Genomic DNA, 49,476 nt, shown 5'->3' with positions numbered 1-49,476 from the left:
GTCGACGCCGTTGCTGAGGTCGGCGATCGACGCGGCGGGCGTCGACGCGGCGCTGGGCTCGGACGAGGAGGACGACGACGTCGAGGAGGTGTCGGTCGCGGTGCCCGAGTTGGACGAGCAGGCGGCGAGCGAGAAGATCAGGGCGCCGGAGGCGGCGATGCCGAAGGCGGCTTTCGTGATGCGCTTGCGAGTGAAGGCGTTCATGGTGAAGCTCCTTGTCAGTTGGTCCCGGTGGGGATGTACAGGGTTCGCCACCGAGGGCGAGAAGGTTTGGATCTCGGTCACTTCGTTACCCGCCCGTGACCTTCACCCCCGAACGAGGGGTGGTCGTGTCCGAGGGGTCGACGCCGGTGCGCAGGAGGCGCGGTGCCGGTCTCGAGGACCGGCGCCGCGCCTCCTGCGGTCGCGTCTAGTTCCGCTCTACTTCTTGAGGAACTCGAGCACGACGCGGTTGAACTCGTCGGCGTCGCTGACGTTCGCGCCGTGCGGTGCGCCAGCGATCACGTGCAGCTCGGACCCGGCGATCGCCGCGTGCGTCCGGGCGCCCGAGCCCTCGTACGGCACGGTCGCGTCGCCGTCACCGTGGATGACCAGCGTCGGCACGGTGACCTTGGTCAGGTCGTCACGGAAGTCGGTGTTCGCGAACGAGGCCATGGCCTCGAGCGCGGCGGCCTTGTCCGCCTGCTTCGCGAGGCGCAGGGCGTCCTGGCGGTCGGCCTCGGACACCTTGAGCACGCCGTCGACCGAGAAGAAGCCGGTCGTGAAGTCGTCGTAGAACGAGTCCTCGTCCTTGGTCAGGCCGGCCGTCATCTCGGCGGCGGCCTCCTTGGTGAGGGGGCCGTCGGGGTTGTCGTCGGTCTTGAGCAGGTACGGGGGCACGGCCGAGGCGAAGACGACGCTGTGCAGGCGCTCGGTGCCGTACCTGCTGAAGTAGCGCGCGACCTCGCCGCCACCCATCGAGAAGCCGACGAGCGTGACGTCGTCGAGGTCGAGCTCGGTGAGGACGGTGTGCAGGTCCTCGGTCAGGTGGTCGTAGTCGTAGCCCGTCTTGGGCTTGTCGCTGCGTCCGAAGCCGCGGCGGTCGTACGTGACGACGCGGTAGCCGGCCTCGACGAACGCGGGGACCTGCTTGCTCCAGGACTCACCCGACAGGGGCCAGCCGTGGATCAGGACGACGGTGCGACCCGTGCCGCCGGTGTCGTCGACGTGCAGGTTCGTGTCCTTGAAGAGGCCGTGGTGTGCGGTGATCTCGGTCATGGTCGGGTGCCTTCTCTCTCCCGCCGTCCTGGCGGGTACCCCTCCGTTAGTAGTCGGCCTCCCTGGGGGCCGGGCCGTCTCGGAGGCATCTCGGAGGTGGGGGACAACCGGCGGGCAGGCCTGGCAGGGATACCCCTAGGGGGTATAAGCTGAGGCCCGATCGAGAGGACAGCGCATGACCGACACCACCATCACCACCCTGCAGGTCGACGGCATGACCTGCGAGCACTGCGTCGCGAGCGTCACCGAAGAGCTCTCCGAGGTCGACGGCGTCGACTCGGTCGAGGTCGACCTCAACCCCGGGGGCGCGTCCACCGTCTCGGTCCAGGCCGACGCCACCGTCGAGCACGACCAGCTGCGCGCCGCCGTCGAAGAGGCCGGCTACCAGCTCTCCGCACGATGACCACCGCCGGAGGCGCGGGTCGGCCGGGCGAGGGCGTCACCGGGGGCACCCTGCCACCCGATGCGGTGCAGTTGGACATCACCGGCATGACCTGCGCCTCCTGCGCCAACCGCATCGAGCGCAAGCTCAACAAGCTGCCCGGCGTCGAGGCCTCGGTGAACTACGCGACCGAGAAGGCGCACGTGCGGGTCGTGGCCGGTGCCGTCGACGACGCACGCGAGGGCGACCCCGGGGTGCCCGACGTCGACGCGCTCATCGCCACGGTGGCCGCCGCGGGGTACGGGGCCACCGTGCCCGCGCCTCCTGCGTCCCCGACCGGCGCGGCCGACGGCTCGTCCGACGCCGCCCCGGACGCCCGGGCCACCGAGGTCGACGCCCTCCGCCGGCGCACCCTCGTCAGCGCCGCCCTCGCCCTGCCCGTCGTGGTGCTCTCGATGGTCCCGGCCCTGCAGTTCACGAACTGGCAGTGGCTCGCGCTGACCCTCGCGGCCCCCGTCGCCGTGTGGGGTGCCTGGCCCTTCCACCGCGCCGCCGCCGTCAACCTCCGCCACGGTGCCGCGAGCATGGACACCCTCGTCAGCGTCGGCGTGGTCGCCGCCTTCGCCTGGTCGCTCTGGGCCCTGTTCTTCGGCGAAGCCGGCCGGCCGGGCATGCACATGTCGTTCAGCCTGGTCGCCACCCACGGCGGTCCGACCGAGCTCTACCTCGAGGTCGCGTCGGCCGTGACCGTGTTCATCCTGCTCGGCCGCTGGCTCGAGGCCCGCGCCAAGCGCCGCTCGGGCGAGGCCCTGCGCGCCCTGCTCGAACTCGGCGCGAAGGAGGCCACCGTCCTGCGCGACGGTCAGGAGGCGCGGGTCGCCACCGCGGGTCTGGTGCCCGGCGACCTCGTGGTCGTCCGTCCGGGCGAGGCGATCGCCAGCGACGCCCTCGTGCGCGAGGGCACCTCGGCGGTCGACCTGAGCATGCTGACCGGCGAGTCGGTGCCGGTCGAGGTCGGCCCGGGCGACCGCGTCGTCGGAGCGACCCTCAACGTGGGCGGACGCCTGCTCGTCGAGATCACCCGCGTCGGGGCCGACACCGAGCTCGCCCGGCTCGGTCGCCTCGTCGAGGAGGCGCAGAGCGGCAAGGCCGAGGTGCAACGACTGGCCGACCGGGTCTCGGCCGTGTTCGTGCCGGTCGTCATCGGGCTGGCCGTGCTGACCTTCGTCGGCTGGCTCGCGGTCGGCGGCTTCGTCGGGGGTGCCGGGGGCGGTGGCTTCTTCGCCGGGTCGCTGCAGACCGCGTTCACCGCCGCCGTCGCCACCCTGATCATCGCCTGCCCGTGCGCGCTCGGGCTCGCGACGCCCACCGCGCTGCTGGTCGGCACGGGCCGCGGCTCGCAGCTCGGCATCGTGATCCGGGGGCCGCAGGTGCTCGAGCGCACCCGCACGGTCGACACGATCGTCCTCGACAAGACCGGGACGGTCACGACCGGGCGGATGAGCGTGCGCGAGGTCGTCCTCGACGACGCCGCGGCCACCGGGGTCGACGACGTCCTGGCCCGGGCCGCCGCCGTGGAGTCCGGCTCGGAGCACCCGGTCGCCCGCGCGGTCGAGGCCGAGGCCGCCCGGCGCGGGGTCGTCGTCCCGGCCGCCGAGCAGTTCACCGCCCACGCCGGGGCCGGCGTGCAGGCCCTCGTCGACGGCACGCTCGTGCTGGTCGGCCGCCCCGGGTGGCTGGCCGACGAGTGGTCGGTCACCGCGCCTCCCGGGCTCGAGAGGGCGTTCGCCGCCGCCGAGGCGACCGGTGCGACCCCCGTCGCCGTCGCCTGGGACGGTCGGGTGCGCGGTGTCGTCACCGTCGCGGACACCGTGAAGCCCGGTGCGCGCGAGGCCGTCGAGCGGTTCCGCGGCCTGGGCCTGACGCCCGTGCTGCTGACCGGCGACAACGCGGGCGCGGCACGGCACGTCGCGGCGCAGGTCGGCATCGCCGCGGCGGACGTCGTGGCGCAGGCGACCCCGCAGCAGAAGGTGGAGGCGGTGGCCCGGTTGCAGGCCGAGGGTCGCGTCGTCGCCATGGTCGGCGACGGCGTCAACGACGCGGCGGCCCTCGCCACCGCCGACCTGGGCATCGCCCTCGGGACCGGCACGGACGCGGCCATCGCGGCCGGCGACCTGACCGTCGTCAGCGGCGAGCTCGCCGGGGTGGCCGACGCCATCCGCCTGTCACGGGCCACGCTCGGCACCATCAAGGGCAACCTGTTCTGGGCCTTCGCCTACAACGTCGCGGCGATCCCGGTCGCGATGCTCGGGCTGCTCAACCCCGTGCTGGCCGGCGCGGCGATGGCGGCGTCGTCCGTGTTCGTCGTGACGAACAGCCTGCGCCTGCGGCGGTTCCGCGCCGGGTGAGGCGGGGCGGGCTCCGCGTGCCCGCGTGCCCGCTCGAGTCGCACCGCCGGAACGACCCCCGGGCATGGCGAAGCCCGAGACCGTCCAACCGATCTCGGGCTTCGATGTGCTCTCCGTGAAGAGAACCAGGGACCCAACAGAGATCCCGCTTCATCTGATCGGAAGTGTAATCCCATGACGATCGACGTGCAAACGTCGATCCCACGGGGTGGGTCCCTGGCTCTCTCGCGGTGTTCGCCGGCGCGAACACCGAGAGGAGGGAGCGGATGTCCGACGACGACCGCCGCCCGCCCAGGAAGACCGTGCCGTGGTGGCAGATCGCGACTCTCGTCGTGACCGTCGCCCGGTTCGCGGTCGACCTGGTGCGCAAGGGCTAGGAACAGGGTCCCGGGGCCACCAGGCCCCGGGACCCGCTCCCGCCGGCTGCTCCGACGCCGCCTAGGGTGAGCGCATGATCATCTTCGGCACCAAGGGCACGAGCGCCCTGCTCGGCGTCCTCTTCTTCGTCTGCCGGGTCTGCGGCAACGAGGCCGCGCAGCGACTGGTCAAGCACCGTCGGTGGTTCACGCTGTTCTTCATCCCGGTGATCCCGTACTCGACGAAGCACGTCTACACCTGCGCCTACTGCGGCGCGGGCACCGAGCTCGACGCCGAGGCGGCCGGCCGGTTCCAGGCCGACGCCGAGCATGCCGCGGCCTCCCGCGGCGGCCGGTCGCAGGGCTGACCGACCGCTCCCGCGGCGGCCGGCCGCAGGGCTGACCGACCGCTCGGCGACACGGGACGCCCAGGGAGGCACGGCCGCGGCGTCAGGGCAGCGCGCGGTACCAGCCGGCCACGCGGGCACGCAGGCCGACGGGGCGGGACCGGAGCCGCGCCTCCTCGGGGGCGTCGGCGACGGCCGGGGCGAAGCCGACGGTCGCGCACGAGGTGCAGACGAGCACGTGACGGTGCACCGAGAGGGCCGTGCCGTAGAACGGGTTGGGCTCGAGACGGGTCGGCGACGCGCACAGCGTGCACAGGGGGAGTTCGCGCGTTTCGTCCATGAGGATCACCACGACTCATGTTCGGCCACGAGGGGCCCCTCGGTTGTCCCCCACTTCGGGTGGCGGGGTACGCAGCGACGGGCGTCGGGGGGACCCGACGCGGCGCCGGCTCGGCCAGGGCGGAGCCCGACGTCGGGACGAGGAGGCGCGGGTCGGCCACCTAGGATCGTCGCGTGACGGACTCCCACGCTCCCGGGCACGCCGCTCCCGCTCACGGTTCCCTCGGCCACGCCCACGGCGGCTGGTCCCCGCTGGCCGGCAGCGCGCAGGCCGTGGTGCTCGACATCCTCGTGCACGGCGCCCGCCCCCGGACCGAGCTCGCCGCCCGGCTCGGCCTGTCGGGCCCGAGCCTCACGCGCATCACCAGACCCCTGCTCGAGAGCGGGCTGCTGGTCGAACGCGCGTCCCTCGCGCCGTCCGGCTCGGGTCGCCCCTCGGTCCCGCTCGACCTCGACCCGGACGCCCACCACTTCGTCGGCGTCAAGCTGACCCGTGACCGCCTCTTCGTGGTCGTGGCCGACCAGCGGGGCAGGGTGCTGGACGGCCACGACGACGACCTGCCCGACCCGTCGCCCGCCGCCGTCGTCGCCCAGGTCGCGGCGGTCGTGACCTCGGCCCGCGGCCGGGACGACCGCATCCGCGCGGTCGGCGTCACCGTCGGCGGACAGGTCGTCGACCGTGCCCACGTGCGGCACGCGCCGTTCCTCGGCTGGGACGACGTGCCCCTCGCCGAGCTGCTGACCGCCACGACCGGCCTGCCGACCTGGGTCGAGAACGACGTCCGCGCGCTGACCCAGGCCGAGCTCTGGTTCGGCGAGGGACGCGGGCTGCGCTCGTTCGCCCTGGTCACGATCGGCGCCGGCGTGGGGCTCGGCCTCGTCGCCGCGGGCGAGGTGCTCGGCGGGGCGCACTCCTCGGCGGGCAGCGTCGGGCACCAGCGGATCGTGGTGTCCGAGGGCGTGGCCGCGCCCGTGCCCGTGCCGGTGCCCGTGCCCGTGCCCGTGCCGGTGCGCGTGCCGGTGCCGCTGCCCGTGCCCGCGTCGGCCGCCGCTGCGGCCCGCGCCGACGTGCCGGCCCCCACCTGCGACCTCGGCCACCACGACTGCGCGAGCGCGTTCCTCACGGTCGCCGCGGTCGAGGCCGCCGCCGCCCGGGCCCTCGGCCGCCCGGTCGCCTACGACGACCTGCTCGTCCTCGCCGCCGACGGACACCAGGAGGCGCGGGTCGTCGTCGACACCGCCGCCGATGTCCTGGGCCAGCTGATCGCGGGCGTGCTGAACGTGCTCGACCCCGAGGTGGTCCTCATGTCGGGTGAGGGCGTGCGGCTCGCGACCGTCGGCGGGGCCGCGGTGGACGCGGCGATCGCACGCGACGCCCACCGGGCGGTCCCACCGCCCCGCCTGCTCGTCCAGGAGTTCCGGTTCGACGAGTGGGCCCGCGGCGCCGCCGCCGTCGCCATCCAGATGCACGCGCTCGGTCGCTGACGCCGCGCGCGCTCGCGTGAGCGCCCCTCGGGACGCGACCCGCGCCTCCTGCCCGACCCGCGCCTCCTACCCGACCGTTCGCCGATGAACCCCGCATGCGAAGACGAACCCCGATCCATCGGGGTTCATCGTCGTGAACGGGGTTCATCGGGCAGCGAGCCGAGCAGCCGCCCCCGCCTCACCCCGCGGCGGTGACCCGCAGCAGCACGACCCGCTCGGGGAACGACGACGGCGCCTGCAGCCCGGCGACCGCCAGGGCGCGCCCGTCGAGCACCACCCCGGGGTACGCGCCGCCCTCGTCCGCCGTGCCCCACCACGGCGGGGGCGTCAGGCCGTGGTCGGGCGCGCCGACGGTGACGGGGGCGACCCGGTACCGGCGCTCGGGGTCGAGCCCGGGCAGCAGCACGCGGCCGAGCGGTGCGACGTCCGACCGCCCCACGTAGGCGAGGAAGAACAGGGCCTCGCTCGCGTCGGCGGCGACCGAGCCGTAGACCAGCAGCGACGGGTCGGCCTCGTCGACCCGCACGAGGTCCCCCGTGTGCATCAGCTGGCGGTGCTCCTTGTAGAGGGCGATCCACCCGGCGAGGTCGCGGTTCTCGGCGTCGGTGGCCCGGGCGAGGTCCCACTCGATGCCGAGGTGACCGAACAGGGCGGTGCCCGCCCGGAACGACAGCTCGTGCCAGCGGCCGGTCGAGTGGCTGACGCCCGAGGCGATGTGCGAGCCGAGCAGCTCGGGCGGCAGGAGCTGCATGGTCCAGCGGTTCATCTGCTGCCGGTCGAGCGGGTCGATGCAGTCGCTGACCCAGACGCGGTCGGTGCGCTCGAGCACGCCGAGGTCGACGCGGGCGCCGCCGGACGAGCACGACTCGATCTCGAGACCGGGGAACCTCGCCTTGAGCTCGTCCATCAGCCGGTACGCCGCGAGGGTCTGCTCGTGGACGCCCGCGGCGCCGGTCGGCCAGGTGCCGGCGTCGACGAGGTCGCGGTTGTGGTCCCACTTCAGGTAGGCGATGTCGTACTCGGTGAGGATCGCCGTCATCTGGCCGAGCACGTGCTCGAACGCCCCGGCGATGCCGAGGTTCAGCACCTGCTGGTCGCGCGACCGCGGGGGCAGGCGGTCGCCGGTCTGCAGGATCCACTCGGGGTGTTCGCGGGCGAGGTCGCTGTCCTCGTTGACCATCTCGGGTTCGAACCAGAGGCCGAACTCCATGCCGAGGCCCGTGACGTGGTCGATCAGCGGTGACAGGCCGTCGGGCCAGACGTCGCCGTCGACCACCCAGTCGCCGAGGCCGGCGTGGTCGTCGCGTCGCCCCCGGAACCATCCGTCGTCGAGCACGTACCGCTCGACGCCGAGGGCGGCGGCCCGGTCGGCCAGGTCGCGCAGGCGGGCGAGGTCGTGGTCGAAGTAGACGGCCTCCCAGACGTTGATCGTCATCGGGCGCGGGCGGGTCGGGTGCTGCTCGCGGGAGCGCAACCACCGGTGGAACCGCCGGGCCTGGTCGTCGAGGCCGTCGCCGTACGAGCCGAAGACCCACGGGCTGCGGTACGACTCGCCCACCTCGAGCCGCAGCTCGCCCGGCAGCAGCAACTCGCCGCCGCCCAGCACCTGCGCCCCGGTCGACAGGCGTTCGGCGTAGTGCCGGTGGCCGCCGCTGAACCCGACGTGCAGCCCCCAGCTCTCTCCCGAGCCGGCGCCGAAGCCGAACCCGGGCACGCCGACGCTCAGCACGGTCGCGGCGTCCGGGCCGGTGCGGCCCTTGCGTCCCTCGCGTTCGTGCACGCCGACGACGAGCTCGCGGCGCTGGGGCGTGCGCTCCTTGCCCCAGCGGCCCGCGAAGTCGAGGATCTCGCGGGCTCGTGGCGGCACCGGCAGGGCCAGGTGCAGGTCGGTCAGCGTGTACACGTCCGCCGCCGTGCTCGCGGCGCCGGCCGCGGTGCTCGCCGCCCGGTCGTCGCCGGGGGTCGACCGATCGCCTCCGCGTCGCCCGGCGACGTTCGTCAGCTCGGCCCGGGTGCGGACGAGCCCGCTCGCCGTCAGCTCGATCTCGAGCACGACGGCGAGCCCGGCGACGTCGTCGTGCGCCTCGACCGTGACGACGGCGGCGCCGGCGTCGACCAGCTCGGGACCCGAGGAGGCGCGGGTCGCCTCCGCCTCGCCCGTCACGTCGAGCGCGTCGACCATGAACCGCGGCGACCAGTCGGCGCCGTCCGAGCGGTGGCCGCCGACGCCGGGCTTGCCCGACCAGCCCGCGTGGTGCTCGGGCAGGATCGCCAGGCGCACCGGTTCGTCCATCAGGTTGTTGACGTACGGCGGCACCGCCGCGGCGGCGAGGGACCGCACGTCCTCGAGCGTCGGCCGGCCGAGGGCGGCGCCCCAGTGCAGGACCGCCGGCAGGCGCGCGTCGGTGACGTCGAGCAGCAGGCTGACGCCGGCGCTGCTCAGGTGGACGAACGCGTCGGGTGCTCGGGACGGCGCGACGACGGTGGGCGACGGGGTGGGGTGCGACACGGGTGCTCCAGACGGCGGCAGATACTTTCGTCCGAAAAGTATCTCCGACGCCGAGCGGGGGTCACAACCCCGGCGGGGTCCGACCGCGGGTCGGGAGGCCCCGGTCAGCGGGCCCCGATCAGGAGGCGCGGGGCGAGAACAGCCCGTCGGTCACGTCGGTCGGCTGGTCACGGAACCAGCGCAGCAGGGTGCGGACCTTGTGCGACGACGACGGGGACAGGTTGCTGAAGTCGTCGTGGACGCCGGCACCCGCGACGGAGGCGGAGCCCGTGCCGGTGCCCGTGCCGGAGTCGAAGACGTCGGCGTAGCCCGGGAGGACCGTCGCCAGGTCGTCCGTGACGGCCCGGTAGCCCATGGTCCAGGCGGGGAACAGCCGGTCCTCGACGAGTTCGTCGACGATGGTGTGCACGGCCGTGTGCCGGGGGTCGCGCGCGATCACGGCGAGGCGCTCGCGGACCGCCTCCTCCGGCCCCTCGAGCACCTGGATGAAGCGGCCCTCGCGGTGCAGCAGCATGCCGGTGATGCCCAGGCGGGCGTTGTTCGAGCGACTGGTCATCAGCAGGTTGGCCAGGTCGTCGTCGGTGAAGGGGTACGACGATCGACTGACGTACACGGTGGACAGCACGGGTGGGCCTCCTCGGGCTCAGGGCTGGACCGATTCTGCACGGCGTCCCGCCCCGCCGCACTCCCCACTTCTGGGCGCTGACAGGTCCGACCCCGGCTCCTACGTCCCCGCCGCGTCTCGGCCACGTCCCCGCCCGACCAGGTCGCACCACCGACGTGTCGTCGAACCACCCTCGTGCGTGGCTCGACGACGCATCGGTGGTGCGACCTCACTCGGCCCGGGGCATCGTCCGCCCTCCGCTGGAACCGTGCCGCCGCCCCCCGAGCCCGAACCACTCGGCCTGCCCTGACCGGCCGTGCCGCGTCGCCGTCGCACGGCCACCCGGGCTCGCACCGTGACCGGCGGGTGCCCCGAGGCCGCACCACGCTCGCGTCGTCGAACCACCTCGGAACACGGTTCGACGACGCGACGGTGGTGCGACCCGACCCGACCCGACCCGACCCGACCCGATCCGGCACCGACCGGACCCGACCCGACCCGACCCGACCCGACCCGACCCGGCACGGACCGGATCAGCTGCCGCGCGGTGCCGCCCCCCGGGCCCGACGTCCCTCGAGCACCCCGGCGAGCAGCACCACGGCCACGCCCACCACGGGCACGAGCAGCAGTCCGTACCGCAGCCCGGCCGAGTCCGCGACGAACCCGACGACGGGCGGCGACGCCAGGAACCCCAGTCGCAGCAGCCAGCTCACCAGCGTCAGCCCTGTGCCGGCCCGGAACCCGGGCAGGTTGTCCGCCGCGTGCATCGCCGCCGGGATCAGGGTCGCGACGCCGAACCCCGCCGCCGCGAAGCCGAGGATCGTGCCGATCACCGACGGGAACGCCAGGGCGATGCCCATGCCCACCGCGACGAAGACGCCCCCGGCCCGGGCGACGGCCTTCTGGCCGAAGCGGTCGACCATGCCGTCGCCCAGCAGTCGTCCGACGAACTGGGCCCCCTGCAGCGAGACGAACCCGAGGGCGGCGACGGTCACGCCGGCCCCGAGCGAGCCCAGGTAGAGCGCGGCCCACGTGCTGCCGGCGTCCTCGACGACGGCACCCGACGACGCGATGACGACGAGGGCCAGCAGCACGCCCCACTTCGCGACGAACCCGGGCGACACGCGGCGACGGTCACGAGCCGAGGAGGTGCGGGTCGCGTCGTCGACGGAGCCCGCCCCGGTCGCCGAGCCGGCCCGCGCCTCCTGCGCTCCGCCGTCGGGGGCGTCCGTCGCCACGGGTGCGGCCGCCGCCCCGGCACCCGCGGTCACGTCGTCGCCGGGCAGGACCGCCGCGTCGGCCGTCTCGGACGGGCCCTCGGCCGCCCCCTCGGCCGGTTCGGGCCCGGCGAGCAGCAGCGGGTACGCGACGAGTGCCACGACGGCGAAGATCAGCGCCGAGGCCCCGAGGTGCCAGACGATCGGGATGCCGAGTCCCGCCGCCGCCCCGCCCATCAGCCCGCCGAGGACGGCTCCGATGCTCCACACGGCGTGGAACGAGTTGAGGATCGACCGGCGGTAGCGGTACTGCACGCGCAGTCCGTGCGAGTTCTGCGAGACGTCCACGATGGCGTCGAGGGCGCCGGCGAGCAGGAAGCCCGCGGCGAGCAGCCCACCGACCGGGGCGATGCCGGCCAGCAGGACGGCGACCCCGGTGACGACCGTGCCGACGACGGCCACCCGTGACGACCGGAGGCGGCGGATCAGCCATCCGGCGCCGAGCCCCGCGACGAGCGCGCCGACCGGCATCGCCGCGACCGCCAGGCCGAAGTCGGCGTTGGACAGCTCGAGGCCGTCCTTGATCGCGGGGTAGCGCGGGAGGAGGTTCGCGATCAGGGCGCCGTTGGTGAAGAAGAGCAGGGCGACGCCGAGTCGGGCTCGGCGGTCCTCGCGCGTCGGCACGGTGCGGGCCGGCACCGCGGGAGAGGTCGTCGGTGACGTCATGGTGTACGAACGTACACTAAGGTCGGGCGGCGGCGGACCGCTCGCGGGGACGCGCCGCCGAGGTGATCAGCGAGGCGCCCGCGACCACCACCAGCACGACGATCATCGCGCTGCGCAGGCCCACGTGCTCGCCGACGAAGCCGAGCAGCGGCGGCCCGACCAGGAACGCCACGTAGGCCATCGTCGCGACGGCTCCGACCGCCGTCGTCGGGTCGTCGCCGTCGGCCGCGGCCGAGACGGTCACCGGGAAGCCCAGGGCGGCACCCAGTCCCCACAGCACGACGGCGACGCCGGCGACGACGACAGAGTCCGAGAACACGACGAGGGCGATGCCGACCGCCGAGACGAGTGCGCTGGCGCGCAGCACGGTGGCGTGCCCGAAGCGGGCGAGCAGCGGTTCGCCGAGGAAGCGGCCGACCGTCATCGCCGCCGCGAACGCCGTGAAGACGACCGTGCCGGCGGTCGCCGAGACCCCGTGCCCGTCGACGAAGAGCAGCGGCAGCCAGTCGTTGGCCGACCCCTCGGCCAGGGCGAGCGCGAGCACGATCAGGCCGAGCAGCACGAGCCGGCGGTCGCGCCAGACCGCGAGCGACCCGGCGAGCCGGGCCCGCACCCCGGAGGCGCGCTCGGCCCGCTCGTCGGAGCGTCCGGTCGAGCGCGGCACGATCGGCACCGCCCAGGCCAGTGCGGCGCCACCCGCGAGAGCGACCCCGAGCAGGTGCCACTGGACGGGGACGTGCGTCGCCGTCAGCAGGATGCCGAGGCCGGCCCCCGCGACCGTGCCGAGGCTGAAGCAGCCGTGCAGCACGGGCAGCACCGACCGGCCGGAGGCGGTCTCGATGGCGGCGCCCTCGATGTTGACGGCGATCTCGGCCAGGCCGACCCCTGCCCCGACCAGGGCGAGGCCCACGAAGACGCCGGGGGTGATCGAGAGCGAGGCGGCCACGCCGACCAGGGCCACGCCGGCGACCAAGGAGCTGCCGCCGATCGCCACGGCGCGATGGGCTCCGTGCCGCCGGACGATCGGGGCGGACGACACGATGCCGCCCATCGACCCGACGGACAGGCCGAAGATCACGAGGCCCATCTCGCCCGTCGACGCCTGCAGCAGGTCGCGGATGGCCGGGGTCCGCACGACCCACGAGGCGAGCGAGACGCCGACGACCGCCATGAACGCGAACACCGCCGCACGGCGTCGGGCGAGCTCGGGGCTGAACGGCGGTCGGTTGGTCATGGGTCCAGTGTGTACGTTCGTACGCTCGTCGTCTAGGGTGTCGTGCATGACCACCACCGACCACTTCGCCGGCGACCCGCGCACGAACCATGAGCGGATGCTCGCGGGCGACCTCTACATCGCGGACGACCCCGAGATCGCGGCGCAGCAGCAGCGGGCGATCACCTTGCAGGCGCGCTTCGCCGCGGTCTTCGCCGACGACGTCGACGCCGCGCAGGCCGTCGCGCGCGAGCTGTTCGGCAGCCTGCACGAGACGGCCCACGTCCGGCCCCCGGTGTACGTCGACTACGGCAGCTCCATCACCATCGGGGCCGGCACGTTCGTCAACTACGGCCTGACGGCGCTCGACGTGGCCCCGATCACGATCGGGGCCGACTGCCAGATCGGCCCGAACGTCCAGCTGCTGACCCCGACGCACCCGGTCGAGCCGCAGCCCCGTCGCGACAAGCTCGAGGCCGCGAAGCCGATCACGATCGGCGACAACGTCTGGCTCGGCGGCGGCGTGATCGTGCTGCCCGGGGTGACGATCGGCGAGAACAGCGTGATCGGCGCCGGGGCGGTGGTGACGAAGGACGTCCCGGCGAACGTGGTCGCGGTCGGCAATCCGGCCCGCGTGCTGAGGAGCATCTAGTCGTGGGCGCCGTTCGCCGTACCGAGCCCGACCGTCGTGACCGCCTCATCGACGTGGCGCTCGACGTCGTGGCCGAGGTCGGCGTCGCCGGCGCCTCGCACCGCAAGATCGCGGCGCGCGCCGACGTGCCCCTCGGCTCGATGACGTACCACTTCGACGGCATGGACGAACTGCTGTACGAGGCGTTCTCGCGCTTCGCCGAGACGATCATCGTGCGGTTCGAGAGCCGGCTCGGTGCCGCGACCACTCGCGACGACGCCAAGGAGGCGGTGGTCGCGTTGGTCCACGACGACCTGACCGGCCCTGCCGCGGTCCGCGACCAGGTGCTCAGCTACGAGCTCTACACGCTGGCCGCGCGGGAGCCGAGGTTCCGCGAGATCACCCGCGAGTGGATGCGCCGCAGCCGGGTCGAGCTCGAGCGCCACTTCGACCCGGACACCGCCCGCCAGGTCGACGCCCTGATCGAGGGGCTCTCGATCCACCGTGCCCTCGACCCGTCCCCGCCGAGTCGTGCGCTGACCCGCGAGGCCGTGGACCGCATCACGCGCGCCTCCTGACCGTCGCCGGCCGCGCCTCCTGCGGTTCCGCTCGACATGGCCACAAACCGAACTGTGGTCGCCCCCGGATGCGACTCACAGTAGCTAGGCGCTCTAATGGAGCCGGTGCAGAAGATGCACGGCGGTGAGAAGGTACGCACCGGATCGGGACGAGAGTCGAGAAACCAGTGGACGCAGAGAGCGACATGTCGCGCCGCGCCCCCGAGGTCGACGCTCCCGGCGCCTCCGACGCGGCGTTCGGCGACTTCAACGTCGCCAGCGACTTCGGCGAGATCGGCGACGCGACCCGCACGGCGGCGGCCGACCTCTTCTTCGGCGACTTCGCGCCCCCGCTCGACCCCGACCTGGTCTTCGAGTGCTCGGCGTCCATGAACGGCGAACACGGTGCGGTGGCCCTCTACGAGGACCGCGTCATCGTCGAGAGCCCCGACGAGCCCGACGGCGAGGCCGTGTTCTCGACCGAGACGGTGCGGGCCTGGTGGCTGGTCGAGGGCGAGACGTTCTTCGCGCTGGTCGTCGAGGCCGACGTGCTGCACCGCACGCGGCTGCCGACGGGCTTCAAGGCCGTGCTCAAGGCGGCGTTCACGAAGGCCTTCGGCCCGGCGACGAGCCCCGCCGGCGCGTGAGCCCCGCGCACCTCCGCCCCCGCTTCGGGGCTTCGGCCCGGTCAGGACGTTCTTTCAGGGGCCCGGTCATGGCAGGATCACTGTGATGGAACCCGAACAGACCCTGCCCCCGGTGCGTTCCGAGATGGGCGGCCGCGACATGGACCAAGCGCGCGCCCTGTTCGAGGACACCTACAACGGCGCCGGGTTCCGCACCGACACCCGGCAAGAGACGTTCGCCTACCGCTACACGACGGCGGGCGACGAGGACATGACCCTGCGGTCGGCGATGTTCCTCGGGGACATCCGCGGGGCCATCCAGCCCGAGCGCGAGTACGTCGTCGCCTGGATCACCGCGGGTGAGGGCCGGGTCGACGTGGGTGCCGAAGAGGCCGCGTTCGAGATCGGCCGCCCGCTGATGTTCCCGACCGGCAAGGCCTTCGAGTTCGAGGTGCGCGAGTACCGCCAGAACCTGGTGCACTTCGACGCCGCCTACCTCGAGCGCATGGCCGCCGAGCACGAAGGGGCCCTCGCCGGGCCGTTGCAGTTCGACCACACGGCCGTGCCCGACCTGGCGAACCTGCGTCGTTGGCAGTCCACCATCACCAACGCCGCGAAGACCATCCTCGGCGGCGAGTCGACCGAGCTGCTGCGCTCCGAGCTCAAGCGCGAGTCGGCGTTCGCCCTGCTCGACACGTTCTCGCACCGGTCGATCGACCTGCCGCCCGCCCTGCTCGTGCCGCGCAACGCCCGGCTGCGCGAGGCGGTCGAGTACCTGCACACGCACTCGCACCTGCCGGTCAACATGACCCAGCTGGCCGAGTCCGTGCACCTGACGCCGCGAGGGCTGCAGCAGGCCTTCAGTCGACAGCTCGGCGTGACGCCCACCGAGTACCTGCGCACCATCCGCCTCGACCACGTGCGGGCCGAGCTGATCGAGCTCGCCCCGGGCGAGGCCACCGTCGGCGCCGTCGCCCAGCGCTGGGGCTTCACCCACCTGAGCCGCTTCACGGCGTCGTACGTCGGACGCTTCGGCGAGTACCCCAGCGCGACGCTGCAGCGCTGAGCCCGGGCGGTCAGCCGCGCCGGCGCGAGCAGGCCGCGCCGCGCCTCCTCGGACGTCCCGCCAGCCGGGCACGCCGCCACGATGTAAACAGTCCGCCACGTCTTTGTGTGGCGGACTGTTTACTTCATGGCGGGATGGGGCGTGGCGCGACCAGCCCGCCAGCCACCACGCCAGGAGGTGGACACCGCGCCACGGGAAAACCTGGCGCCGTGACCACGTCCTTGCGCCTTGACCACCTCCTGGCGCGGTGCCCGTCACCCGGCGGCGTGCGCGCGACGCGGGGCAGCCCCCTGGAGGCGCGGGTCGCCACCCGACGCGGGTCGCGCCCGACGGCGCGCGGGTCGCGGACCGCGGGTTGTGCCGGATGGTGCGCGAGGCGGGTCGCGTCAGCCGCGCAGCGCGGCGGCGACCCGGTCCCACCAGGCGGCCGACGCCGCGCGGGTCCCGTCGAGGCGGTCGGCCCACGCCGAGCGCACCGCGTCGCGTCCGGCCCAGGCCGCCAGCGCGACCGCGTCGGCCTCGCCCGCGAGCAGCTGCGCGGCCGAGACGACGCTCGTCTGCCCGAAGTTGCCGAGCGCCCCGGTCAGCTTGATCGTCGTGTAGTCGTCGACCGCGAGCCCGACCGTCGGCACGCCGCCCGCGACGGCGAACACGGCCGGGTGGTAGCGGCTCGTCAGGTGGAGGGCCGCCCCGCGGGCGAAGCGGGCGGCCGCGGGGGAGTCGGTCGTGGGTTCGACCCGCGCCGGCACGGTCAGCTGGTCGAGCACGGCCCGGTGCAGCAGCGAGTCGCCGCACTCCTCGGTCGGGTCGAGCGAGCCCCAGTGCGCGAGGAACACGACCTCGAGCCCCGCCTCGCCCGCCACCCGGTCGAGCAGTCGGGCGACGGCCGTGGCGAAGGCTCCCCGGTCGGCGTCGCCCACGTGCGCGGACAGGCTGACGGCGAGGTACGGCGCCGCCGCGCCCGCCACGGACGCCGCGCCCGCCGCACCCCCGGCAGGAGGCGCGGCCTCGAACCCGAGGAAGCTCGCGTCGTCCACCGTCCCCACGGTCGTCGTCGGGTCGACGCCGAGCGACCGCACGAGCTCGAGAGACGCGCCCTCGCGCAGGCCCACGAGTGCGGCGGCGTCGAGCAGCTCGGTGACGAGCTCGCGGTCCTCGCCCTCGAGCACCGGCCCGATGGTCTGCCCGCTGACGACCAGCGGCTTGTCGAAGCGTCGGGCGATGAGCCCGAGCGTGTTCCGCTCGTAGACGTGCATCGGCCAGAGCGAGGCCATGTTGCCGCCGCCGGCGACGAGCACGCCGTCGGCCTCGCGGACGGCCTCGACCACCTGCCAGGCCGGGTCGTCCTGCGGGAGGTGACCCGCGCCTCCGTCGATCGCCGACAGCACGCGGGCGCGTCGCTCGCGCTGGCCGAGCCGGCCGCCGGTCGTCGCGGGGTGGAAGCCGATCGCGGGCACGGCGTCGATGCCGTACCGCTCGGCGGTCTCGGCCGGGTTCGACGAGACGCCGGTGATCGTGGCGCCGCGGGCGCGCAGCTGCACGGTCGCCTCGTGGAACATCGCCTCGTCGCCGATGTGGACCATGCCGTCGAGCACGCCGACGTCTCCGATGGTGACGATTCGCACGGGTGGGACCTCTCGCTGCGGGACTCGGCAGCGGGATCGATGCCGCCCACGACGGTACCGGACCCCCGCGGCGCCGAGCACACCGTGCGGCCACCGGGCGGCCACCGGGCGGCGATAGGCTCCACCAGGCCCCGGGCTCCGCGGGCCGGGCACCGCACCACCACCCCGCCGCACCCGAGAGGCACCGCCATGGGCATCCAGACCTCGCTCGACGCGATCCACGAGGCCGACCGCCTGGTCGACTCGATGCGCCTCGCCGACGACCTCGCGCTCGACGCCGCGCGCACCGGCGGGGCCCGGACGATCCGCGTGCTGCGCGGCGCGCTCGGCAGCCCCGACCAGCTCGTCGCCATCGCGGCGACGAACGCCCTCGCGCAGGTCTTCGACGAGCAGGCCGACGTCGTGCTGAGCGACCTGCTGTCGAGCGACCGCACCTTCCTCCGCGAGCACGCCGCGTCGGCGCTCAGCCAGCGGCTGCCCCGCTACGACACGGTCGGTCGGCTGATCGGGCTCGTCGTCGCCGGGGGCTTCACCGGCATGGTCGCCCAGCGCACGCTCGAGCAGTGGTCGTCGGCCGCCCCCGCCGTGGTCGGCGTCGCGCTCGAGGGCGCCCTGATCGGCGTGCACGAGCCCGACGCCCGGTACCGCCTGGTCGAGACGCTGGGCCTCGTGCGCGCCCGCATCACCTCCCGCCCGCTGCTGACGATCGCCCGCGACCGGGGCGAGGACGAGCACGTCCGCGTCGCCGCCGTCTCGGCCCTCGGCCAGCGTCGTGGCGACCAGGCGGTCGCCGCCGTCGTCCACGAGCTCGCCCGCCACGACGGCTACCTCGGCGACGTCGCGCGCCTGTCCGCGATCGACCTCTCCGCCCCGGACGAGGTGCCCGACGGCCACCGGGTGCACGACCGCGGAGTCGAGGACGGACCCGACGGCGACCACCCCGCCGGGCGCGACGGCCTCACCATCGCGCAGCTCTTCCTGCACGCCGACATCGACGCCGGCCTCACCCACGCCGGCAGCGGCGACAACGGCGGCATCGCGACGCTGCTCGTCCGGCTCGGCGACGCGCTCGCCGCGGGCGGCGTGCTCCCCGCCGGAGCCGTGCTCCCCGCAGGAGGCGCGGTGCAGGCCCTCGGCGACCGTCACGTCGAGCGGGTGGTCACCCTCTCGCGCGGGTCGGCGGACGCTGCGGTCGAGAGCGTCCACGACCTGGCGACCCGCGCCTCCGGACACGTCTACGGACGCGTGCCGCTGCTCAGCGACCCCGTCTCGTCGGCGACCGCGTGGCCGCTGCGGGTGGCGGCCCGGCGCGGCATCCGGCGGGTGCTGCGCGCCGCGGGCGGCGTCGACCTGCTGCACCTGCGGATGGCCGACGTGGGCAGCCTCGCGGCGGCCGACGTCGCCCGCGAGCTCGACATCCCCGTCGTCTTCACGGTGGCACCGGACCCGCACGCCGTCATCCAGTCGCTCGACCTGTCGGGCGCGCTGACCCGCGAGACCTTCGGCGACGTCGACGAGGTCGAGCACTTCTGGTTCCGCACCCGGCTCGTCCAGCAGCTCGCGTCGAACGCGTCGCACACCGTGCTGTTCCCCCGGCCCGAGCTCGAGCGCGACATGCGCGAGCTCGTCGGCATCGACGTCACGTCGCACCCCGAGCGCCACACGATCGTGCCCGAGGGCATCGACCTCGGCGTGGTCGACCGCTCGGTCGCCGAGGCCGCCGAGCACGCCGCGGGCCTGCCCGCGACCCCGCCGCTCGCCGAGCTGGGCGCGCTGCTCGAGACCCTGCCGCCCGAGCGTCGCGGTCTGCCGCTGCTGGTCAGCGTCGGACGACTGCACCGGGTCAAGGGCATGGCGACGATCGTCGAGGCCTGGGCCGACGGACCCCTGCGGGACCGCGCGAACCTCCTGCTGATCGGCGGCGACCTCGAGCACCCGAGCGCCGACGAGCGCGAACAGCTCGACCTCATCGACGCGATCGTCCCCGCGAGCCGGCACCGCGCCTCCGGACTCCTGTTGCCCGGCCACCGGCCGAACGACACGGTCGCCCGGTGGGTCGCCGCGGCCCGCTTCGGCCTGCCCGGGCTCGCGGCGCCCCGCGGCGTCTACGTCTGCGGCAGCCTGAAAGAAGAGTTCGGCATCGCCCTGCTCGAGGCGATGGGCTCCGGTCTGCTCGTCGTCGCGCCGCAGGGCGGCGGGCCCTCGACCTACGTGCGCCAGGGCGACACCGGCTGGCTCACCCGCACCTGGGACGTCGACGCCCTGCGCCTCGCGATGGGCGAGGCGCTCACCGCGGCCTCGGTCGAGACGACGGAGGCGCGCGCGGCCCGGTCACGCGACACCGTCGAGCGGTCCTTCACGATCCAGGCCATGGCGCGGTCGCTGTCGGGCGTCTACGACACGGTGCACCACGACGAGCTCGAACAGCGCGAGTGGAGCGTGAGCGCACGATGACCCTGCTCGTCGTCAGCCCCGACTACGCGTCGCACCTGCTGCCGCTCGCGACCCTGGCCACCGAGTGGCGCGACCGGGGCGAGCGCGTCGTCGTCGCGACCGGCCCGGCCACCGCCGCCATCGTCGAGTCCTTCGGCTTCGAGCGCGTGCACCTGCAGCTCGGGCGCGGCTCGAACCCCGGGGTGATCCGTGCCGAGGAGCAGGTGGCCGAGGAGGACGCGTCGCTGCGCGGCTTCTTCGACGCCACCCGGCTCGGCATGGTCGAGACGCTCTCGTACCAGGCGCGCGAACGCCTCACCGACCTCATGTGGCAGCCGGTCGCCACGGCCCGGGCGGTGCTCGACGTGGTCGCCGCCGTCCGGCCCGACCAGATCGTCGTGGACCACCTCGCGTTCAGCGCCCGGCTCGCGCTCGTGGCCGGTGGCGTGCCGTTCGCCGACGTCGTGCTGGGGCACCCGACCGCGCTGCCCGTGGGCGACGAGGTGTACGGCTGCCCGCCCGAGTGGCCCGCGGCGTTCGGCGGTGCCGGCGCCGGTGCCGGTGCCGGTGCTCGTGCGGGTGCCGATGCTGGTGCTGACCCGGTGCTGGCCGGAGGCCGCACCACCGTCGAGTCGTCGAACCACCCCGGAACGCGGTTCGACGACGCGAGCGTGGTGCGAGCTGCCGGAGATGCGTCGGCGGTGCGATCCGACGCCGGCGCGGCGCCCGACGGCGTCGCCGGGCTGCGCGAGCTGTGCGAGCGGGTCGACGCCTCGTTCACCGCCGAGTGGAACGCCGCGTTGGCCGAGCTCGCTCCGCACCTGCCGCCGTCGACGAGCGCCTTCGGCGAGCACGGCGACCTGCTGCTCTACAACTACCCGGGCGAACTGGCCGACCCCGAGCGCGAGGCCCTGCTGCCCCCGCATGTCTGGCTCGGATCGGCCGTGCGTGCCGAGCCGGTGGACGCCGAAGTCGCCGCCTGGCTGGCCGGCGGCCCCGACCCCGACCCCGACCCCGCACCCGACCTCGACCCCACGTCCGACCCCGACCCCACGCCCGCGCCCGCGCCGTTCGTCTACGTCAGCTTCGGCAGCTTCCTCTCGGTGCGGTCGGACGTGCTCGGGCGCGTGGCCGAGGCCCTGCGTCGGGTCGGGGTGCGGGCCGCGATCGCGCTCGGCTCGGGCGACCGGGCCGACCTCGGCGAGGTGCCGAGCGACTGGCTCGTCCGCGAGTTCCTGCCGCAGGTGACGCTGCTCGACGCGGCGACCGCGGCCGTCACGCACGGCGGCAACAACAGCGTGACCGAGGCGATGACCGCGGGCGTGCCCGTCGTCGTCCTGCCGTTCTCGACCGACCAGTTCGCCGGGGCCGCCGCCCTCGAGCGCACCGGGGTGGGCGTGGCGCTCGCCCCGAACACGGCGACGGTCGACGAACTGGCGGAGGCGCTGCGGCACGTGCTCGACCTGCCGACGCGCGACCCCGGTGCGGCCGGACGCCTGGCCGGGCTGGCGGCGTCCCTGCGCGAGACGCCCGGACGGGCACGAGCCCACGCGGCGCTGACCGGGCGCAGCTGACCGAGACGCCCGGACGGGCACGAGCCCACGCGGCGCTGACCGGGCGCGACTGACCGAGCCGGCCCGCGCCTCCTCGGCTCGCCCCGCCTCTCGAGCTGTCACGACGTGCCGCTCGCCTTCGCGGGCGAGCGGCACGTCGTGGCGTCTGGTCCGTCCGGCCGAGGGCCGACCGGCAGGAGGCGCGGGTCGGCCTACATCGTCCGGGTGTGGAGGATGCCGCCGTCGACGTCGAGCAGGGCCCCGTGCACGAAGGCCGCCTCGTCCGACGCCAGGTACCGCACCGCGTGGGCGATGTCGACGGGACGCACGGGTCGACCGGCCGGGGTGGCCGCGGTCAGGGTGTCGAGGACGGCCGCCGACCCGGCGTTGCCCGGAGTCGACGTCGCACCGGGTGCGACGCTGTTGACGCGGACGCCGCGGGGGCCGAACTCGGCCGCCCAGGTGCGGGTCATCTGCTCGACGGCGGCCTTCGACGCGGTGTACATGGCGCCGAACGGCACCCCCACCCGGGTCATCCACGAGCCGATGTTGACGATCGAGCCCGCTCCATGGTCGGCCATCGCCGGCGCGAGGGCACCGACGAGCACGTGCGGCGCCCGGACGTTCGTCGCCAGGATGGCGTCGAGGTCGGCGTCGTCGAGGGCGTCGGTCGGCATGGTCGGGTAGACGCCGGCGTTGTTGACCAGGATGTCGATGCGGCCGCCGAGCACCTCGGTGGCCCGGGCGGCGAAGGCGCGGAGGTCGGCGTACGGGCCGGCGAGGTCGGCGGGCACGGCGTGGGCCGAGCCGCCCCGGGTGGTGATCGCGTCGACCACCCGCCGGGCCCGGGCGTCGTCGCGGCCGCTGACGACGACGGTGGCACCGGAGGCGGCGAGCACGCGGGCGATCGCCTCGCCGATGCCGCTGGTCGAGCCGGTCACGAGGGCGGTGCGACCGGCCAGGCGGTCGTCGGTGGGCAGGGAGTCGAGGACTTCTTCATTGGACTGCATGGTCCATTGCTAGCACGGACTGGACCGTCAAGTCCAGTGTTCGTGGACCGAATGGTCCAATCGTCGTAAGATCTCTCCGTGGACGAGACGAAGATCACCGAGCGCGGGCGGCTCACCCGCCAGAGGATCATCGACGAGACCGGTCGGCAGATCCTCGCCGCGGGCATCGGCGGGACGACGCTCGACACGGTGCGGGCCGCGACGCTGACCAGCAAGAGCCAGCTGTTCCACTACTTCCCCGGCGGCAAGACCGAGCTGATCCACGAGGTCGCCCGGTGGGAGGGGCGTCAGCTGCTCGAGGCGCAGGAGCCCGAGATCCACGACCTCGGCACCTGGGAGTCGTGGGAGCGCTGGCGCGCCGCCCTGGTCGAGTACTACATCAGCCTCGGCCGCTGGGCCTGCCCGATCGGCACGCTCGCCGCTCAGGTCGCCGCCACGGACGCCGAGGTCGAGCGCAGCGTCAAGGCGAGCTGGGACGCCTGGCGCGAGCAGCTGGCCGCGGGCATCCGGCGGCTGCAGGCCTCGGGCTCGGTCGACGCCTCGGCCGATCCGGTGCGCGTCGCCACCGCGATCATCGCCGCGATCCAGGGGGGACTGCTGCTCAGCCAGTCGGAGCGGGCGGGCTGGCCGCTCGAGGCCGCACTCGACCACGCGCTCGGCCCGTTGCACACCGTCCGCCGCGACTGACGCGGGTCGTCCGCCGGACGTGCCCCGCGCCTCCTGCGCTGTCGCCCTCCGGCGCTGTCGCCCCTAGCTCTAGGCGCCGAAGACGACCGCGCGCATCGCGTCCTCGCCGACCGCCGCGTCGCGGTACCGCTGCATCAGCGCGGCGTTGGCGTCGTACTGCGGCCCCTCCCGCACCTCGGCCTGGTGGTGCAGGGCGAAGACCATGCCCTCGTGCCGTCGCGGGGCCTCGCCGAGCAGGGTGGTGTGGGCGAGGTACCAGGCCGCGTCCTCGAAGCCCCAGCCCCGGAAGCGTTCGTCCTGCCCGCCGTGGCTGCGCCACGAGGAGGCGCGGGTCACGTAGACCCCCGAGCAGGCCCCGCGCACGAGCTCGAAGTCGCACTGCTCGAGGGGGGTGCCCGCGGCCGCCTGCGCGGTGCCGTCGCGTCCCAGCCAGTGGTACTCGGTGTAGGGCAGGTGCACCCGGCCGCTCGTGCGGGCCGCCTCGATCGCCGCGAGCAGGGGCTCGCGTTGCGGCAGGGTGTCGGCGTCGCCGATCACGGCGACCTCGTCGTCGGCCAGGCCGGCGATCCCGAGGTTGCGGCACTGGGCCAGGTTGAACACCGGGTCGGGGGAGTCGATCGTGCGGATCTCGGCCTCGGGCAGGGCGTCGGCGTACCAGTCGCGGACGACCTCGAACGCCGCGACGCGACTGGGTTGCGGACGCCAGGGGAGCACGACGGTGACCATCCCGCGAGCCTAGCGGCGTGCGCCGGGCCGCCCCGCGCCTCCCGCGCCGCCCCGCCGGCCAGGGGCCGCGAACCCCGTTTGCGAAGTCGAACCCCGTTCTGTCGGGGTTCGACTTCGTGAACGGGGTTCGAGGCCGGGTGCATCGCCGTCCGATCGCACGCCGAGTAGTCGTCAGGAGGCGCGGGTCGCGTCCGCCGCACCCGGCAGCGTCAGCTCGAGTGCGTGGCCGCGCACGTGTGCCAGGGCCCGCTCGACGGCGCCCGTGGTCACGACCGCGTCGCCCAACGTCGAGGCGACGACCTCGGGCGCGGCCCGGTGCGTGAACCGGCTGAGCCACGGTGTCGTCCGGTCGAGCAGCAGTCCGAGGGAGGGCGCCACGGCCCCGGCGACGACGATGCGGTCGACGTCGAGCATGCCGCTGAGCATGGCGCAGACGCGTCCGAACCGTTCGGCGGCCTTCTCGACCAGGCGCAGGGCGGTCGGGTCGCCGGCGTCGGCCGCGGCCAGCACGGCGGGGGCCTCGAGCTCGTCGAGCGGGATCGCCCGCAGCGGCGACGAGGCCGGCACGGTGCCGAGCTCGCGCGCGGCCCGGGCCCAGTCGCGCAGCAGGGCTCCGAGGCCGTCGGCCGATCCGACGCCCTCGACCAGGTCGAGGAGGCGCATCTCGCCCGCGGCACCGCGGCTGCCCCGCACGAGGGCTCCGTCGAGCACGAACCCGGCGCCGAACCGCTCGCCCGCCAGCAGGGTCACGAACGACGTGGCGGCGCCGGCACCACCGTCGACCTCGCGGTCGGCACGGGATGCGGCCGCCGCCTCGGCCACGGCGGCCAGGTTGGCGTCGTTCTCGACGACGACGGCCCAGCCGCGCTCGGCGAAGAGCCCGGTGTAGTCGGGGTTCATCAGCACCCAGAAGTCGGCGCCGACCTCGATCGGCGACCGGCCCTCGGAGTCGGTCGGCGCGGGCACTCCGAGTGCCACGGCGAGCACGTCGGCGTCGCCCAGCGAGGCCTCGCCGAGGACGTCGTCGACCAGCCGTGAGACCGTCCGGCGGCGGTCGTCCGCCGTCCCGTCGGGGTCGATGCGCCGTGCGACGCGGGCCACGACGTCGCCGCGCAGGTCGGCCACGACGGCGGTCAGGTGGTGGCGGCCGGCGTCGACGCCGACGACGTGCCCGGCGGAACGGGCCAGGGCGTAGCGACGCGCGGGGCGGCCCTTGCGGTACTCGCCGGTCGAGCGGGCGTCGGCGAGCGACACCATCCAGCCGTGGTCGATGAGGTCGTCGCAGACCCCGAGCACGGTGGACCGGGTGAGTCCGGTGAGGGCGATCAGGTCGCTCGCCGTGACCGCGTCCGCGGACCACGCGTGCCGCAGCACCTCGGCCGCGTTCATGCGGCGGAGCAGGCTCGGCGACGACACCCCGGTGCTCAGCGCCACCCGCGCCTCCTCGTGCTGTGGCCGGTGCCTCGCGACACGGCGGATCTTTTCGACGACGACCCATGGTGCCACGCCGCGAATTGATCTAGGGTCTAAATCTACACACCAGATCAACTCGGTCCCGACGCTGTCGTCGGGGTCGCGACCCGGGAGACGACGACGTGCCCACACCCCCACTGCCCTCCGGTGCCGGCCTCAGCCGACGCACCCTCCTCGGCGGGATCGGTGCCGCCGGGGCGGCGCTCCTCCTCGCTGGCTGCGCCCCGTCCGGCTCGGGCCGCGGGCGCACCGAGATCACCTTCTACGCGACCAAGCCCGAGGCGATCCCGTACTTCTCCGACCTGGTCTCGCGGTTCAACGAGTCGCAGTCGGCGATCCGGGTGATCCACGACTCGACCTCGGGCATCTCGGCCGGCTTCGTCCGGGGCAACCCGCCCGACGTCGCGGCCTTCACGTACAACCTCGAGATGGCCCGCTTCATGGAGCGCGGGGCGTTGAGCGACCTGGGCGACCTGCCCGAGGCAGGCACGATCCGCCCCGAGGTGCAGGAGCTGGTCGACCAGTACGCGACCTACCCCGGCCGGACGAGCGTGCTGCCGTACTCGATCACCGCCGCGTCGGTGATCTACAACCAGCAGGTCTTCGCCGACCTGGGCGTCGAGGTGCCGACCACGTGGGACGAGTTCCTCGCGGCGTGCGACACCTTCACGGCGGCCGGCGTCACGCCGATCTACAGCACCTTCCGCGAACCGTGGACCGTCGCGCAGGGCCTGTTCGACTACACGACCGGCGGGTCGCTCGACGTCGCGGCCTTCTACGAGAAGATGAACGCCGAGGGCACGAGGGTCGGCCAGGGCGGCTCGGTCTCGTTCGAGAAGGACTTCCGCGAGCCCGTCGAGCGCATGGTGCAGCTCGGCCGGCTGTCGAACGCCAACCGCAACAGCCGCGGCTACGGCGACGGCAACCTCGCCATGGCCCAGGGCGAGGCGGCGATGCTCATGCAGGGGCCGTGGGCACTCGGTGAGATCACGAAGGCCAACCCCGAGGCGAAGGTCGGGACGTTCCCCCTGCCGATGACCGACGACCCCGCCGACCGCAAGGTGCGGGTCAACCTCGACCTGGCCCTGTGGGTGCCCGAGCAGTCGCGCAAGCAGGACGCCGCCCGCGAGTTCCTGACCTACCTGATGCAGCCCGAGATCCAGGACGCCTACAACCGCGACTTCCTGGCGTTCGGCACCACGAGGTCGGCCCCCGCCGTGACCGACGAGCGCATCGTCGGCATGCAGGGCTACTACGACGACGCGCGGTTCTACCAGGGGGCGTCCAAGGCGATCCCGCTGACGATCCCCGCCGAGAACTACGTGCAGGGCATCGTCACGGGCGCCAGCGTCGAGGGCACCCTGCGCACCATGGACGCCGACTGGCGCCGCCTGGCACTCCGCGCATGAAAGCGATCGACGGCGCGGACCGCACCACGGCCCCGGCCACCCCGACCACCGCCCAAGTCGAAGGAGACCCGATGGCCACCACCACCCCCACGGCCGCGCGAGGCGCCCGCACCTCGCTGAGCGGCAGCACGACCGGCAACCCGCGGCGCCGCGGCAGGCGCGTCGACCCGGTCTTCTACTTCTTCCTCGTGCCGACGCTCGTCCTCTTCTCGCTGGCGATCACCCTGCCGGCCGTGATGGGCGTGTTCTACAGCTTCACGAACTCGATCGGCTTCGGCGAGTTCGACATGGTCGGCGTCACCAACTACCTCGCGATGGCGACCGACCCGGCGATCCTCGGCTCGTACGGCTTCACGATGGGCTTCGCGCTGGTCACGGTGATCGCCGTCAACGTGATCGCCCTGCTGTTGGCGATCGGCCTGACCTCGCAGATCAAGGCGAAGACCGCGCTGCGGGCCGTCTTCGTGATCCCCATGGTCATCTCGGGCATCATCATCGCCTTCGTCTTCCAGTTCCTCTTCTCGAACTCGTTGCCGGCCCTCGGCGCCTCGCTCGGCATCCCCGGGCTGCAGGACAGCATCCTCGCGAACGCCGACACCGCCTGGATCGGCATCGTCGTCGTGACCGCGTGGCAGGCGATCCCGAGCACGCTGCTGATCTACATCGCGGGCCTGCTCGCGATCCCCGGCGAGGTGTACGAGGCGAGCAGCCTCGACGGCGCCTCGGGCTGGAAGCAGCTGCGGTCGATCACGCTGCCGCTCGTGGCGGGCTACGTCCTGATCAACACGATCATCGGCTTCAAGAACTTCCTGAACTCGTACGACATCATCGTCGGCCTGACGAACGGCGGCCCCGGCACGTCGACCCGCAGCATCGCGATGACGATCTTCACGGGCTTCACCGGCGGCGACTACGCCTACCAGATGGCCAACGCGACCATCTTCTTCGTGATCGCCGTCGCGATCGCGCTCGTCCAACTCCGGATCACCCGCGGAAAGGCGGCCGTCTGATGGCGAACACCGCACTCGTCACCCCGGCCGCCTCGGCGGCCCCCACCCCAGGAGGCACGGGTCGCGACGCCGACGCCGTCACCCGTCGTCGACGCGGTCGCGTCGGTCGGGAACGCCCGAACCGCCTCGTCACCGTGCTGCTGGTGCTCGGCACGATCACCGTGCTGATCCCGATCTACGTCACCGTCACGATGTCGCTCAAGACGTCGGCGCAGGCCGTCGACGGCAACGCGTTCAGCCTGCCGGCACCGATCGACTTCTCGAACTTCGCGACCGCCTGGCAGCTGACCGACTTCCCGCGGGCGTTCGGCATCTCGACCCTCGTCACGGCCGCGACCGTGGTCGGCACGGTCGTGCTCGCCTCGATGGCGTCGTACGCGATCTCGCGCAACTGGGACCGCAAGCTGTTCCGCTTCTCGTTCTTCTACCTGCTGGCCGCGATGTTCCTGCCGTTCCCGGTCGTCGCGCTGTCGCAGATCAAGTTGACCGGCATCGTCGGCCTCGACAACCCCGCCGGCGTCGCGCTGCTGCACGTCATGTTCCAGCTGTCGTTCTCGATCCTGCTGTTCACGGCGTTCCTCCGGTCGTTGCCCGAAGAGCTGGAGGAGAGCGCGCGGCTCGACGGCGCCACCACCTGGCAGGTCTTCTGGCGCCTGGTCTTCCCGCTGCTCGCCCCGATGAGCGCCACGGTCGGCATCTTCGCCTTCCTGGCCTCGTGGAACGACTTCGCGATGCCGTCGCTGATCACCGCCGACCCGTCGCTGCAGACCCTGCCCGTGCTGCAACAGATCTTCCAGACGCAGTTCAGCAACGACTACAACGTCGCCTTCGCCTCGTACCTCATGGCGATGGCCCCGGCGATCGTCGTCTACCTCTTCACCCAGCGCTGGGTGATGGCGGGCGTGACGCAGGGCGCGATCAAGTAGGCGTCCGTCGGGGACGCGACCCGCGCCTCCTGACCCCCAAGGCAACCCACCACCCCCGAGAGGACCTCGCTCCACGATGACCGACACGCTCCGCACCGCACCCTCGACCGAGCTGCTGACCGACGACCCGACCTGGTGGCGCCAGGCGGCGGTCTACCAGATCTACCCCCGCAGCTTCGCCGACTCGAACGGCGACGGCATCGGGGACCTGCCCGGCATCACGGCGGCGGTGCCCTACCTGCAGCGGCTGGGCGTCGACGCGGTCTGGCTCAGCCCGTTCTATCCGTCGGCCCTCGCCGACGGCGGGTACGACGTCGACGACTACCGCGACGTCGACCCCAAGATCGGCACGCTCGCGCAGTTCGACGAGATGATCGACGCGCTGCACGCGGTCGGCATCCGGGTGATCGCCGACCTCGTGCCGAACCACTCGTCCGACCGGCACGTCTGGTTCCAGGAGGCGCTGGCCGCTCCCGCCGGATCGCCCGCCCGGGCGCGCTACATCTTCCGCGACGGTCTCGGCGAGACCGGCGAGCTGCCGCCCTCGGACTGGACGTCGATCTTCGGCGGCCCGGCCTGGACCCGCGTCGCCGACGGCCAGTGGTACCTGCACTCGTTCGCGAGCGAGCAGCCCGACTGGGACTGGGACAACCCGGAGGTGCGCGAGGACTTCCTGACCACGCTGCGCTTCTGGTCGGACCGCGGCGTCGACGGCTTCCGGGTCGACGTGGCGCACGGGCTGGCGAAGAGCCTGCCCGAGGTGCTGCCGTCCACGGCCGAGCTCGAGGCGCTGCCCAAGGCCGACGGCGACCACCCGCTCTGGGACCGCGACGAGGTGCACGAGATCTACGCCACGTGGCGTGAGGTCTTCGACGAGTACGACCCGCCGCGCATCGCCGTGGCCGAGGCCTGGGTCGAGCCGTCGCGCCGTGCCCGCTACGCCAGCGCCGAGGGCCTGGGCCAGGCGTTCAACTTCGACCTGCTCGAGGCCGACTTCGACGCCACGCAGTTCCACGACATCATCACGTACAACCTCGACGCCGCCGAGGCCTCGGGCTCGTCCACGACCTGGGTGTTCTCGAACCACGACGTCGTCCGTCACGCGACCCGGTACGGCCTGCCCGCCCTCGACGGTCGCGACGTCAAGCAGGGCGCCGAGTGGCTGCTCTCGGGCGGCACCTCGCCCGAGGTCGACGTCGAGACCGGCCTGCGTCGGGCCCGTGCCGCGTCGCTGTTCATGCTCGGCCTGCCCGGTTCCGCCTACGTCTACCAGGGTGAGGAGCTCGGGCTGCCCGAGGTCGCCGACATCCCCGCCGACGAGCGCCAGGACCCGTCGTTCTTCCGCAACCCCGGCGTCGACATCGGTCGGGACGGCTGCCGCGTGCCGCTGCCCTGGACCCGGTCGGGCCCGTCGTTCGGCTTCGGCCCGGGCGAGGCGCACCTGCCGCAGCCCACGTGGTTCGGCGAGTACTCGGTCGAGGCCGAGGAAGCCGACGCGACGTCGACGCTCGCGCTCTACCGGGCGGCCCTCGCCGCGCGGCGCGACCTGCAGACCGACGAGACGCTCGACTGGCTGCCCGTCGACGGCCGCGACGACGTGTTGCACCTCGTCCGCCCCGGCGGATGGCACGTGGTGTGCGTGTTCGGCACCGAGCCCGTCGACCTGGCCACGCTCGGACTGGGCTCGGGCGAGGTGCTGGTCGCGAGCGGGCCGCTGACGGATGCCGGGCAGCTGCCGGGCGAGACGGCGGCCTGGCTGCGCGGCTGACGGCGGCCTGGGCTGCGCGGCTGTTGTCGGCCTGGCCGCGCGGCTGACGTCGGCCGCCGCCGGCCGGGAGGAGCGGGGCCGGTCAGGCGGGGACGTCGTCGCCGGCCGTGGAGCGGCGCTGCTCGACCTCGGCCTCGAGCTTCGCCAGACGGGCGAGCCGCTCGTAGTGCTCGGCCTCGCGGTCGAGGTCGGCGAGCTGCTGCTCGGTGCTGCGGACGCGGTGGTCGAGCGTGCGGGCCGCGGCCTCGTGGTATCGGCTCTGGTCGCGGGGTCCGATCTGCTCGACGCGGCTGCCGTACTCGCGGCCCGCGGCGAACCAGACGATGCTGCCGATCAGCGGCAGGAACAGCACGATCATGATCCACAGGCCCTTGGGCAGGTGTCGCACGTCACCGTCGGGACGCGTGACGATGTCGACGAGCGCCCCCACGATCAGCAGGAGGGGCAGGGCAGCCAGCACGAAGGTCACGGCCCGAGGGTAGGGGGTGCCGCCTGCCCGGCGGAAGCCCCGCGAGGAGGGGTGACCGCACCCCCGCCTGTGCCGCGTTCTGGGTGTGACGGGCCCTCCGGACGGTCGGTAGCGTCACCCGCATCACGGCGAGCGACCCCGGTCAGGAGGTGCGGTGCCGGTCGACCACGAAGGGTGCAGCTCCTGAAAATTCGCCTCCACCCCTGGTCAGCGGGCGGCTCTGATCGTAAGGTGGGTCGGTCCGCCCCATCGAGGAGAACCGTGAGTCGACGCGCCGTCCGTCCCAGGAAGCGCTCATGACCGACCCCTCGAACACCCGCGAGACCGCGGTGCCGGCCGAGCCGACCTCGCCCGTCGAGCAGACGCCCGGTGCCGCCGTGCCGCTGACCCGCCGCGAGGCCCGCGCCCTCGAGCGCGCCGCTGCCGCCGCTGCCGACGCTGGTTCTGCCTTTGCCCCGTCGTCCGCTGCGCCCGTCTCCGCCCCGTCGTCCGCTGCGCCTCCGACTGCTCCGGTCGCTGCCGCCGCTCCTGCTGCGCCCGTCTCCGCACCGTCCTCCGCTGCTCCTGCGACCAGCCCGGCGATGAACCCGGTGTCGAACGATGCACCCACGAGCAACCGGGTGCATGGTTCGGAAGTGGGTGCGACGGCCACCGAGGCGGCACCCGCGACCCGTGTCGCGCGCCGACCGCGCCCCTCCGTGCCGGCCGTGCTCCGTCGGACCCGAGAGGCCGGCCGCCCGAACCCGAGCCCTCGGGCGACCCCCGGCCGTTCGCGGCTTCGGGCCGTCTCGTCGCGCGTCCGTGCGGCGACCTTGCCCGTGCTCGGCGTCTGCGCCGTCATGCTCTTCTTCACGTCGAACCTCACCCCCGCCTCGGCGAGCGACCTGGGTGGGTCGAACATCCCGACCGCCGGTGCCGCGCCGATGCCGACCCAGACCCTCGCGGCGTCGCTCGTGGTGCTGACCGTGTCCGACCGCGACGCCTTCGGGGTGACCGACGCACCGCCGCCGCCGCCTCCGCCACCCGAGCCCGAGCCCGTCGTCACCTCGAAGAACGTCGCGGGGTCGACGAACTCCTACCGCGCCTCCTCGGGGGCCGGCACCATCGTCAACTCGGGCATCGGTGACATCCGCTGGCCGTTCCCGGGCTCGGTCGTCCTCAGCTCGGGCTTCGGTCCCCGTGCGGCTCCGTGCGCGGCGTGCTCGAGCATGCACATGGGCCTCGACATGACGCCCGGCGGCGGCACCCCCATCGGTGCCGCGGCCGCGGGCGTGGTGCGCACGTCTGGCATGCACGGCCAGTTCGGTCAGTACGCCGTGATCGACCACGTGATCGACGGGCAGCGCGTCAGCACCCTGTACGCGCACATGCAGATCGGTTCGAGCCCGCTGGTCGCCGGGCAGACGGTCCAGGTGGGCGAGCTGGTCGGCAAGGTCGGCCGCAGTGGTGTCGCGACCGGCGAGCACCTGCACTTCGAGGTGCTGCTCGGCGGCACGACGCAGGTCGACCCCAAGGCCTGGCTCGAGGCCAACGCCGGCCGCACGCTCTAGCCAACAGCGACGCCTGACCGACCGGAACGCACGGTACCTCCGTCCGTCCGGTTCGTCGACACCGGTCCATCGGAACGGCCCGTCCTGCACGAACTCGCCCGCCCTCGCGTGCGTCGGCGCCCACCCACCCCGTGCCCGGTGTCTCAGGCCCCGCGCCTCAGGCCCCGCGCTTCACGCAGCGAGCCTCAGGCCGCGCGACGTGCCTCGCGCCAGGCCTGCACCTCGGCGGTGAGTTCGGCCTTGCGGCCGGCGTCGGCGAACGACGCCTCGACCGAGTTCGTCGCCAGCAGGGCGAGCATGTCGTCGTCCAGCCCGAGCACGTCGCGCAGCGCCTCGTAGTTGTCGCCGACGTAGCCGCCGAAGTAGGCGGGGTCGTCGCTGTTGACGGTGACGAGCAGCCCGGCCTCGAGCATGCGGGGCAGCGGGTGCTCGGCCAGGTCGGACACCACCGCGAGCCGCAGGTTCGACAGTGGGCAGACGGTGAGCGGCACCCGGTCGGCGACGAGGCGGGCGACGAGGGCGTCGTCCTCGAGGCTGCGCACCCCGTGGTCGACGCGTTCGACGTGCAGCAGGTCGAGGGCGTCCGTGACGTACGACGGCGGGCCTTCTTCGCCGGCGTGGGCGACGACGTGCAGCCCGAGCGCGCGGGCACGGTCGAAGACGCGGGCGAACGCGGCGGGCGGGAACCCCACCTCGGAGGAGTCGAGCCCCACCCCGATCAGGTCGGAGGCGCGGTGCGCGACGGACTCGAGGGTCGCGGCCGCGTCGCCCACCGGCAGGTGCCGCAGGAAGCAGAGGATGAGCCCGCCCGTGATGCCGAACCGCTCGCGTGCCTCGCCGAGTGCCTGGGTCAGCCCGTCGATGACCTCGTCGACGTCGACGTCGCGAGAGGTGTGCGCCTGGGGGTCGAAGAACATCTCGACGTGACGCAGCCCTTGGGCGTGGGCGCGTTCGAGGTAGGCCCAGGCGAGGTCGTGGAAGTCCTGTGCGGTCTGCAGCACGGCCGTGCACGCGTAGTAGAGGTCGAGGAACTCCTGCAGCGAGCCGAAGGAGTACGCCGCGCGCAGCCTGTCGACCGAGGCGAAGGGCAGGTCGACGTCGTTGCGGTCGGCGAGGGCGAAGACGAGCTCGGGTTCGAGCGTGCCCTCGACGTGCAGGTGCAGCTCGGCCGTGGGCGGCGTCGCGAGCACGGTGCCCGAGAGGGGCGAACCCGAGAAATCCGTACCCGAGGAGCTGGTGCCCGACAGGGGCGACCGAAGGTGGTCGCTGCTCGTCGGGGTCGTGCCCGTGAGGGGCGTGCCGGGCGCGGGGGCCGCGGTCGTCGGGGAGGTGTCGATCGCCGTCATCGGGCCACCGTAGCGGCAGCGTGCCTCCCGACGAAGCCCCGTGCACGATCGTTCACCGTCCCGTCACCCGGCGACCGTCTGGGGACGAGACGAGGAGGCGCGGGGCGGTTCGTCGAGGACGCCACCCGCGCCTCCTGCCCGGACGTCGAGGAGGCGCGGTGCGCGACGACCGCACACCGCGCCTCCTGCAGGTGGCTATGCCGTGAGCACGACGGCGAGCGTCTCGGGCTGGTCGTGCCCGGTCCACGTGCCGGTGAGGACCTCGACCCCGTGGTCGCCGCTGTGGCCGCCGGTCGAGGCGAGGGCGCCGGCGTCGTGTCGACCGAGGACGCGGGCGACGACGATGCGGACCGCCGCGCCGGTGACGACCGTCCGGCCCTCGACCTGGTCGACGGTGAGGCGGTCGACGTCGGGCACGGGGGTGCCCGGGGTGCCGCTGCCGACGACGGTCGAGTTCGGCTCGCGGACCTGTCGCTCGCCGTCGACCTCGAACCAGGCCTCGGCCTGGGTGCCGCCGGTCAGCACGGCCGTCGCGAGGGCCGCGGCCCAGACCGGGTCGGCCGTGCCGTCGTAGACCCACCGCGTGCCGAGAACCGAGTGCTCGGTCGTCCCGACGAGGTGGTCGTCGGCACCGGCCAGGGGAGCGTCGCGATACGTGAGGGGCACCTGCAACTGCACGCCGTCGGGCGTGGCGACGATGATCGTCTCGACGCCGACCTCGCCCGCCGGGTCGTCGAAGCGGAAGGCCGCGACGCTGCGCAGGCCCTCGTCGGCCGTGCCCTCGGACCGGGGTGGGCCCTCGAACCACGGCTGGGTCGGCACCCAGGCGTCGAGCAGGTCGATCTTGGAGGGGCTCATGCCGGCCCGGTGCAGGTGTGCCATGCCGTCGATCGTAGGGCCGACCACCGTCACCGTCGGTCACCGCCACCACCACGCCCCGACACCGCCGGCGGCACGACCCCGACCGCGCCCCGACGCCTCCAGTAACGCGACACCTGTCGTGCGTTCTCCAGCGGTCGGGCGTAGCCTGCGGCCCATGAAGGCACTCCAGTACGCCCAGGTAGGTCAGCCCCCCGAAGTCGTCGAGATCGAGAAGCCGTCACCCGGCCCCGGGCAGGTGCTGCTGAAGGTCACGGCGGCCGGTGTCTGCCACTCCGACGAGTACGTCATGAGCCTCGGTGAAGAGGACTACACGGCGCAGGGCTACCCGCTGCCGCTCACGCTCGGGCACGAGGGCGCCGGCATCGTGGCCGAGCTCGGCGAGGGCGTCGAGCACCTGCAGGTCGGTGACGCGGTCGCCGTCTACGGCCCGTGGGGTTGTGGCCGTTGCCACCAGTGCGCCCAGGGCAAGGAGAACTACTGCGTCAACGCCGCCGCCGAGGGCATCAAGCCTCCCGGGCTCGGCGCTCCCGGGTCGATGGCCGAGTACATGATCGTCGACGACCCCCGCCACCTGGTGCCGCTCGGCGACCTCGACCCGGTCGAGAACGTGTCGCTCACCGACGCCGGCCTCACGCCGTACCACGCGATCAAGACCTCGCTGCCGAAGCTCGGCGCCGGCACCTACGCCGTCGTCATCGGCACCGGAGGCCTCGGGCACGTCGGCATCCAGATCCTGCGGGCGCTCTCGGGTGCGCAGATCATCGCGCTCGACGTCACCGACGAGAAGCTCGAGCTGGCGAAGCACGTCGGTGCGCACCACACGGTGATCAGCGACGAGCACGCCGCCGACGCGATCCGCGAGATCACCGGAGGCCTCGGCGTCCAGGCCGTCTTCGACTTCGTCGGGGCGAAGCCGACCATGGCCACGGCGGTCGCGGTCGCCGCGGCGGACGCCGACGTGACCATCGTCGGCATCGGTGGCGGCACCGTCGAGCTCGGCTTCGGCACGATCGGCTACGACGTCGCCGTGCGCATCCCCTACTGGGGCAGCCGCAGCGAACTGATCGAGGTCCTCGACCTCGCCCGTGCCCGTCAGGTCGAGGTCGCGACGCAGCGCTACTCGCTCGACGACGGCCCGAAGGCCTACGAGGCCCTCGCCGCCGGCACCGTCCGCGGCCGGGCCGTCATCGTCCCCTGACGCGACCACCCCGAGGAGGCGCGGTGCCGGATTCCGCGCACCGCGCCTCCTGCAGGTCGCGGCGGCCGATCGGCCGCACCTGACCCCGTCGTCGCGACGGGGAACGGGGTCCTGGCGCCGGCGAGCACCGCAGGAGTGAGCGTCGACACGTTGTGGCTGGGAACGCTGTGTGGCGTGATTTCGACGATGCTGTGTGGCCTAGCTCGCCCTGTCGGCGTGGCCGGTCGGGTCAGGGCTTGCCGTGCTCGGCGTGTGCCTGGTCGTGGGCATCGGGGTGGTCACCCATCATGCGGAGCATGGGCCATGAGCCGCTGCGGGTGAAGACGACGAGCAGGAACGCCGCGACGAGCAGGAACACGATGTTGAGCCAGGTGGTGTAGTTCCAGCTGATCGAGGTCGTCACGATGGTGAGGTGCCGGTTCGTGGGGACGAGGTGCAGCGGGGTGAAGAGCAGTTCGACGGCGTAGCCGGCGAGGACCATGGCGCCGTAGAAGATCCCGGTGATGCGGAGGGCTGCTCTCCAGCCGTAGTACTTCCGGTAGATGATGATGATCGGGATGATGATCAGGTCGGCGAAGATGAAGCTGATCACACCGCCGAAGCTGATCCCACCGTTCCAGAGGACCGCTGCGAGGGGGACGTTGCCGACGGAGCAGACGAAGCTCACCATCGCCAGGATCGGCCCGATGAGCGGGTCGATCAGGAACGCGAGCGTCGGGTGTCCATCGAGGAACAGTGCTTGCAGCCACGCCTTCGGGACCCAGGCGTCGAAGGCGCCGGCGATGAGTAGCCCGATGACGATGTCGCGGATGACGGATGCCCAGTCCATGACGAAGTACTGCGACACGCTCGTGAGCCCGGGCCTCGAGAACAGTCGCCGCCAGAAGCCCTGGTCGCCCTGCACGGACATGTCCATGGCTGCATGGCCCTCCATCGCGCCGGCGAGTCCCTTGTCGGCCTGTTCGCGGGCGGCGTCGACGATCTTCCCGCGCATCCAGAGCCGGAACCCGAGGGCGATGAGGATGATCATCAGTGGTCCACCGACGAACTCCGCTGCGGTGAACTGCCAGCCCATGACGAACGCGAGGATCAAGCCGAGCTCGACGACGAGGTTCGTGGAGGCGACCTCGAACGCCATGGCCGACGACAGGCTCGCGCCCTTGCGGAAGAGCGTCCGTGCGAGGGCGACGGCGGCGTAGGAGCAGGACGAGGACAGTGCGCCCAGGCCGGTTGCGACGCTGATCGCTCGGGGGGAGTCGTCGCGCATGAGCTTGGTGATCTGGTCGGTGCGGACGACGGCTTGGATGACGCCGGAGAGAGTGAAGCCGAGGATGAGGGGCCAGAGGATCTCCCACCCCATCGAGCCGGCTGCTACCAGGGCGTCACCGACTGCGTTGATCACGAACACGTACACCTGCTTCTTCACGTCGCGGGCATGTTCTGCAGCGACAGGGTGGTCACAAAGGGGGGAAGAACCGGTCTCGGGCCGAGGCGGACTGCGTTGCCCGCCTCGACCCTCGACTGGTGTCACGTGGACGCGAGCATGTCCTTCATCTGCGTGATCTGCTCGGTCTGGCTCGACACGATCGACTTCGCCATCGCGACCGCGTCGGTGTTCATGCCCTTGTCGACTTCGCTCCTGGCCATGTCGACGGCGCCCTCGTGGTGCTGGACCATCTGCTGCAGGAACAGCTTTCCGGCGTCCTTTGCGGATGCCTGGTCGAGGTCGGTCATGTCGGAATCGGACATCATCCCGGACATGGAGTGCCCCGACTCCGTGGGCTCACCCCAGCCCTGCAGCCAGCTGGCGAGCTGAATGATCTCCGGACCCTGCTCGGCCTTGATCTGCTCCGCCAGGGTGGCGACGTCGGGGTCGACACCGTCGCCCTTGGCGAGGAGCGCGTCGCTCATCTCGACGGCCTGCTCGTGGTGCGGCAGCATCATCTGCGCGAACATCACGTCCTGGTCGTCGTGCGCCGACGCGGCCGAGCTCGACGAGGCGGACGAGCCCGCGTCGGAGCTGCTGTCGTTCGTGGAGCAGCTCGCGAGGGTCAGGCCGAGGGTGAGCGAGGCGGCGATCGCGAGGGTGCGCGTGGTCGTGGTGGTGTGCATGGAAGGTCCATTCCCGTGGATGCGTCAGCTGGTCCGGGCAGGCGGATGCCTCCCGGTTCTGGGCATGCGGGAGCCGCCCTGCGGCGGTGTGGTCCCGCAGGGGGCGGATCAGATGCGGATGATCTGCAGTGCCGTCAGTGACGGTGGTTTCGGTGCTGCGATGTGGCGCGGCAGCCGGTCAGCCAGCGCAAGCAGTCGCGACAGCAGCGCGATGACACCGCCGGTCCGTGCGCGCAGTAGCGCCCATGCGAACAGGGCGATCGTCAGCGCGCACGCCATCCCCATCAGCGAGCACATCAGCGCGCACAGGCCGCTGTCGCAGCCGGCGTCGGTGAGGACCGTCAGCACCGCGGCCGCGGGAGCGGCATGCTCCCCGTGGCGGTTTCCGACGGCATGGACGTGCTCGGTGGTGGCGGCGGGAGCTGCCATCGGGTGCTCGTGGCCGTCGGTGTGGCCGGCCATCGTGTGCATCAGGACCGTGAACCCGACCAGCAGCAGCAACGCCAGCGTCGCCGTGACCTGCAACAGCAGCCGGCGACGCGGGGAGGCGGTGGTGGCGAGCATCGATTCTTCGATCAGGACGAGGGGTGGGGGATCGTCGGGCTGCAGCGGAAGCACGTTCCGTTGCGAGGTCGACCGAATCGAACTGTACCCCCTGGGGGTATGCGCTGTCTCGGGCGGCCAGCCGATCGATCAGCACAGGGTAGGCATCGCGCGACCGTGCCGTGCCAGAGGGACATTCACTAGCCGATCCCAAGAACGACGGATGTGTGACAGCGGTGCCCTTGGTACAGGGTCGTCACCCGCGTCTGCCACCCGTTTCGCCGGGAGTGAGGACGGCTGCCTGCGACCGCCGATCTTTTTCGGCCTTTTTCGGCCGCGGATGAACTCCTGGATGAGCTGCGTCGTGTTCGTAGTAAGCGGGCTACCTGGGCCGGCGTACCAGCAGGAGGAAATATGCACAAGCGAATGACCATCACGCTCACGACGGCCGTCTTGGCCGCGGCCGCTCTCTCCGGGTGCGCCACATCTGCCGAATCATCCACGACGACCGACTCCACCGAGCCGGCCCCCGCCGAGACCACCGCGGCAGCGGCAGTCCTCGGCACCGCAACGTCTCCCTTGGGCGAAATCATCACCGACGACGCCGGGTACACGATCTACACGTTCAAGATGGACGAGCAGGACTCGGGCACCAGCAACTGCTACGACGAATGCGCCATGACCTGGCCGGCAGTCGAAGCCTCCGACACGTCCTCCCCAGACGGCATCACGGGCGAGATCGGTTCCCTCACCCGCACGGACGGGACAACCCAGCTGACCGTCGACGGCTGGCCGGTGTACCGGTTCGCGAAGGACACCGAACCGGGACAGGTCAACGGACAGGGCGTGAAGGATGCCTGGTACGTCCTCCAGCCGGACGGCACGATCAACATGGAAGCAGGCACTGAGGGCTCAGCAACCCCAGCGTCCTGATCGCGCGCGTGCCTGCCGGACAGAACTCTCCGGGTTGCAGGCCCTCGCAGCTCCACGACCCCACCCGAGCAAAGGAGCCACAAGGCAGTGCTCATCGACATGAAAGCAGAGACAGTGGGTGCGAATGCGTCGACTCCTTCCGCTCAGACGGTGAACCCATGTCCTGGCCATGTCGATGGCATGAGGTTCGACCGCTGGTGCGCATCGGCGTTTCCCGTTGCGCTCGCTACAGGCACGATGAAAGGCGGTCCTGGATCAGGCACTGGCCGGACTTCACCGGCGCGAGGCGGTGAAGGTCATGACCCGAGCCAGTGACGAGCTCTTGTCGGCATTGTTCGAGTGCCACGGCGGGGCGCTTCGCCGTTACACACACAGCCTCACTCGGAACGCGGCGCTGACCGAGGACATCGTTCAGGAGACGATGCTGAGAGCATGGCAGCGTCCCAAGGTGCTGGAGCTCGACAAGGATGCTGCTCAAGCGTGGCTGTTCACCGTCGCTCGGCGCCTCGTCATCGACGACGCACGATCTGCCCGGAGTCGACGAGAAGTGGCAGCCCCTGGCGAGGGAGAAGGCGCTGCTCTCGATCGCACTGATGCGGTCCTGGACAGCATCATGGTTGCGGACGCGCTGGCGTCGCTCTCCGACCAGCACCGTCAAGTCGTCGTCTGTGCGTACTTCGCTGGTCAGAGCATTCCTGAAATTTCGAGACGGCTTGGCATCCCAGAAGGAACCGCGAAATCGCGGCTCCACTACGGGTTGCGCGGGCTGAGGCTAGCCCTCCAAGAAAGGGGCGTCACACGATGACTGAGCATCCCGATCACCAAGCTCACGAGGACCGTTACCAGGACTGGGACGCGTCCTACGTCCTCGGAGCGCTCCCCACCGATGAACGTCGCGAATACGAGCAGCACCTCAGTACCTGCGCCAACTGCCGTGAAGCGGTGACGGAACTTGCGGGTCTCCCAGGCATCCTGAGCCAGATCTCGCCGGAAGAGGCCCTTGCCATCCATTCACCTCTGGGTTCGGACGACACTCCGGCGCCATCAGAAACGTTGTCGCTGATGGCCCACCGCGTCCGCAAGAGTCAACGCCGCCGCCGAGGAGTCATGGCTCTCGCAGTTGCCGCTGCTGTTGCTGCCGCCGTCTTCGGGGGGCTCGCCGTAGGCGCAAGAAACGACGTCGGCCCAGCGACGGCCCAGATGACGTTCCAGCCAATGGACCCCGGAACCGACTCCACCACCCTTACTGCGGGTCTGCAGATCGAGGAGAAATCTTGGGGCACGAGGCTCGATTGGAACTGCGACTACGGCGCGGACGCGCCAGACAACTCCGGATACGAGCTCGTGGTCACACAAACGGACAACACCACGCTCACCGTCGCGACGTGGGACGCAGCCGGCTCGCGTGCCGCAGATCTGTCTGCGTCGACAGCCATTCCCAGCCTGAAGATCGCGAGTGTAGAAATCCGCTTGAAGGGATCCACGGTCGCGTTGGCTCGGCTAGACACCTGAGTACCTCGCGAACGAGACGCCCGTTAGACGGTCGTTGACCGGGCGGTGGTTGCGCGGCCGTCCCCGTGTGATTGCTAGGGGTGTTCGAGGTAGTTGGTCTGGTCGAACCGGATGCCTGAGGCTCGGCTTGGGAGCGCGAGCATGACGATCAGCGCGGCCCATCCAAGGATGGGGATGAGGGCCAGGAAGAACCAGCCTCCGCTGAGGTCGGCGTCATGGAGTCGGCGCCAGGTCACGGCGAGGGACGGGACCAAGGTTGCGAGACCGAAAAGCGTTGTCAGGACGTTGGGTGCGTCCCAAGTGACGGGTTGGTTGTAGATGTAGGTGGCGTCACCGGTCAGGGCGGCGCCGAGTAGGCCCATGGCGAGGCTGAAGGCCACGTTGATGAGTCCCCACCACCAGAATTCGGCTCGGCCGGCACGGCCGGAGAACGTGGCGTATTTGCGGAAGAACCGGCTCGTCGCGACGGGGAGCGAGGCTCCGTAGTGCGGCAAACGAAGCGGGATCGTGCCGAGGGGGTCTTGTTCGTGCATTCCGTAGCCGATGGGGTCAGGCAGGCTCACGTCATTCCTCCGTCCAGTCCAACACGGTCAGGGAGGGCCTAGAGGTGCTTGAAATTGAGCTTGGCAACGCTGCCGACAATTAGTGGCGTCCCGGCCATCCCGGTGAGCAGTCTCGCAGGCTCTAACTACCGCACGAGAATGTCTTTCTGAGGTATACCCCAGTGCAACAGTCCGTAGACAAGACGACGCGCGTGGCGTTAGGGCGTGCTTTGAACCCTTCGCAACAGGTGTGTGTCAGGGTCTAGGAATGGTGCGGCACAAAACGCAGGTAGTGGCGTATGTCCGGGTGAGCTCGGTCGATCAGAACCTTGGCCGGCAGCTCGAGGCCGTCGGCGACGTCGACAGGGTCTTCGACGAGACGGTGTCGGGTGGGTCTCGATCGGACCGGGTCGCACTCACGGACTGCATCCGGTATGTCCGCGAGGGCGATGTCGTGAAGGTTGCGTCGATGGACCGGCTGGCCCGGTCGCTAGGGGATCTTCGCGAGATCGTGGACGAGTTCACGGGCAAGGGCGCCTCAGTGGTCTTCGTCAAGGAGCAGCAGACCTACAGCCGTGACACAGACGATGCGATCGGCCGGCTGATGCTGAACCTGCTGGGGGCGTTCGCGGAGTTCGAGCGGACCCTGATTCGTGAGCGGCAGCGGGAAGGCATTCGTCTCGCGCAGGCGGCCGGCAAGTACAAGGGCCGTGCACAGAAGCTCACCGCCGAGCAGCTGGTGGACGCGCGCCGGCTGATCGAGTCCGGGGTTCCAAAGGCCAAGGTGGCCCGGGATTTCCAGATCGACCGGACGACTCTCTACCGGGCTCTTGCTCGGACTCTTGCGGTAGGTCCGGTGGGGGAGTAGGGCGGCCCACGCGTTACAGGGCGACGGGCGCGTCGCCCCCCGAGCCTTTGAAAGGCAGGCGGCAACACGAGGCGACGCTCGCAGGTAGCGCCGAAACAGTTGGGATGCTCTACACGGCGAACCCGGCACCGCATAGGAGACAGTGGTGTGGGACCGCCGCATCCTCGGGTACCTTGACGGGTTCCCATGGGTGGCAAGGTGGAGCGACGATGACCATATCGTCTGGCTCGACTAGAGGGTCAGGTGGCAACGGAGCGTGGTGGGTCCCGTTGCGGGTGAACGTAATTCCACTCTTCCGAGAGCTCTTGAAAGCGGAGGCGAGCATGTCGGCTACTGCTTCAGGCGCCGCTGCGGCGACAACGGCTTCTTGGTGCTCAACCTGGGCCTGTGTGAACCACTGGTCCGGAGCAGCGGATCGCCCACACCGCGGACACCAGTAGATGTCCTCGTAAACGAATCCGTCTGGCGCATTCTCGGTTTGTCCGTGGTGCCACTTGAATTCTTGCTCGCAGTTCGGGCACTCGCGCCGGAGATATCCATCAGCGTCGAGAGGCAGTTCGTATTCGATGTTCATCCTCAACCCACCGTGTCGAAGTAGACGTCCTGAAGGAATGCGGTGCCATCTTCCAAGCGGGCACTCACTGGCAATTCGAACTGCGCAGGTCCCGATGGGCCCATCGTCTTGTTGGTAGTCCAGGCGCGGACTGTGAAAGTTTTCCCGACGGGAAGCTTCTTCAAAGGGCCACTGTCTTGCAGCTGAATGTGGCCCTCGAGCTCGTCCGGGACATGAAGCTCCACATCAAACAACGGAACGGCACCGTTATTCGTGAGGCGCACATCGTCCAGCTTGTTTCCACTGCCTGTGTGCCAACGTCCGTCGACGTGGGCACCGCGGCGCTCAGTCGACGGGAGGCGTTTTCCCATGGGGTATGCACCGCCCGGAGCCGGGGGCGCAGCGAAATTACCTTCCTTGAACCAAGACGAACCTGTCATATCGACATCGAGACCAGCAGTCCGAAGGCGCTCTGCCAAGGATTTGCGGGATGGAGCCTCGTTCGAGAGGCGCAGAACATGGCGTCCTGCTACATCGCTGAAGGGGCGCAGCGACCCAAGCTCGACCAAAATGGTCCGCTCAGGATTACGCCCCATCGCCATGCCGGCCTCAAAAAGAACGTTCGGCCGCGCTTGGCCGGTGGGCTCTGCCTCGGGGTCCGCATCGCCGTGCGCGTACTCAGACCGCAAGTAGGCGACATCGTCTGGAGTCAGGAGGACGACGACAGCTTGGCCCTGCTCGAATGCTGTATCGAGCACCTGGCCTACGTACGGCGACCCCTGCCCCGTCGCCGCGATCGCCTGGTCCCACTCGATGGGCTGCAGGGAGAGAGAACGAAGAAACGAAAACATTGCGTCCCGGGCGGCCAGGTTCCGACCATGGACAACGAACACCTTTGTTGGCATGGTCGGAGACTAACGCGTGCCACGGACATTGCGAGACGCGTAAAGACACTTGTGCGGCGAAGTGTTCGTTTGGCGCGCTGCTACTCAATTGCCCTTTAGTCGGTTGCTTACTGCGACGAGCTGCGCCACTACAGTTCCGAGGGGGGCCTACGACTGGAACGGTGGCAGTATCGCATCGAGCCCCGGCGACTAAACCGTCCCAGGCCACGTTTCTGGCTCCGGCGAGCTGCGCTCGATCAGCACGCGGATCTCCGCCTCGTGCTGACCGTCCGGGCCGCAGCTGCATGGAGAGTGTCGAAGGTGCGCAGGAACGGCCGGCGGACGCCTTTTCTAGGGGCTTGCTGAAGCCCAGCACTGACCCGATTGCGCGGGCATGCTTGCTTGCCGTGATGATCGGTTCTAAAGGCTGTAGCTAGGAACGTCCGCAGACCGTAGGGTGCGAGCATGGCTCGAGAAGAGGTGCGCCGCGCGCACATGTTGACCAAGGCTTACATCCGCGCGTGGGCGGACGGGCGCAACCGAGTGGACGTCATCGACATGGGCCGTAAGCACGGCTATGCGTCATCGGTGAACAACGCCACGGTCCGCAGTTTCGCGTACGAACCGAACGTGCTGACTCGCGATCTCGAGCAGGAATACGCCGTGATTGAGAGCAAGGGGATGCAGGCCATCGCCAAGCTCCGGGGTGAGGACCCCACAATGGACGACGAGACCGTGGCCGCCTTGATGGCATTCCTCGACATGCACCTCGACCGTGGGCGCTACGCCGATCAAACGGAAGTCCGCACGCCGGCCGTCCTTCTGAAAACGGACGGGACGACGGAGGACGTGGAGTTTAACGTCGCAGACCGGCTCCTGCTCTCTCAGTCGATGGAAGACGTCATCCGCTTGAAAGCGCTCGGCCTCGAATCGTGGGGGTGGCAGATTCTTCCTGGTGAGTTCGTCACTGGTGACGGGGCCGTCCTGCTGTTTCGGGAGACCGAGGGTGCCGAGGTGTGCACAGTCGCGTTCCCGCTTTCACCGACGCAACTTCTCCTAATCGGGAAGCCGTTCGACGGTCCGGTGGCTCTAAATCCGCTCGTTGCGAGCAAGAGTCGACGGTGGCTAGTTGGTCGGCCGGGGTCGCTGCGGAAGGGCATCCTCGTCCCCGTTGACGAAGTGGAGGCGGTACTGGCCGACGACCCAGAACTCGCCTCCGCAGATTGAGCAACCGCATGCTTTCGGGGAGCCTCAGTGGAAACCTTTCTACGGGCTCCGCGGCCAGCGATTACGTCCTGCTGTTCGCGCGGACATGGACCGAACGACTCGCCGACGAGTTGCCGGCTGCGATATCGGCGAGCACGCGACTGGTCGAGGATGATCGTGCCTTCGGCCGCATGGAGGACTGGAGTCCGTCTGAGGATGCCGTCGCACTCTCGTTCCGGCGAATGTGGGCGGCCAACGCATCTGTCGTGTGGACGGGGTATCAGGCGCAGCGGTGGCTCCGCCGCCTTGCGCGGGAGCTCGGCGAAGAGCCGCCGGAGGAGGTCCCCTTCCTCAAATCTCTGCGCGACGCGCTCGAGCACCTAGACAGCGCACTGTTCGACGACACCGGAACCGCGGTGACGGATCCCATTGACCGGCGCCAGACGGGCCTCAAAAGGATTGGCGGTCTGTCTGTGCAGTCCTGGAATCCTGGCGGGCCGCTGTTCGCGCTCGTCGACGTCGACGCGCTACGTCTTTTATCCCGCGAGCTCTCCGACCGCCTGAAGGGGCTGCTGGACGACATGGCCGAGGACTACGTGGTGCAGGCGGAGATAGACCGCATGCGCGGCAAGTAGCCAAAACGGAGCCGACCCTTCGCATTAGCGGGGAGAGGCATTGCCTTCCGCAAACGGACCGCTTGGGCCGCACCACGGGCGTCCGTTAGTCGGTCGTTCATCGGGACACCTTCTAGAGCTGTCCAGGGCCGGTTGAGGTCAAGTGGCGCCTGGCCTGCGGATTCGCGTATGCCTGTCCCGCAAAAATGCCCGGTGACGGGGGTCTGAACGCTACAGTCGTCGAATGCTCATCGGATACGCCCGCGTCTCGACCTCGGGGCAGGATCTCGCAGCACAACGTGACGGTCTTGCAGTACTTGGCGTTGACGAGCAACACGTCCATGTTGACCACGGCCTCTCGGGCACGACTCGAGCGCGGCCCGGACTCCGCGAAGCTTTAGCTGCGTGCCGTGCCGGCGACGTCCTGGTCGTCACCAAGCTCGACCGCCTCGCCCGCTCACTGCGCGACGCGACAGCCATCGCGGACGAGCTGACCAAGAAGGGCGTCGCGCTGAACCTCGGGGGAGCGGTCTACGACCCCACCGACCCTGTTGGCCGGCTCCTGTTCAACGTCCTCGGCATGGTGGCCGAGTTCGAAGCCGACCTGATCCGTGCCCGCACCCGCGAGGGCATGGCGATCGCCAAGGCCGCCGGCAAGCTCCGCGGCCGCAAGCCCAAGCTCACCCCCTCGCAGGAGAAGCACCTCGTGCAGCTCCACCGCACCGGCGCCCACACGACGAGCGAGATCGCTGAGCTCTTCGGCGTGGCCCGCTCGACTGTCTATCGTGCGGTTCAACGAGGGGAGCAGCCCTGATGTGGTTCCTCAAGCCGGGCAAGGCGAGAACGAGACCGTTGGTCGCGGAAGACGACGCTGTTGTCGACCATGGCGGATTTGTGGAATCTGAGGTGACCGATCGGGACGTGATCGCGATCCTGCTGCTCGTCGCGCTCACACGAGACGCCGATGAATGGTGCGGCCCTGAGCTTGCCGTCGCTTGGCTGATGGCGAGCCATGACAGCTTGAACATTCGCCTTCTCGCTGGAGAGTCCAAGAGCCTGCCTCCCAGCGAGAACCTTCGATACCTCCTCGCGATCGGGACCGATCTAGGGTTGGCCACCGACGATGACGAGGGGGGCCGGCGTGCTCTGGTTGTCGAGAGTCTGCGCTTGATCGCTGGCCGCAACAACAGGCTTCTGCAGCTTTCGGAAGCCTTGCGAGGATTCAGTTCCAGATTCAGGGATGACACGTGGGTGCCTGGGGTCGAGGCCTTGCTGATCATGAGCCGTGTCGACGAGCTACCACCAGAAGAGAGGGCGGATCTCATGGCCACCGAGGCCGCCGACTTGCTCGCCGTGCCCGGGCCCTTGCATGAGTAGCGCCAGAAGACCGGGCAGGCGCAGAGGACAGAAGCGCGAGATGGGCATGTCGCAGTAACCGATCCGGCTACGCGACCCCTGGCGCTGGGCAGGGCGCTCAGTAGTCGATGTCGGTAGAAAGGGCCCATGGACTCTGTTGCCCAGCCACCCGTAGGCACGCCGTGGCATCAGGCGACCTTCGGTGCTTCCTTCGTCAGGTTTTGGCGAGGCTACGCCATCTTCCGAGGTAAGGCAGCTCGGGCCGAGTTCTGGTTCTGGGCATTGTGGTGGTTCCTCATCAGCCTCGTCGCCAACATCGCCTTCGGGGCAGGTGTGCTGACGTTGCTCACGGACCCGTCAGGCCTAGCCGCACCGCCGCTCCAGGTCGAGCAAGCCCTCGAAGCCTTCAACCCGTTTCCAGTGTGGGGCTACCTCCTCTCTATCCTGCCGCTCGGAGCACAGATCGCCTTGGGCATCTTCACCGTCTTAGCGCTCGCGTCACTCATGCCCTGGATCGCGATCAGCGTTCGACGCCTGCACGACACCGGCAGATCGGGGTGGTGGGTACTCCTGGCTGCCGTGCCGCTAGGCAACGCCGTGCTCGCGGTCCTTCTCGCCCTGCCTTCAGTCGATAGGGCACAGGCGGTGCGATGAGTCGCCCGTCGTCCCAATAGACGGCCGCTCCCCGGGCACTTCCTCACGGCGCATTACGGGCGGGCGACTCCTCGCGGAACTCTTTGATCTCGCCGTCGGCGTCATCGCGACGGAACGTGCTGACGAGCGTGATGGGCCCCACGAGATTCGCGTTGAGTTCGTCGAGGCGTTCCGCCGGGATCCAGTACTCAAGGATGCTTCGCCCACCCACCTGCTGGACATCGAAGCCCTCGAGGAAGCTTCGACGCACCGAGAACCGAGTGACATGGCCAACGCCCGAGGCCCTCACATTCCAGTCTCGGGCGATGCGCGCAGCGTAGTCCACGTTCAACACCGGGTAGAAGATTGGCTGATCCGGCAGTCTCGGGGGCCACAGCGACCAGCCACTCGCCTCGACGAGCTCGAGTTCCTCCGGGCCCGTGGGCCGCCAGAGCACGACGCTGCTGTCAGCCTCCGTCCGTGTGGTCATGAGAACAGGATGCTGGATGGAACGCTCATTTCCTATCTGTCTATCCGTCGACGTGGGCGAGCGCCGACCAGGCTCCTCCACGGCGCCCGATAGGGGATCGGCTAGCGGACCGCCTCGTCGCCTGGAGAGCCCAAGGTCGTAGCGGTGTTCGCGGTCGCGTCACCTGTCCTCCCTCGATCTGCACGGGCCTGCCGACGCTCTCTCGCCTCAGCATCCTGGCGCTTCTGGGTAGGACTGGTTCTGGCAGTCCCGAGGATGGCCATCCCGAGCAGGGCCAGCACGATGATGAGGGCCACTGGGGCGATGACGATCGAGAGCACGGCGCCTCCGAGAAGTAAGTGATGTCTGAAGTTAGCGAACTTCGACAGCGTGGTCGAGGCGGAAGGGCGGGGCCCGATAGGGGATCGACTACGGGGACGAGGACCCGGCTGGAGATCACCGAAGTCGGCGAACCAGATTCACAACGAGCAGGACCGCGTCAGCCGCCATTCCTGCCGAGCGCCGATCACCGTTCCTGCGGTGCTTCGTAGCCTGCGCGAGCTCGATTGCCGCGCGGACGACTTTGCGCAGCTCGGCGTTCTCGGACCCAGGTAGCTCGACCTCGACCACGCGGCCAAGGCGGGACTTTGTGTTGGGCACCGGCGGTTCATCGGTGCCAGGTTCGCCGTGGCGGGTGTGCTCGTATGAGGCCGAAGAGAGCGCCTCGAGTGCGGCCACGGCGTCGTTCCCAACGTTTGAATAGTCCTGCTCTGTTCGAGCAGCCTGGAAGTGTCGCCGCATCTCGTTCAGCTCCTCGTCCACGCGTTGCCAGCCGGTGGCCTTCCGCGGCGAGATGGGATCGGCCAGCGCACCGGCAAGCGAATCTGTCTCACGAGCGTCGAGCATCTCGTGGAGCGTGTCGAATTTGTCGTGGAGCATGTCGCGTCTGGCCTGCCAGCTGCCGTGACCGTCATTTGCCCGCCAGTACTTGCGGAACGTCTCGTAGTCCCGGAACGGCGGATCGAAGGTGTCAATGCCAAGGCGCTCGAGGACCGCCTTTAGCGCACGGAGAAGTAGGCGCGAATCGTCATTGCTCAGCGGCGACCCATGGGTGCCATAGGCCTCGTACTCGTCGTGTACGACTCGAGCTAACGGCACCGCGATCTCGATGTCTCCGTGCGCCGGGTTCGGGCCGTCCAACAGTCCCTCGAGGAGATCCACATCTATCGCGGACTGTTGCGTCACCTCCGAGCCCCAGGCGTTAGACACCACCTCCTCACCTGGACGATAAAAATCCCATGTACGCATGCGCTCACCCTAGCCAGCGTTATTTGCCGGCCGGCTGGCCGCTCCGAGCGACTTTCTGAGCGTGTTCAAGCCTCAGGGCTCGTCCGAAAGGGGATCCTCTACCGAGGAACCACCTCGATCTCTGCGTCGGGTGTCGGCGGGACGGACAGCGCCCA

Annotated in this window: 46 protein-coding genes and 1 pseudogene; 26 read left to right on the top strand and 21 right to left on the bottom strand. The window is 71.1% G+C overall.

Annotation, left to right across the window (positions count from 1 at the left end):
- Together ASL10_RS04215 and ASL10_RS04210 are read right to left on the bottom strand one after the other, a co-directional pair.
- A pseudogene (locus ASL10_RS04215) lies at positions 1 to 204 on the bottom strand (hypothetical protein); the annotation flags it as partial.
- A gap of 216 nt (positions 205 to 420) precedes the next feature.
- The gene (locus ASL10_RS04210; protein ID WP_056044735.1) at positions 421 to 1,257 is read right to left on the bottom strand and encodes an alpha/beta fold hydrolase; all 837 of its coding nucleotides are present in this window, start codon (positions 1,255 to 1,257) and stop codon (positions 421 to 423) included.
- A gap of 175 nt (positions 1,258 to 1,432) precedes the next feature.
- On the opposite strand from ASL10_RS04210, the gene ASL10_RS04205 reads away from it, so the two are divergent.
- The 3 genes from ASL10_RS04205 to ASL10_RS04195 all read left to right on the top strand — a co-directional run bounded on the left by ASL10_RS04205 (position 1,433) and on the right by ASL10_RS04195 (position 4,771).
- The gene (locus tag ASL10_RS04205) at positions 1,433 to 1,660 is read left to right on the top strand and encodes a heavy-metal-associated domain-containing protein (protein WP_054145925.1); all 228 of its coding nucleotides are present in this window, start codon (positions 1,433 to 1,435) and stop codon (positions 1,658 to 1,660) included.
- On the top strand, positions 1,657 to 4,047 hold the full coding sequence (locus tag ASL10_RS04200; protein ID WP_082460173.1) for a heavy metal translocating P-type ATPase: 2,391 nt from the start codon (positions 1,657 to 1,659) through the stop codon (positions 4,045 to 4,047). Before ASL10_RS04205 ends, ASL10_RS04200 begins: the two co-directional genes overlap by 4 nt.
- A 451-nt stretch (positions 4,048 to 4,498) precedes the next feature.
- The gene (locus tag ASL10_RS04195; RefSeq protein ID WP_043596621.1) at positions 4,499 to 4,771 is read left to right on the top strand and encodes a zinc-ribbon domain-containing protein; all 273 of its coding nucleotides are present in this window, start codon (positions 4,499 to 4,501) and stop codon (positions 4,769 to 4,771) included.
- 82 nt (positions 4,772 to 4,853) lie between these two features.
- On the opposite strand, the gene ASL10_RS04190 is transcribed toward ASL10_RS04195, so the two are convergent.
- The gene (locus tag ASL10_RS04190) at positions 4,854 to 5,090 is read right to left on the bottom strand and encodes a hypothetical protein (RefSeq protein ID WP_148053668.1); all 237 of its coding nucleotides are present in this window, start codon (positions 5,088 to 5,090) and stop codon (positions 4,854 to 4,856) included.
- 173 nt (positions 5,091 to 5,263) lie between these two features.
- Here ASL10_RS04190 and ASL10_RS04185 point away from each other — a divergent pair, with 173 nt between their 5' ends.
- A complete protein-coding gene (locus ASL10_RS04185; protein ID WP_056044730.1) occupies positions 5,264 to 6,574 on the top strand; it encodes an ROK family transcriptional regulator in 1,311 nt (436 codons plus the stop codon).
- 178 nt (positions 6,575 to 6,752) lie between these two features.
- Here the strand turns inward: ASL10_RS04185 and ASL10_RS04180 are convergent, their stop codons facing one another.
- From ASL10_RS04180 to ASL10_RS04165, 4 genes are all read right to left on the bottom strand, one after another.
- The gene (locus ASL10_RS04180; RefSeq protein WP_056044728.1) at positions 6,753 to 9,083 is read right to left on the bottom strand and encodes an alpha-galactosidase; all 2,331 of its coding nucleotides are present in this window, start codon (positions 9,081 to 9,083) and stop codon (positions 6,753 to 6,755) included.
- Positions 9,084 to 9,201: 118 nt separating this feature from the next.
- Positions 9,202 to 9,708 carry a BLUF domain-containing protein gene (locus ASL10_RS04175; RefSeq protein ID WP_056044725.1) on the bottom strand — a complete coding sequence of 169 codons (507 nt, stop codon included), beginning with the start codon at positions 9,706 to 9,708 and terminating at the stop codon, positions 9,202 to 9,204.
- Between the two features lie 512 nt (positions 9,709 to 10,220).
- Positions 10,221 to 11,630, bottom strand: coding sequence for an MFS transporter (locus ASL10_RS04170; RefSeq protein ID WP_056044723.1), 1,410 nt, complete (start codon positions 11,628 to 11,630; stop codon positions 10,221 to 10,223).
- Positions 11,631 to 11,646: 16 nt separating this feature from the next.
- Positions 11,647 to 12,864 carry an MFS transporter gene (locus ASL10_RS04165; RefSeq protein ID WP_056044721.1) on the bottom strand — a complete coding sequence of 406 codons (1,218 nt, stop codon included), beginning with the start codon at positions 12,862 to 12,864 and terminating at the stop codon, positions 11,647 to 11,649.
- Positions 12,865 to 12,910: 46 nt separating this feature from the next.
- On the opposite strand from ASL10_RS04165, the gene ASL10_RS04160 reads away from it, so the two are divergent.
- From ASL10_RS04160 to ASL10_RS04145, 4 genes are all read left to right on the top strand, one after another.
- Entirely contained in the window at positions 12,911 to 13,495 is a 585-nt protein-coding gene (locus tag ASL10_RS04160; RefSeq protein ID WP_056044719.1) for a sugar O-acetyltransferase, read from the top strand.
- Between the two features lie 2 nt (positions 13,496 to 13,497).
- Positions 13,498 to 14,052, top strand: coding sequence for a TetR/AcrR family transcriptional regulator (locus tag ASL10_RS04155; protein ID WP_056044717.1), 555 nt, complete (start codon positions 13,498 to 13,500; stop codon positions 14,050 to 14,052).
- 167 nt (positions 14,053 to 14,219) lie between these two features.
- The gene (locus ASL10_RS04150; RefSeq protein ID WP_056044715.1) at positions 14,220 to 14,678 is read left to right on the top strand and encodes a hypothetical protein; all 459 of its coding nucleotides are present in this window, start codon (positions 14,220 to 14,222) and stop codon (positions 14,676 to 14,678) included.
- A gap of 85 nt (positions 14,679 to 14,763) precedes the next feature.
- A complete protein-coding gene (locus ASL10_RS04145) occupies positions 14,764 to 15,723 on the top strand; it encodes a helix-turn-helix domain-containing protein (protein ID WP_056044714.1) in 960 nt (319 codons plus the stop codon).
- Between the two features lie 386 nt (positions 15,724 to 16,109).
- Here ASL10_RS04145 and ASL10_RS04140 read toward each other — a convergent pair whose 3' ends face one another.
- Complete coding sequence (locus ASL10_RS04140; RefSeq protein WP_056044712.1) at positions 16,110 to 17,348, bottom strand: polysaccharide pyruvyl transferase family protein; 1,239 nt, start codon at positions 17,346 to 17,348, stop codon at positions 16,110 to 16,112.
- Positions 17,349 to 17,537: 189 nt separating this feature from the next.
- Between ASL10_RS04140 and ASL10_RS04135 the strand changes: the two genes are divergently transcribed.
- Both ASL10_RS04135 and ASL10_RS04130 read left to right on the top strand, forming a co-directional pair.
- A complete protein-coding gene (locus tag ASL10_RS04135; protein ID WP_056044709.1) occupies positions 17,538 to 19,802 on the top strand; it encodes a glycosyltransferase in 2,265 nt (754 codons plus the stop codon).
- A complete protein-coding gene (locus ASL10_RS04130; RefSeq protein ID WP_056044745.1) occupies positions 19,799 to 21,355 on the top strand; it encodes a glycosyltransferase in 1,557 nt (518 codons plus the stop codon). The genes ASL10_RS04135 and ASL10_RS04130 overlap by 4 nt, the downstream gene beginning before the upstream one ends.
- Positions 21,356 to 21,546: 191 nt before the next feature.
- On the opposite strand, the gene ASL10_RS04125 is transcribed toward ASL10_RS04130, so the two are convergent.
- Entirely contained in the window at positions 21,547 to 22,344 is a 798-nt protein-coding gene (locus ASL10_RS04125; RefSeq protein ID WP_056044707.1) for an SDR family NAD(P)-dependent oxidoreductase, read from the bottom strand.
- Positions 22,345 to 22,422: 78 nt separating this feature from the next.
- Between ASL10_RS04125 and ASL10_RS04120 the strand changes: the two genes are divergently transcribed.
- Positions 22,423 to 23,031, top strand: coding sequence for a TetR/AcrR family transcriptional regulator (locus tag ASL10_RS04120; RefSeq protein WP_056044705.1), 609 nt, complete (start codon positions 22,423 to 22,425; stop codon positions 23,029 to 23,031).
- Positions 23,032 to 23,100: 69 nt separating this feature from the next.
- Here the strand turns inward: ASL10_RS04120 and ASL10_RS04115 are convergent, their stop codons facing one another.
- Entirely contained in the window at positions 23,101 to 23,757 is a 657-nt protein-coding gene (locus ASL10_RS04115) for a galactosyltransferase-related protein (RefSeq protein ID WP_056044703.1), read from the bottom strand.
- A 171-nt stretch (positions 23,758 to 23,928) separates the two neighbouring features.
- Positions 23,929 to 25,191, bottom strand: coding sequence for an ROK family protein (locus ASL10_RS04110; RefSeq protein ID WP_056044701.1), 1,263 nt, complete (start codon positions 25,189 to 25,191; stop codon positions 23,929 to 23,931).
- A gap of 161 nt (positions 25,192 to 25,352) precedes the next feature.
- Here ASL10_RS04110 and ASL10_RS04105 point away from each other — a divergent pair, with 161 nt between their 5' ends.
- From ASL10_RS04105 to ASL10_RS04090, 4 genes are all read left to right on the top strand, one after another.
- A complete protein-coding gene (locus ASL10_RS04105) occupies positions 25,353 to 26,639 on the top strand; it encodes an ABC transporter substrate-binding protein (protein WP_200922566.1) in 1,287 nt (428 codons plus the stop codon).
- A 71-nt stretch (positions 26,640 to 26,710) separates the two neighbouring features.
- The gene (locus ASL10_RS04100) at positions 26,711 to 27,649 is read left to right on the top strand and encodes a carbohydrate ABC transporter permease (protein WP_082460176.1); all 939 of its coding nucleotides are present in this window, start codon (positions 26,711 to 26,713) and stop codon (positions 27,647 to 27,649) included.
- Positions 27,649 to 28,575 (top strand): carbohydrate ABC transporter permease, encoded by a 927-nt coding sequence (locus ASL10_RS04095; protein ID WP_056044699.1) that lies wholly within the window; start codon positions 27,649 to 27,651, stop codon positions 28,573 to 28,575. The genes ASL10_RS04100 and ASL10_RS04095 overlap by 1 nt, the downstream gene beginning before the upstream one ends.
- Before the next feature lie 76 nt (positions 28,576 to 28,651).
- Complete coding sequence (locus ASL10_RS04090) at positions 28,652 to 30,343, top strand: glycoside hydrolase family 13 protein (RefSeq protein ID WP_056044697.1); 1,692 nt, start codon at positions 28,652 to 28,654, stop codon at positions 30,341 to 30,343.
- 82 nt (positions 30,344 to 30,425) lie between these two features.
- On the opposite strand, the gene ASL10_RS04085 is transcribed toward ASL10_RS04090, so the two are convergent.
- Complete coding sequence (locus ASL10_RS04085) at positions 30,426 to 30,812, bottom strand: PLD nuclease N-terminal domain-containing protein (protein WP_056044696.1); 387 nt, start codon at positions 30,810 to 30,812, stop codon at positions 30,426 to 30,428.
- Positions 30,813 to 31,108: 296 nt separating this feature from the next.
- Here ASL10_RS04085 and ASL10_RS04080 point away from each other — a divergent pair, with 296 nt between their 5' ends.
- Positions 31,109 to 32,362, top strand: coding sequence for a M23 family metallopeptidase (locus ASL10_RS04080; protein WP_157485258.1), 1,254 nt, complete (start codon positions 31,109 to 31,111; stop codon positions 32,360 to 32,362).
- Positions 32,363 to 32,547: 185 nt separating this feature from the next.
- Here ASL10_RS04080 and ASL10_RS04075 read toward each other — a convergent pair whose 3' ends face one another.
- Both ASL10_RS04075 and ASL10_RS04070 read right to left on the bottom strand, forming a co-directional pair.
- Positions 32,548 to 33,708, bottom strand: coding sequence for an adenosine deaminase (locus tag ASL10_RS04075; protein ID WP_082460171.1), 1,161 nt, complete (start codon positions 33,706 to 33,708; stop codon positions 32,548 to 32,550).
- Positions 33,709 to 33,903: 195 nt separating this feature from the next.
- Entirely contained in the window at positions 33,904 to 34,590 is a 687-nt protein-coding gene (locus ASL10_RS04070) for a hypothetical protein (protein ID WP_056044693.1), read from the bottom strand.
- A 154-nt stretch (positions 34,591 to 34,744) separates the two neighbouring features.
- Here ASL10_RS04070 and ASL10_RS04065 point away from each other — a divergent pair, with 154 nt between their 5' ends.
- Entirely contained in the window at positions 34,745 to 35,788 is a 1,044-nt protein-coding gene (locus ASL10_RS04065; protein WP_056044690.1) for an NAD(P)-dependent alcohol dehydrogenase, read from the top strand.
- Between the two features lie 229 nt (positions 35,789 to 36,017).
- Here the strand turns inward: ASL10_RS04065 and ASL10_RS04060 are convergent, their stop codons facing one another.
- From ASL10_RS04060 to ASL10_RS04050, 3 genes are all read right to left on the bottom strand, one after another.
- Positions 36,018 to 37,214, bottom strand: coding sequence for a permease (locus ASL10_RS04060; protein WP_199736295.1), 1,197 nt, complete (start codon positions 37,212 to 37,214; stop codon positions 36,018 to 36,020).
- 101 nt (positions 37,215 to 37,315) lie between these two features.
- Complete coding sequence (locus ASL10_RS04055; RefSeq protein WP_056044689.1) at positions 37,316 to 37,900, bottom strand: DUF305 domain-containing protein; 585 nt, start codon at positions 37,898 to 37,900, stop codon at positions 37,316 to 37,318.
- 108 nt (positions 37,901 to 38,008) lie between these two features.
- The gene (locus ASL10_RS04050; RefSeq protein ID WP_056044687.1) at positions 38,009 to 38,518 is read right to left on the bottom strand and encodes a hypothetical protein; all 510 of its coding nucleotides are present in this window, start codon (positions 38,516 to 38,518) and stop codon (positions 38,009 to 38,011) included.
- A 351-nt stretch (positions 38,519 to 38,869) separates the two neighbouring features.
- Between ASL10_RS04050 and ASL10_RS04045 the strand changes: the two genes are divergently transcribed.
- The 3 genes from ASL10_RS04045 to ASL10_RS15485 all read left to right on the top strand — a co-directional run bounded on the left by ASL10_RS04045 (position 38,870) and on the right by ASL10_RS15485 (position 40,888).
- On the top strand, positions 38,870 to 39,376 hold the full coding sequence (locus tag ASL10_RS04045) for a hypothetical protein (RefSeq protein ID WP_162234593.1): 507 nt from the start codon (positions 38,870 to 38,872) through the stop codon (positions 39,374 to 39,376).
- 298 nt (positions 39,377 to 39,674) lie between these two features.
- A complete protein-coding gene (locus tag ASL10_RS15490; RefSeq protein WP_082460175.1) occupies positions 39,675 to 40,181 on the top strand; it encodes a sigma-70 family RNA polymerase sigma factor in 507 nt (168 codons plus the stop codon).
- Positions 40,178 to 40,888: a zf-HC2 domain-containing protein gene (locus ASL10_RS15485; protein WP_082460170.1), complete on the top strand. Its 711-nt coding sequence runs from the start codon at positions 40,178 to 40,180 to the stop codon at positions 40,886 to 40,888. Before ASL10_RS15490 ends, ASL10_RS15485 begins: the two co-directional genes overlap by 4 nt.
- Before the next feature lie 74 nt (positions 40,889 to 40,962).
- Here ASL10_RS15485 and ASL10_RS04025 read toward each other — a convergent pair whose 3' ends face one another.
- Positions 40,963 to 41,451, bottom strand: coding sequence for a DUF805 domain-containing protein (locus ASL10_RS04025; protein ID WP_056044676.1), 489 nt, complete (start codon positions 41,449 to 41,451; stop codon positions 40,963 to 40,965).
- A 247-nt stretch (positions 41,452 to 41,698) separates the two neighbouring features.
- On the opposite strand from ASL10_RS04025, the gene ASL10_RS04020 reads away from it, so the two are divergent.
- A complete protein-coding gene (locus ASL10_RS04020) occupies positions 41,699 to 42,298 on the top strand; it encodes a recombinase family protein (RefSeq protein WP_056044674.1) in 600 nt (199 codons plus the stop codon).
- Between the two features lie 576 nt (positions 42,299 to 42,874).
- Here the strand turns inward: ASL10_RS04020 and ASL10_RS15480 are convergent.
- A complete protein-coding gene (locus ASL10_RS15480; protein ID WP_082460169.1) occupies positions 42,875 to 43,756 on the bottom strand; it encodes a TIR domain-containing protein in 882 nt (293 codons plus the stop codon).
- Between the two features lie 444 nt (positions 43,757 to 44,200).
- Between ASL10_RS15480 and ASL10_RS04015 the strand changes: the two genes are divergently transcribed.
- From ASL10_RS04015 to ASL10_RS03995, 5 genes are all read left to right on the top strand, one after another.
- The gene (locus ASL10_RS04015) at positions 44,201 to 44,962 is read left to right on the top strand and encodes a DUF4238 domain-containing protein (RefSeq protein WP_082460168.1); all 762 of its coding nucleotides are present in this window, start codon (positions 44,201 to 44,203) and stop codon (positions 44,960 to 44,962) included.
- Positions 44,959 to 45,576 (top strand): hypothetical protein, encoded by a 618-nt coding sequence (locus tag ASL10_RS04010; protein WP_157485256.1) that lies wholly within the window; start codon positions 44,959 to 44,961, stop codon positions 45,574 to 45,576. The genes ASL10_RS04015 and ASL10_RS04010 overlap by 4 nt, the downstream gene beginning before the upstream one ends.
- 223 nt (positions 45,577 to 45,799) lie before the next feature.
- The gene (locus ASL10_RS04005; RefSeq protein ID WP_056044668.1) at positions 45,800 to 46,369 is read left to right on the top strand and encodes a recombinase family protein; all 570 of its coding nucleotides are present in this window, start codon (positions 45,800 to 45,802) and stop codon (positions 46,367 to 46,369) included.
- On the top strand, positions 46,369 to 46,932 hold the full coding sequence (locus ASL10_RS04000) for a hypothetical protein (protein ID WP_056044666.1): 564 nt from the start codon (positions 46,369 to 46,371) through the stop codon (positions 46,930 to 46,932). Before ASL10_RS04005 ends, ASL10_RS04000 begins: the two co-directional genes overlap by 1 nt.
- 126 nt (positions 46,933 to 47,058) lie before the next feature.
- Positions 47,059 to 47,565, top strand: a complete 507-nt coding sequence (locus tag ASL10_RS03995) for a DUF805 domain-containing protein (RefSeq protein ID WP_056044664.1) — start codon at positions 47,059 to 47,061, stop codon at positions 47,563 to 47,565.
- A 43-nt stretch (positions 47,566 to 47,608) separates the two neighbouring features.
- Here ASL10_RS03995 and ASL10_RS03990 read toward each other — a convergent pair whose 3' ends face one another.
- Positions 47,609 to 48,034, bottom strand: a complete 426-nt coding sequence (locus ASL10_RS03990) for a hypothetical protein (RefSeq protein WP_056044661.1) — start codon at positions 48,032 to 48,034, stop codon at positions 47,609 to 47,611.
- A 435-nt stretch (positions 48,035 to 48,469) separates the two neighbouring features.
- Positions 48,470 to 49,321, bottom strand: coding sequence for a hypothetical protein (locus ASL10_RS03985; RefSeq protein WP_157485254.1), 852 nt, complete (start codon positions 49,319 to 49,321; stop codon positions 48,470 to 48,472).
- Positions 49,322 to 49,476: the final 155 nt, after the last annotated feature.

This window comes from Frigoribacterium sp. Leaf8 (genome assembly GCF_001421165.1).
Lineage (GTDB): Bacteria > Actinomycetota > Actinomycetes > Actinomycetales > Microbacteriaceae > Frigoribacterium.
This window is presented reverse-complemented; position numbering and strand designations above follow the sequence as displayed.

Coding starts and splice junctions, on each gene's coding strand:
- ASL10_RS04210 (WP_056044735.1), bottom strand. CDS start 1,257: ATGACCGAGATCACCGCACACCACGGCCTCTTCAAGGACACGAACCTG.
- ASL10_RS04205 (WP_054145925.1), top strand. CDS start 1,433: ATGACCGACACCACCATCACCACCCTGCAGGTCGACGGCATGACCTGC.
- ASL10_RS04200 (WP_082460173.1), top strand. CDS start 1,657: ATGACCACCGCCGGAGGCGCGGGTCGGCCGGGCGAGGGCGTCACCGGG.
- ASL10_RS04195 (WP_043596621.1), top strand. CDS start 4,499: ATGATCATCTTCGGCACCAAGGGCACGAGCGCCCTGCTCGGCGTCCTC.
- ASL10_RS04190 (WP_148053668.1), bottom strand. CDS start 5,090: ATGGACGAAACGCGCGAACTCCCCCTGTGCACGCTGTGCGCGTCGCCG.
- ASL10_RS04170 (WP_056044723.1), bottom strand. CDS start 11,630: ATGACGTCACCGACGACCTCTCCCGCGGTGCCGGCCCGCACCGTGCCG.
- ASL10_RS04165 (WP_056044721.1), bottom strand. CDS start 12,864: ATGACCAACCGACCGCCGTTCAGCCCCGAGCTCGCCCGACGCCGTGCG.
- ASL10_RS04160 (WP_056044719.1), top strand. CDS start 12,911: ATGACCACCACCGACCACTTCGCCGGCGACCCGCGCACGAACCATGAG.
- ASL10_RS04145 (WP_056044714.1), top strand. CDS start 14,764: ATGGAACCCGAACAGACCCTGCCCCCGGTGCGTTCCGAGATGGGCGGC.
- ASL10_RS04135 (WP_056044709.1), top strand. CDS start 17,538: ATGGGCATCCAGACCTCGCTCGACGCGATCCACGAGGCCGACCGCCTG.
- ASL10_RS04130 (WP_056044745.1), top strand. CDS start 19,799: ATGACCCTGCTCGTCGTCAGCCCCGACTACGCGTCGCACCTGCTGCCG.
- ASL10_RS04125 (WP_056044707.1), bottom strand. CDS start 22,344: ATGCAGTCCAATGAAGAAGTCCTCGACTCCCTGCCCACCGACGACCGC.
- ASL10_RS04115 (WP_056044703.1), bottom strand. CDS start 23,757: ATGGTCACCGTCGTGCTCCCCTGGCGTCCGCAACCCAGTCGCGTCGCG.
- ASL10_RS04100 (WP_082460176.1), top strand. CDS start 26,711: ATGGCCACCACCACCCCCACGGCCGCGCGAGGCGCCCGCACCTCGCTG.
- ASL10_RS04095 (WP_056044699.1), top strand. CDS start 27,649: ATGGCGAACACCGCACTCGTCACCCCGGCCGCCTCGGCGGCCCCCACC.
- ASL10_RS04090 (WP_056044697.1), top strand. CDS start 28,652: ATGACCGACACGCTCCGCACCGCACCCTCGACCGAGCTGCTGACCGAC.
- ASL10_RS04080 (WP_157485258.1), top strand. CDS start 31,109: ATGACCGACCCCTCGAACACCCGCGAGACCGCGGTGCCGGCCGAGCCG.
- ASL10_RS04075 (WP_082460171.1), bottom strand. CDS start 33,708: ATGACGGCGATCGACACCTCCCCGACGACCGCGGCCCCCGCGCCCGGC.
- ASL10_RS04070 (WP_056044693.1), bottom strand. CDS start 34,590: ATGGCACACCTGCACCGGGCCGGCATGAGCCCCTCCAAGATCGACCTG.
- ASL10_RS04065 (WP_056044690.1), top strand. CDS start 34,745: ATGAAGGCACTCCAGTACGCCCAGGTAGGTCAGCCCCCCGAAGTCGTC.
- ASL10_RS04055 (WP_056044689.1), bottom strand. CDS start 37,900: ATGCACACCACCACGACCACGCGCACCCTCGCGATCGCCGCCTCGCTC.
- ASL10_RS04045 (WP_162234593.1), top strand. CDS start 38,870: ATGACCATCACGCTCACGACGGCCGTCTTGGCCGCGGCCGCTCTCTCC.
- ASL10_RS15490 (WP_082460175.1), top strand. CDS start 39,675: ATGACCCGAGCCAGTGACGAGCTCTTGTCGGCATTGTTCGAGTGCCAC.
- ASL10_RS15485 (WP_082460170.1), top strand. CDS start 40,178: ATGACTGAGCATCCCGATCACCAAGCTCACGAGGACCGTTACCAGGAC.
- ASL10_RS04020 (WP_056044674.1), top strand. CDS start 41,699: ATGGTGCGGCACAAAACGCAGGTAGTGGCGTATGTCCGGGTGAGCTCG.
- ASL10_RS15480 (WP_082460169.1), bottom strand. CDS start 43,756: ATGCCAACAAAGGTGTTCGTTGTCCATGGTCGGAACCTGGCCGCCCGG.
- ASL10_RS04015 (WP_082460168.1), top strand. CDS start 44,201: ATGGCTCGAGAAGAGGTGCGCCGCGCGCACATGTTGACCAAGGCTTAC.
- ASL10_RS04005 (WP_056044668.1), top strand. CDS start 45,800: ATGCTCATCGGATACGCCCGCGTCTCGACCTCGGGGCAGGATCTCGCA.
- ASL10_RS04000 (WP_056044666.1), top strand. CDS start 46,369: ATGTGGTTCCTCAAGCCGGGCAAGGCGAGAACGAGACCGTTGGTCGCG.
- ASL10_RS03995 (WP_056044664.1), top strand. CDS start 47,059: ATGGACTCTGTTGCCCAGCCACCCGTAGGCACGCCGTGGCATCAGGCG.
- ASL10_RS03990 (WP_056044661.1), bottom strand. CDS start 48,034: ATGACCACACGGACGGAGGCTGACAGCAGCGTCGTGCTCTGGCGGCCC.
- ASL10_RS03985 (WP_157485254.1), bottom strand. CDS start 49,321: ATGCGTACATGGGATTTTTATCGTCCAGGTGAGGAGGTGGTGTCTAAC.